Here is a 57,671-nt window from a genome sequence, read left to right on the forward strand (position 1 = left end):
TGACCCGCAGACGCAGAGCGCCGGCATCCGGGATCGAGATCCACGGATGCCGGCGCTCGGGCGGTTGCGTCAGTTGGAGGTGAAGCCGACCAGCAGGCCGCCCGTCACCTTGACCGCGAGGTTGTAGATGCCCGCGATCACGGCGCCGAGCACCGTGACGACCACGAGGTTCAGGATCGCGACGACGGCCGAGAAGGCCAGGACCTGCGGGAAGCTCACGAACTGCGACAGCAGGATGCTGCCGTCGGAGAAGCTCGAGAAGAACTCGTCGGCCTTGGCGATCAGGCCGGTGGTCTGCACCACCAGGAAGACCATCACGAATGCCACCACCGTCACGACCGCGATGGCGATCGCGGCGAGGAAGGACAGCTTCACCGCGGACCAGAAGTCCACGTACACCAGACGCAGGCGAACCTGCTTGGCGCTGGTCTTGTGACTCGATTTCTTGGCGAGCTTGTCGGCTACCGTGCTCATGCGTCAGTGCTCTCTTCGGGGGTCTGGGGAGAGGCATCCGATTCGAGGGTGTCGTTCGACTGGGGGGTCTCGGGTGACGGTGCTGCTTCAGCCCCGTCGGTGGATGCGTCCTCGGATTCTTCTGCGAGGCCTCGTTCGCCGTTGCGCGCGATCGCGAGGATGCGATCGTCGTCGCCGGAGCGGGCGAACACGACACCCATCGTGTCTCTGCCCTTGGCGGGGACCTCGGCCACGGCAGAGCGTACCACCTTGCCGCTGGCAAGAACCACCAAGACCTCGTCGTCCTCGGAGACGATGAGTCCGCCCGCGAGATCGCCGCGATCCTCGCTCAGCTTGGCCACCTTGATGCCCAGTCCGCCGCGGTTCTGCATGCGGTACTGATCGACCGCGGTGCGCTTCGCGTACCCGCCTTCGGTCACGACGAAGACGTACCCGTCGTCGGCTGCGACGGACGCTGACAGCAGGCTGTCGCCCGCGCGGAAGTCCATTCCCTTCACACCGGACGTCGAGCGACCCATCGGGCGCAGCGCCGAATCGGTCGCCGAGAAGCGCAGTGACATGCCGTGGCGGCTGATGAGGAGGATGTCGTCGCCCTCGTCGACCAGCAGCGCGCTGACCACCTCGTCGTCGGGGCCGGCCTCGGCCTCGTCGCCCTCCTCGGGCACCTGCCCACGGAGCTTGATCGCGATGATGCCGCCCTGGCGGTTGGTGTCGTACTCGGTCAGACGCGTCTTCTTGACGAGGCCGCTGCGGGTCGCGAGCACGAGGTAGGTCGCGACCGAGTAGTCGCGGATGTCGAGGATCTGGGCGATCTCTTCATCGGGCTGCAGCGCGAGAAGGTTCGCGACGTGCTGGCCCTTGGCATCGCGCCCGGCCTCCGGCACCTCGTACGCCTTCGAGCGGTACACGCGGCCCTTGTTCGTGAAGAACAGCAGCCAGTGATGCGTGGTGGTGACGAAGAAGTGCTCGACCACGTCGTCGGCGCGCAGCTGCGCGCCCTTGACGCCCTTGCCGCCGCGGTGCTGCTGGCGGTAGTTGTCGCTGCGCGTGCGCTTGATGTAGCCGGCGCGCGTGACCGAGATGACCATCTCCTCTTCGGGGATCAGGTCCTCCATCGACATGTCGCCGTCGAATCCGTGGAGGATGTGCGTGCGGCGCTCGTCGCCGAACTTGTCGACGATCGCCGTGAGCTCTTCGCGGATGATGTCGCGCTGACGCTGCGGCGTTGCCAGGATCTCTCGGTAATCGGCGATCTGCAGTTCGAGCTCGGCGGCCTCGTCGATGATCTTCTGTCGCTCGAGGGCCGCGAGGCGGCGCAGCTGCAGCTGGAGGATCGCGTCGGCCTGCGCCTCGTCGACGTCGAGGAGCTTCTGCAGACCCTCGTTCGCCTCCTGCGCGTTGGGCGACCGCCGGATGAGCGCGATGACCTCATCGAGTGCGTCGAGCGCCTTCAGGTAGCCGCGCAGGATGTGCATGCGCTCTTCGGCCTTGCGCAGGCGGTAGCTGGTGCGGCGGACGATGACATCGATCTGGTGCTCGAGCCACAGCGTGACGAAACCATCGAGCGACAGCGTGCGCGGCACGTTGTCGACGATCGCGAGCATGTTGGCGCCGAAGTTCTCCTGCAGCTGGGTGTGCTTGTACAGGTTGTTCAGCACGACCTTGGCGACGGCATCCCGCTTCAGGACCACGACGAGACGCTGACCGGTGCGGTCCGAGGTCTCGTCGCGGATGTCGGCGATGCCCGTGATCTTGCCGTCGCGCGCAAGGTCGCCGATCTTGACCGCGAGGTTGTCGGGGTTCACCTGGTAGGGCAGTTCGGTGATGACGAGGCACGTGCGGCCCTGGATCTCTTCGATCGAGACGACGGCGCGCATCGTGATCGAGCCGCGGCCGGTGCGGTAGGCCTCGCGGATGCCCTTGGTGCCGAGGATCTGCGCGCCGGTCGGGAAGTCCGGACCGGGGATGCGCTCCATCAGCGCCTCGAGCAGCTCCTCGCGCGATGCCTCCGGGTGCTCGAGCGCCCAGAGCGCGCCGGCGGACACCTCACGGAGGTTGTGCGGCGGGATGTTGGTCGCCATGCCGACCGCGATGCCGACGGAACCGTTGACGAGGAGGTTCGGGAAGCGCGCCGGCAGCACCGACGGCTCCTGGGTCTGACCGTCGTAGTTGTCGTGGAAGTCGACGGTCTCTTCCTCGATGTCGCGCACCATCTCGAGCGCGAGCTGAGCCATCTTGGTCTCGGTGTACCGCGGGGCGGCGGCGCCCATGTTGCCGGGCGAGCCGAAGTTGCCCTGCCCCTGCGCGAGCGGGTAGCGCAGCGACCACGGCTGCACGAGACGGACGAGGGCGTCGTAGATCGCGGTGTCACCGTGCGGGTGGTACTGACCCATGACCTCGCCGACGACGCGCGCGCACTTCGAGAACGACTTGTCGGGACGGAACCCGCCGTCGTACATGCCGTAGATCACGCGGCGGTGCACGGGCTTCAGGCCGTCGCGCACGTCGGGGAGCGCGCGGCCGATGATGACGGCCATCGCGTAATCCAGGTAGCTGCGCTGCATCTCGAGCTGCAGGTCCACCTGGTCGATCCGGCCGTGGTCGTGTTCGGCATTCACGTCGGGACGTTCGTCTTCTGCCATGTCTTCTGTCTCGTCTTCTTCGATTCTTCGTTGCGTTTCGAGATCGTCCTGCGGCGTTTCGACTCGCTCCGCTCGCTCAACGACCGGGGCAGCTCGCTGCGCTCGCCTGTGCTAGATGTCGAGGAAGCGGACGTCCTTGGCATTGCGCTGGATGAACGTGCGGCGCGACTCGACGTCCTCGCCCATCAGCACGGAGAAGATCTCGTCCGCGGCGGCCGCGTCGTCGATGGTCACCTGGCGGAGCGTGCGCGTGGAGTGGTCCATCGTGGTCTCCCACAGCTCCTTGGCGTTCATCTCGCCGAGACCCTTGTAACGCTGGATGCCCTCCTTGGGGATCCGCTTGCCGTTCGCGAGCCCGTCGGCGAGCAGCGCGTCGCGCTCCTTGTCGGAGTAGACGTACTCGTGCGCGGAGTTGGTCCACTTCAGGCGGTAGAGCGGCGGCATCGCGAGGTACACGAACCCCGCCTCGATGAGCCCGCGCATGTAGCGGAACAGCATGGTGAGCAGCAGCGTGGTGATGTGCTGGCCGTCGACATCGGCATCCGCCATCAGCACGATCTTGTGATAGCGGGCCTTGTCGATGTCGAAGTCCTCGCCGATGCCCGTGCCGAAGGCCTGGATCATCGCCTGGACCTCGCGGTTGCCGAGCGCCTTGTCGAGGCGCGCGCGCTCGACGTTCAGGATCTTGCCGCGCAGCGCCAGGATCGCCTGCGTGTGCGGGTCGCGGCCCTGCACCGCGGAGCCGCCGGCCGAGTCGCCCTCGACGAGGAAGATCTCGCTGATCGAGGGGTCCTTGCTGGTGCAGTCCTTGAGCTTGTCGGGCATCGCCGCCGACTCGAAGACGCTCTTGCGGCGTGCGGTCTCTCGCGCCTTGCGGGCCGCCATGCGCGCGGTTGCGGCGTCGACGGCCTTCGTGATGACGCGCTTCGCCTGCACGGGGTTGCGGTCGAGCCAGTCGGCGAGCTGGTCGCCCACGACCTTCTGCACGAACGCCTTGGCCTCGGTGTTGCCGAGCTTGGTCTTGGTCTGTCCCTCGAACTGCGGCTCGGAGAGCTTGACCGAGATCACGGCGGTGAGACCCTCGCGGATGTCGTCGCCGGTGAGGTTGTCGTCCTTCTCCTTGAGGAGGTTCTTGTCGCGCGCGTACGTGTTGATGCGCGTGGTCAGCGCCGCACGGAAGCCTTCCTCGTGCGTGCCGCCCTCGTGCGTGTTGATGGTGTTCGCGAAGGTGAAGACGTTCTCGGTGTAGCTCGAGGTCCACTGCATCGCGAGTTCGAGCGAGATGTGGCGGACCGTGTCCTCCGACTCGATCTCGATGATCTCCTCGTTCACGACGTCGGCGTGACGCACCTTGTTGAGGTACTCGACGTAGTCGACGAGGCCCCGCTCGTAGTGGAAGTCGTCGAACGGCTGACGCTCCTCAGAGCCTCCGCCCTCGGCATCCGTGACGTAGGTCGAGGAGGGGCGCTCGTCGGACAGCGTGATGCGCAGGCCCTTGTTGAGGAACGCCGTCTGCTGGAACCGCGTGCGCAGCGTGTCGTAGTCGAAGTTCACCGACTCGAAGATGGTGTCGTCGGGCCAGAACTGGATGATCGTTCCGGTCTCTTCGGTCGGCTCGCCCTTCGCGAGCGGCGCCTGCGGCTGCCCGCCGTCGCGGTAGGACTGGCGCCAGACGTGCCCCTGGCGCTTCACCTCTACCTCGAGGCGCGTCGACAGCGCGTTCACCACCGACGAACCGACACCGTGGAGACCACCCGACACCGCATACCCGCCGCCGCCGAACTTTCCACCGGCGTGGAGCACGGTCAGAACGACCTCGACGGTCGACTTGCCCTCGGTGCGGTGGATGTCGACCGGGATGCCGCGGCCGTTGTCGACACAGCGGATGCCGCCGTCGGGCAGGATCGTGACGTTGATCGTGTCGCAGTAGCCGGCGAGGGCCTCATCGACGGAGTTGTCGACGATCTCGTACACGAGGTGGTGGAGGCCGCGCTCACCGGTCGAGCCGATGTACATGCCGGGGCGCTTGCGGACGGCCTCGAGGCCCTCGAGCACCTGGATGGCGTCTGCCCCGTAGTCGCCGGGAGTTCCGTTGGGAGCCGGAGCGGGCTTTTCGGGTTCCTCGGAAACGTTATCGGGGTTGTCAGACGTCATCTTCGCGAGGGCTCCAAATCCTTCGACACGGGCCCTGACAGTCTATCGGGTAACGGCCCGATCACAGCGCTCTACGCCCCTGTGAGGGGATGGAAATCGCCTGGATGCCTCCCGACGTGGCTTATCCGTAGGTATCGCGCGGACCGCGCCCTGGAATCGTTCTGGGACCCCATTTCCAGGAGGGGACGTCCGGCCCGATGAAGCGGACCGCGTTCACCCCGGCCTCGGGGTACCGGCGGACGATCTCCGAGAGGATCTGCGCGCGCATCAGCTGGAGCTGCTTGGCCCACGCCGTCGAGTCTGCCTGGATGGTGAGGGTGCCGTCCGAGAACGCGACCGGCCGGGTGTGCTTCGCGGTGTCCTCGCCGGCCACCTGATCCCACGCACGGACGACGTCCTCCCGCGCCAGCTGAGGATCCCATCCGGCCTCGCGGGTGAGGTCGGCGAGCACGTCGCCGACGCCGCGCGGGTCGCGCCCCGGGGCGAACGGGATGTTCTCGTCGTCCGCGGTGCGCCGGCGGCGCTTGCGGTACGACCGGGCCGAGGGCTCGAGACCGCGCAGACGCAGGTACGTCGAGATCGTCTCCGGGACGGCCGTGCGATCGAGAGGGGCGGGCTTCTGGGGAGTGGCCGCCGGCTCTTCGGGGCGTTCAGGCATCGGCCGCCTCCGACTCGACGGGACCCACGATGCGGCCGGCCTCGACACGCACCATCCGAGCGCGCAGCTCACCGGGCACATCGCCCTCGACCGCGGCGGTGACCACGACCTGCTCGTAGTCGGCCGCGAGGTGCGCCAGGCGTGCGCGGCGGTCGGTGTCGAGCTCGGCGAAGACGTCGTCGAGGATCAGCACCGGGTCTCCGAGGCGCGAATCCGCGCGCAGCAGCTCCGCCGACGCGAGCCGGAGCGAGAGGGCGACCGACCACGACTCGCCGTGCGATGCGTACCCCTTCACCGGAAGCCCGCGGATCCGCAGCAGCAGGTCGTCACGGTGCGGCCCCACCAGCGTGAGCCCGCGCTCGAGCTCGGATGTGCGCTTCGCCGCGAGCGCCTGACGGAAGAGCTCTGCGATGCGGGTGGTCGAGGCATCCGTCCTCGCGGTCTCGGCGTCTGGGCCCGGCGCCGCGCCGACGCCCGAATCCCCGTCTTCGCCGGTTTCGGCGCCGGCGACCGAGAGCGCCCACTCGATCTCGGGGTTGTGGTCGGCCCCGGCGATGGCGGTGTAGGCCGCGGCGAGCGGGGTCGCCAGGTCGGTCGCGAGGGCGAGGCGCGCCGCGATGAGCTCGGTGCCGAGCGAGACGAGCTTCTCGTCCCAGACATCGAGGGTCGAAAGCGCGTCGCCGCGGATGCCGCGCGCCTTCGCCGACTTCAGCAGCGCGGTGCGCTGCTTGAGCACGCGGTCGTAGTCGGCCAACACCGCGGCCATGCGCGGAGTGCGCTGCACCAGGAGCTGGTCGGCGAAGCGGCGGCGCGCAGACGGATCGCCGCGCACGATCTGCAGATCCTCGGGGGCGAAGAGCACGACCTGCGCGTAGCGGGGAAGCTCCGCCGGCTTAACCGGAGCGCCGTTCACCCGCGCCTTGTTGGAACCCTGCCGGTTCACCTGCGCCTCGAGCTGCACGCGACGCTCGCCGTGGGCCAGTCGCGCGCGGATGATCGCGGCATCCGCCCCGTCACGCACCATGGGTGCGTCGTTCGATACCCGATGCGAGCCCAGAGTCGCGAAGAAGCCGATGGCCTCGGCGAGATTCGTCTTGCCCTGGCCGTTGCGGCCGACGAACACGTTCGGACCGGGCCCGAGCTCGACGTCGGCGGCCGCGTAGTTGCGGAAGTCGACGAGACTCAGGTGCTCCACGATCACCGGACAAGCCTAATGACGTGCTCCGACGACGGGCTGATCAGCGAAGCAGCAGGTTGGGCTGCAGCAGGTAGCGGAACGAGTCCGAGCCGGCGCGGTCGACCGAGGTCTGCGGCGTGATGAGCACGGGACTCAGCTTGTTCGCGTTCTCGCTCGAGGTGAACGTGATGCGCACGAACTCGCTCTTCACGGCGCCGAGCGACTCGAGCAGGTACTGGGGGTTCAGACCCAGGGTGACTTCGTCGCCGCCGAGCAGCGTCGCGTCGACGGACTCGGTGGCGCGAGCCTGCTCGGTGCCCGAGGCATCCATCGACACACTGTCGGCCGTGAAGGTGAAGCGCAGCGGGGCCGAGCGGTCCAGGACGAGCGACACACGGCGCACGGCCTCGGCGAGCTCGGCGGTGTTGACGACCGCGTGGTGCTCGGTCTGCTCGGGGAACAGGCGCCGAACCGGCGGGAAGTTGCCCTTGATGAGCAGTGAGGTCACGGTCTTGTTGCCGGCGGTGAAGGCGATGATCTCGCGGTCACCCGACCCTGAGAAGGCGATCGAGATGTCGCCGCCGTGCGCGAACGTCTTGCCGACCTCGGTCAGGGTGCGCGCGGGCACGAGTGCGGTCGTCGACTCGTCGCTCGCTGTGGTGCCGCCGTCCCACGGGATCTCGCGGAGCGCGACGCGGTAGCGGTCGGTGGCGACGAGGCTGAGGCTCGTTCCCGAGACCTCGAGCTGCACGCCGGTGAGCACCGGGGTGACGTCGTCGCGCGATGCGGCGAACGCGACCTGCGCGATCGCGGTGGCGAAGTCCTCGGAGGGCACGAGACCGGAGTCACCGGTCACCTCGGGGATCGCGGGGTACTCCTGCACCGGCATCGAGGCGAGGGTGAAGCGCGCGGAACCACAGGTGAGCAGGATGCCGCCGTCTTCGTCGACCTCGATCTGGATCGGTGCGTTCGGCAGACGGCTGGCGATGTCGGAGAGCAGCCGGCCGTGGACGAGGATCGTGCCCGGCTCGTCGACGGTCGCCTCGATCGTGGTGCGCGCAGACGCTTCGTAGTCGAACGCGGCGAGCGAGAGGCCTTCAGCGGATGCCTCGATCAGCACGCCCGCGAGGATCGGCTGAGGGTTGCGCTGCGGCAGGAGTTTGACGACGAACGATACGGCTTCGCTGAACACATCGCGATTGACGTGGAACTTCACGAACGCTCCCTCTGCAGCGGGCCCTTCGACTGCGGGCTCGGGGTTCTCATGCTAGTGCCAGCCTCGGAGATTGCCAGTCCGCCGTCTCGTCTCGGGGCTTGTCCACCGCAAAGGTGATCGGACGGGTTTCATCACAAAGATTTCTTGTCATGGTGTTAACGGCTGTGGAAACTGTGGACAACTGCCGCGTTGCCAGTCGGGAGAGGGAAACCACACGCTTGTGAGTTGTGGAGACGCTCCGGAGAGCGATCGGAAAGACGAATGACAAAACCTGTGGAGTCCGCAATCCATCCACAGGTCTCCCCCGCTCGTTCACAGCAGTTTCCGCAGCTTGGGAGAGTTATCCACAGGTTTTCCACACTGTGCAGAACCGGAATAATGGCCCTGCTCCCCGCGCGTGTCAAGAACTTCTTCGGGCATATGCGACGAGGGGCCGGCGCGTCGTGACGCACCGGCCCCTCGAAGGGCGTGGAGGACGGATCAGCGACCGTTGCGGCCGAGCTGAGCGGTGATCTCGGTCACCTGGTTGTAGATCGAGCGGCGCTCCTTCATGAGCTCGCTGATCTTCTTGTACGCGTACATCACGGTGGTGTGGTCGCGGTTGCCGAACAGCTGCCCGATCTTGGGCAGCGACAGGCTCGTGCGCTCGCGACACAGATACATCGCGATCTGACGCGCTGTGGCGACCGACTGCGAGCGGCTGGACCCGTAGAGGTCGTCGACGGTGAGCTTGAAGTAGGCCGCGGTCGCCGTGATGATGTCGGTCGGCGAGATGACGTTGGCATCGTCCTGGTCGACGATGTCGCGCAGCACCGTCTGGGCGAGCGACATGTCGAGCGTCGAGCGGTTGAGGCTCGCGAACGCCGAGACGCGGATGAGTGCGCCCTCGAGCTCGCGGATGTTGCTCGACACGACAGTCGCGATGTACTCCATGACCTCGTCGGGGATGTGGAGTCGCTCGGACTGCGCCTTCTTGCGGAGGATCGCGATACGCGTCTCGAGGTCGGGCGCCTGCACGTCGGTGATGAGGCCCCACTCGAACCGGCTGCGCATGCGGTCCTCGAAGCCGGTGAGGTGCTTCGGGGGCACGTCGCTCGTGATCACGACCTGCTTGTCGTGATCGTGCAGCTGATTGAACGTGTGGAAGAAGGCTTCCTGCGTCTCGGCGCGGCCCTGCAGGAACTGGATGTCGTCGATCAGGAGGATGTCGACATCCCGGTACCGCGCCTGGAACGCCGAGCCTCGGTTGTTGGCGATCGAGTTGATGAAGTCGTTGGTGAACTCTTCGCTCGACACGTACCGCACGCGGATGCCGGCGTAGAGGCTCAGCGCATAGTCGCCGATCGCGTGGAGGAGGTGGGTCTTGCCCAGACCCGAGTCGCCGTAGATGAAGAGCGGGTTGTAGGCCTTGGCCGGCGCCTCGGCGACCGCGACCGCCGCGGCATGGGCGAAGCGGTTGGACTGCCCGATGACGAAGTTGTCGAACGTGTACTTCGGGTTCAGTCGCGTATCGCTGCGCGAGACGGATGCTGTGTCCCCCGGTTCGTCGAGCGGCGGGCGTCCGACCGGCGGCCCGGACTGCAGTCCGACGGGCGACGCGATCGGCGCCGCCGTGGACTGGACCGGGATCGGTGCGGTGAGGTGCACGTCGGCGAGATCCGGGTTCACGACGACGCGGAAATTCGACGCGGGATCCTGGACGTCCTGGCCGACGCGCGTGAGCGCCTCAAGGATCGGCGCACGCATGCGCTTGGTGAACTGCGCCGCGGTCAGATCGTTGGGGACGTCGAGATAGAGCGTCCCGCCCATCACTCCCTGCGGAACGGCCAGGCTGATGAAGCCGTGCAGCTGCGGGGTGATGCGATCATCTCGCACGAGTTCGTCCAGAACGGCCGTCCAGACCGGTACATCTGGAACTTCGTGCGGTGTCATGGCCCCCCCGGGTTGTTGATGATTCCACCGGAGGCCGCGGAAATGTCGGTGCAGGCCTGTGGATAACTGCCGGAGCCACGCTAGTCAGGAGGCGTCGCGTGAGCAAACTCCACTGTAGAACCGGCCTGCGTGTCGGTGCCAGGGTCGATCCCCTCTCCGGTGCATAATGACACGTTCTGCGCTCGGTTTGAGTTCTCGGGCAACTCGACGTAGCCTTAATCGGTTGACTTATGCCCTCGTGGCAGTCGCCCCTGTACACACGTCCCCGGTCTCGAGCGTCCCGGTGACACCTGATCGGAAGTAGTCCCCATGAGCAAGCGCACCTTCCAGCCCAACAACCGCCGCCGCGCCAAGAAGCACGGCTTCCGCGCCCGCATGCGCACGCGCGCCGGCCGTTCGATCCTGTCGGCTCGCCGCGCCAAGGGGCGCACCGAGCTCTCGGCCTGAGCCGAGCGGTGCTCGCGAGGCCGCACCGACTCACCCGCGGATCGGAGTACAAGGCCGTTGTCCGTCGGGGTCGTCGGTGTGCCGGAGCGCACACCATCACCTACGTGAACCGCGTCGTGACCGATGGTCCGGCGCGGTTCGGCTTCATCGTGAGCAAGCAGGTCGGTGGCGCCGTCGTGCGCAACACCGTCCGTCGCCGGCTCAAGGCGCTGTGCTTCGAGTCCATCGACTCGGTCGCGCCGGGCAGCGAGGTTGTGATCCGCGCACTGCCCAGTGCGGCATCCGCGTCCTTCGATGATCTGCGCAGCGACGTCGTGAAGTGCCTCGCACGGAGGGCCGCATGAGCGTTCTTCCCGCCTACGCGTTCGGAGACGCCGAGTTCGCGGCATCCGATTCCCTGCGCAGCCTCCCTCTGCTCCCCCGCAACGCGCTGCTTGCGCTGCTGCACGGCTACCGTGCCACGATCTCGCACACCTACGGCGACGTCTGCAAGTACTACCCGTCGTGCTCGGCGTACGCCGTCGGCGCGGTGCAGCAGCACGGCGCCGTCGTCGGTTCGGCTCTGACCGCCGCGCGCATCGCACGCTGCCACCCCTGGGCGGTCGGCGGCGTCGACGACGTGCCGCCCCGCAAGAACTTCCGGCACGCCCTGACCCGACACGGGTTCGTCGTGCCTGCCCCCACCGGAAAGGACTGATCCTCCGCATGGATCTCTTGTCAGCCCTCGCCTCGACGCCGTCGCCGTCCGCTCCGGCGACGAACGGCGGATTCGATCTCTTCGGGATCATCCTGTGGCCGCTCAAGTGGGCGGTCGAGGCGGTGCTCGTCTTCTGGCACTGGCTCTTCACCGCGATCGGGCTTCCGGCGGCCGACGGCATCACGTGGGTGCTGGCGATCGTGGGTCTGGTGATCGTCGTGCGCTCGGCGATGATCCCGCTCTTCGTTCGGCAGATCAAGAGCCAGCGCAAGATGATGGAAATCGCCCCTGAACTGCGGAAAGTCCAGGAGAAGTACAAGGGCAAGAAGGACCAGCTGTCTCGCGAGGCCATGAGCCGCGAGACGATGGCGCTGTACAAGAAGCACGGCACGACCCCGGTCTCGAGCTGCCTGCCGCTGCTCGTGCAGATGCCCGTCTTCTTCGCGCTGTTCAGCGTGCTCAACGACGTCACCAAGCACGCAACAGCCGGGATCGGCGGCGTGGGCCTTCTCAACGCGGAGCTGACCCAGGAGTTCTACAACGCGAAGCTGTTCGGCGTCGCTTCGCTGCACGAGACGCTGATCGACGCCGTCAACACGGGAAACACCCCGGCGATCATCATCCTCGTCGTGCTCGTCGTGCTGATGATCGTGTCGCAGTTCTTCACGCAGCTGCAGATCATCTCGAAGAACCTGTCCCCCGAGGCCAAGACCGGCCAGGCCTACCAGATGCAGAAGATCATGCTGTACATTCTGCCGCTGGGCTTCATCTTCTCGGGTGTCTTCTTCCCGCTCGGCGTCGTCATCTACTGGTTCGTGTCGAACCTGTGGACCATGGGCCAGCAGTTCCTCGTCATCCGTGAGATGCCGACCCCCGGCTCCGACGCGGCCAAGGCGCGCGAAGAGCGTCTCGCGAAGAAGGGCAAGGCGATCGATGCCTCGGGCAAGGTCGTCCCGATGGACAAGTACGTCGCCGAGCAGCAGCGCCTCTATGAAGAGGCCGAGCGCGCGAAGGCAGCGGCGCCGAAGCGTCAGCAGCCCGTGAGCAAGCAGCGCGCGAAGAAGCAGGGTCAGAAGCAGCCCGGATCCGGTCAGAAGCAGGGCGACCAGGTCTCCGGTGGGACCGACCCGGGCAAGCCCGGCACCGGCTCCACTTCCTGAAGACCCCGACCGACGTCACACACGAGGATCACGCCATGACCACGTCACCTGAGTACGCCCCTGTCGACACGCGCGAAGAGCGGGTCCCCGCGACCGTCGCCCAGCTCGAGGAAGAAGGCGACGTCGCCGCCGACTTCATCGAGGGTCTGCTCGACATCGCCGACATCGACGGCGACCTCGATCTCGATGTGCGCGCGGGCCGCGCGTACGTATCGGTCGAGGCGCCGTCCGGCGGATCGGTCGATCTGATCGCCGCACCCGACACCGTTCAGGCGCTCCAGGAGCTGACGCGCATCGCGGTGCAGAACCGCACCGGTCGCTTCTCGCGCCTGATCCTCGACATCGGCGGCTCGCGCGACGCTCGGCAGAACGAGCTGACCGCTCTCGTCGACCGCGCGATTGCCCGGCTGGATGACGGTGCCTCGCAGGCGTCGTTGCCGGCGATGTCGAGCTACGAGCGCAAGGTCGTCCACGACATCGTCGCGGAGCGCGGCTTCGTGTCCGAGTCGTACGGTGAGGGCGCCGACCGTCACACGGTGATCCGTCGCGGCTGAGCCGCGCGTTTCACGTGAAACAGTCGTGCTGAGCTTGTCGAAGAATCGATGATCGAGATCGAGCAGGAACCCCCGGCCGCCGCCGAGATCTTCGGCGACCGCATCGACGTCGCGCGGAAGTTCGCCGAAGCCCTCGGACAGCACGGTGAAGAGCGCGGGCTGATCGGTCCACTTGAACCGCCGCGCCTCTGGTCGCGCCACATCCTGAACAGCGCGGTCATCGCTCCCCTGTTCTCCGGCCGCGTCGGTGACGTGGGGTCGGGCGCCGGCCTCCCCGGGCTCGTACTCGCGATCGCGCGTCCCGATGTCGAGTGGGTCCTCATCGAGCCGATGGAGCGCCGGGTCGCGTGGCTGTCGGAGCAGGCCGAGTCGCTCGAGCTGGACAACGTCGAGGTGCTGCGCGCCCGGGCCGAGGATTGGAAGCGCGGTCCTTCGCTGGATGCCGTCACTGCCCGTGCTGTGAGCGCCCTGCGCACCCTGGTGCCGATCACCGCTCCCCTGGTGCGCGACGGGGGCGAGCTCATCCTCCTCAAGGGGACGAGCGCCGCGAACGAGATCGAGGCAGCCGAGAAGCAGCTCCGCAAGTTCAAGGTGACGAACCCGCGCGTCGAGGTCGTCGGCGAAGGTCTGCTTCCCGAACCGTCGCGGGTGATCCGAGCGACCGTACGCTGACGGCTGGTCGCCGACAGCTCGATTTTCGGCGGACATTCGGCGTGGAAAGCGTCGGTCGAGAACCGACGCCGCGGGCATGTTTCACGTGAAACGGCCTCATTATCGGGTCCGACTGCGCCTCCCCGGCAGCACGACGGATCGTCGACCGACGAGTGTCACTTATCCCGCAGCGGTCGCAGCGAAGGCGGGAGCACCGATGTGCACCGTCATCCGGCTGCCGAGGGCATACGGCTGGTCCGTCGGATGCAGCTCACCCTGCTTAAGCCACGGAGATGCGGGACCCGCGGCCGTCGGCCTCGGATATTCGCTATGCGTCCCGCCTGTAAGAGGTAAGAGCGGATGGACATGCCCGAACCCTGCTGGCGGACGTGCGCGAACCGCGGAGTGCAGGCGCACACCGGAACCCTCACGGCGCGTCTCCGCGGCACAGCGTCGATCACGGTGTCCCGGATGCGGAGAGCAGTGGGATCGCCACAGGTTGACCCGATTCCCCGTGACCTCCGGCCGTCTTGAACTCCCGAGGCCGGGGGCGAGCTCATGGTGTGCGGGATCGTCTATGTCGACGCCGCTGTCGCGGTTCTCCCACGGAGATTCTGTGTCCGCACGGTGAATGGGCCGGCCAGCAACGAGTGCTCGTGTTGGCCACGTCGGATCTCGCACCCCCTCGGACTCACTCCCCTGCCGGCGAGCGATTCCGATGAAGGTCGTCACAGAGGTGCGACCCGCCTTCTCCGTCGGTGGCGACTGGATCGCGCGGGGGCGAAGGTGACCACGACGCAACACCGGCTGCATCTTGCGTCGCTACGGGCGACGGATGCTGCGCCGCATTAGCCGACCGTTGTGCGCTGCAGCTCCGTCCCGCCATGCCGAACCCCAGTTCGACGCGCGACGTCGCTGGCGCTGCCACCAAGAAGCCCCGCGCCCGATCATCAGGCTGCATGCTCACACGGGATGCCCCTGGGGGCGGTCTCTTACTTCTCCCTGTGCAACGGGCGCTGGTTGTCATTGCTCCGGAGCATGCCCAGTCGTATTTGGAAGCGTCGATCCGCGCCGTGACAGCGGCCGTCCGGCTTGACCGCGGTGTTATTCCCGCACGTGTGCCGTGCGCTGGTCGGGCACAGCGGTCATCTCCGCCACTGCCCCACGCCACGCCTGATCGCGGCTTGAGTGCGTTCGCGACGCGGTGGCTCGAGACGGCACGCATCTAGCCACCGCAAAGTCTCGGGCGGCGGGCGCCGGGAACAGCGGGCTTCTCTTCCGAGGAGGCGTGGGAGATCTCGTCGATCGCACCTGCCGCGCCGGCGTCACTGATCACGTTTCACGTGAAACATTCGGCGTCGAGGACGAGTGGATTGCCAGCCGTCCGGCGCGGGCGCTCTCCGACCCCAGCGCGGCGCCAACGCGAAGATCGAGGCGTCGTCGCACAGCGAAGCGGCGTCTTGCGGGGGCCACTGAACTCAAGCTGGGCGGTGCCGCCGCCTTCCGACGAGCCTTCGATATTCGGTCAACTGCGTCTCGAGTCATGTGGTCGACGGCGTTTCACGTGAAACATGGGGCCGACGCGGCCGGATCCACACGGGTTTCTCGACGTGGCGCGCTGCGTGGGGCGAGCGGGGCACGGATGCGGAGGTCTCGTCTGGCTTCGGTTCTCAGAGCCCCGTTGAGTGTGTGCTGCGGAGCCAATGGGAGCAGATGGAGGAGTACTGCCGCCGCACTGCGCGCCGCGCGTCCCCCGTGAGAAGTGGCTGGCGGAGTTGTCACGGGGTGCACACGCGCCGGACGCTTTCGGTACGCGGAGGCTTACCTCCGGTGTCCGGTCGAATCAGGGGATATCCGATGCGTCCAGCGCGTTGTCTAGTTCCGCGACGCCTGCACCCACCTCAGCGCGGAGGGCATGACGCCTACAGGGCACCGTGTCCCGCGCCATGTCGTCGATCAGGTTTCACGTGAAACATGCGGCGGTAGACGCTGACCGATGAACGACCGCTCACCGAGGGACAGGCCGCCGGGAGGGGGACATGGACGTGGACATCGACGCGGGCGTGGCGCCCACGCCCCCCCCGCGAGCGTAGGCGACGTAGTTTCGCCACGCTGTGCGCCTTGATTCTCGTCGGTGCCGAGAGTGGAGGGTGTGCTGTCGCTCAAGTGCATGACCGCCGAAGACTCCCGGGATCGCGCGCTTGACGTGCGTCGAAGCTGCCAGGATCGGGTCGACCGCGCTACGGGAGGGTGTTGTCGATCACGTTTCACGTGAAACACGCGGCGAGTCGGCTCAATGACTGTCCGCTCCATGCTCCGTGATCCGGCGTGAGCACGACCCGACCGGGGGGTGCGCGTCGCTTCCCGCAGCGTGCAGCAACGCTTCGCGGCGCAAAGTGAGACCCATCGGCGTACCGGCGCGTCGCTACCGCACACCATGAAGTAGTCCGCCTGAGCGCACGAGTCGGTGGCGAGACGCGCACCGCCGTGCGCGCCGGCTGGCAGTGCGCGCATTGACCCACCCTCCGCACGTGAGTGGACGCATCCTGCAGTTCAGAGCGGTGTGGACCGCGCAGGCAGAATGGCCGCGCCGCGGCGTCTGTTTCACGTGAAACATTGGCAACTCTGGCTTGGTTCAGCCAACCCGATGGAAGCCAACCGCTGAAGGAGACGGTGATGCCTGTCTGATCCCGCGTTCGGCGCTCGCGCACGGCACGAACGGGGTTCCGGCGCAGGTCCGGGGCTGTGTGAGCCGAAGTCGGAGCGGCGGATCAGCCGTGGAGGTCGGCTCGGGCGCTAGCCGATGCGATCCCGCAGCTAGGCTCACCGCTCGACAGGAAGCAGGAGGGTTCGTCATGTGCACTCAGCAGCCGACCATGGGTTAGGCCGTGGTCGAGTCGCACTTTCCGATTCCGCTCGGTTTCGTGCCACTACGATCTCGACGTGGATCGAAACGCACGCGCCTACATCTGGCGCGGCGAGGAGAGATCACTCCCCGCTGACCTTCGCGAATGATCGCGCCGAGATCTTTGGATCGGCGCGCTTTGAGGGACATCCCGCTCGTCGTTGCCGCACTGGTACATGGCTGTGACGGTGACCGCGCTCAACCCCGCCAGGGAGACGTTCTCGTTCAGTGGAAGAGCGCCAGCGCACCCGTGTTGACACCTGGAAGGCCCCTTGCGGTCACCGCCTCCAGCGGATTCCTGCGGAGTCGACCGGATCGAGCAGAGTCGCGCGATGGACGACGGGCGTCTGATGCTCGCGGCTCTCGCCTTCCTGAGGCAACGGGAGATCCGCGAGCCTCGAGCATGTCTTCTCATCGAGCGATGACACTCACCGCCTTGCGACCGATGCCCCTCTCGAACGCTCCGCCGACTCGTCGCGTTTGTGCGTCCACAGGGGTCAAGTCAGCACGCTGCGAAAGTGGCGTGCTTGCGGTCGTCATGGGTAAAGCGCCGTCTCCTCAATGGGAAGTTGCAGCCAATCGGGCGGGGGGAAGATCCCCACGAGACCAGCTGATGCAAAGGCGGCCGTTGTGCCGGCGGCGTGGTCGAAAGAGGCTCCCGCCGGGAGCCTGCGGGCGATGACGTGCCAGGTGCGATCGCGGGCTGCACAGCTGCGACCTCGAGGGGCTGGAGGTGTCTTCCGGGCGGAGTGAACCCGCGCCTCTTCGCTGCGCCCTGAACTGCTGCGGACCACGTCGACCGGGCGGGTCTCTGGGCCGATCGTGCGCTGGCATGGCCTGTGCGAGGTGGCGTTCACGGGATCGTCGCCCGTGAAGAACCATGATCTCGAACGGCCGGGCCGCCCAGCCGATCGAACAGGGCGGTGAGCAAACATTCGCGGTTGGCGCGATGCCCGGCGTCCCCAAGGAGACCGACGGAACACGACAGGCGAAGTTGCGCACCCTCGACAGGCGTGCACCGCACGGAATACCGCCGGCGCGGGATTCCCGTGCTCGCGCGGGATCTCCTGATCCGGGACTGCTCGGCTCTCGCCGGCGATGTGTAGCGGAGAGTTCTTGCGCCGAGGGCTACGTTTCACGTGAAACGGCGTGTGAGGCGAGTGCCGTCGATCAGCGCCAGCCTCTCGTCCGGTGGCGGGCGGACGCGCGTCACCGGACTGAGCATGCCTGCCTGGAGCGGACCATGAGTAAGCGCTGTGGCGAGCGGTCCGCTCCAGAGGGCGGTGGAGAGGCGATCGGCCTGTGGTGTGCGGGCCCCACCTGTCGGAGTCCCACCTGTCGAAGGTGATGAGGACTGCGGGGTTCCCCTCGCTGCATGGTTTCACGTGAAACGGCGTGTGAGACGAGTGCCGTCGACCAAGCGACAGCCCTCTCGGCTGGCGGCGCGCGGCCGCGTGTCACCGGAGTCAGCACGCGTGCCTGGAGCGTGCATGAGCAAGCGCGCCGTCGCGAGCGGTCCGCCCCATAGGGCGGTGCAGAGGTGATCTGCCTGCGGTGTGCGGGCTCCACGTGTCGGAGCCCCGTCTGTCGAGGGTGATGAGGACTGCGAGGTTCCCCTCGATGCATGGTTTCACGTGAAACGGCGCGTGAGGCGAGTGCCGTCGACCAAGCGACATCCTGTCGGCCGGTGGCGCGCGGCCGCGTGTCACCGGACTCAGCACGCCTGCCTGGAGTAAGCATGAGCGATCGCGCTGTGGCGAGCGGTCCGCTCCAGAGAGCGGTGGAGGGGTGATCGCCTGTAGTGTGCGGGCCCCACCTGTCGGAGTCCCACCTGTCGAAGGTGCGGACGATCGCGGGCTTCCCGTCGGCGCATGGTTTCACGTGAAACATGCACGGACTTCCGTACCGCCCTCAGCTTCTCAGGGACGGCGACGAGTGATGTCGTTGGACGACCGGGCGCCATCGGTCTCCCGTCGCGGAATGGACCACTGCACCACTGCACATCGCCGGCTGGCGAGACCAGATGATCTGTACGGCTTCCCCTCCCGCGCGGCACCCTCGCTGGCACGTTTGGATGCGCGCACTGATTCCCCGAGCGGCGCAGATAGATTCCTTGGGCAATGCGCGGCCCGAGCTCACTGCAACGTCATGGGCGAGTACCCACTGTTGGCGATCGTCAGCGAGTCGACCCGTCGCGGCGCCATGGCCCCGCGACCGATGGGTCCTCTCCCCTAGCCCGCGCAAGGCGTGCTCGGCCGCGAGGTTGTCGTCGACCGGTGCGACAGAGGGCGCAGACGTCAGGCAACGATGTTCTATGAAGTCAGCGCGTGCGACGATGCAGCCTTGCGGTCGAGACGCACTGACGTGGATATCGAACTCGAAAGAATGGTTGGAACTTCACGCGTACCCCTCCGGAGGATGGGTAGTAGTGACAGGTGACGAGCGGCCCTGAATGGGCCGCTGAGCGCGTCGGTCTCGGTTCCTCACCGGATGGGTGCCATGGACAAGCCGCCGGGGAGTGAACTCATCCCCGCAAGAAGCCGCGTCAGCTGCGTCCCGTCGAGTGAAGAGATGTCGCGATCGGTGGTGCAAGCCGGGCGCGACCGGGAGGCGGTCCGCGGAGCGCGCGCGTCTGAAGATCGCACGCGCCTGCCGGGGGTCTGCTGCAGAACTCTGCGGATTCTGCGGCAACGCCGCAGGGAGTTTCACGTGAAACACGACGTCCACCACAGAACCGACCATCGTGGCTACGAGTGTCGGGATGGGACGTTTGAAGCGAACGCGGGGCGGGCTGGTGCCGGCTGTTCCGATACCGGACTGCAGCGATCAGACGCTGCCATTCACTGCCGCTGTCACACGTGAGCTCGGTCCGCTTCACGTGAAACGGACCGCACCGAAACGCGGCGAGAACGCGTACGTGGCCCACACGTCCAGGCCGTAAACGACACCCGGAGACGGGGCCTTGGCACCCAAACGCGAACAGGTGGAACGGCTCACCCGGAGCGGGGTCGGGCGGGACAACCTGCCCGCTCCCGCACCACGTCACACGTGAGTGCCTCGACTGCTGAGCGGGCTGCGGTGCCCTTCGGGCGCGGAGTGAACGCGGATGCCGCCTTGGCCGGTGTTGCGTCAGATGAGGGATTTCTCAGTCGCATCCGAGCGGCGGGTTGGCGTGCCCGAACGGTCCGCGCGGGGTTGACTAGGGACGGTGGATGATCCACCCGGAACGGTAAGGAACGAATGAATAAGTGGCTCCGGCGGCTGGGGATGGGGGGAAGGCGGGATAGGGTGGAAGACGATGTTGAGCGGCTCGGGCACGGGGGAGAGTTTCACGTGAAACAACCCGACGAGAGCGACGCTCAGGCATCCTTCTCGTCCGACGAGCCGCCGACTGTCTGGACACCGCAGTCTGCGGAGCAGCAGGATGCGTCCGACCCGGTGCCCAGCGACAGCGAGATCCACTCGCACAGTGAGAGCGCCGTGTCCAACGGAGCCGCAGTCCCCGAGGAAGCCACGGTCCCCGAGGAAGCCGCCGTTTCGGAAGAAGACGTCGTTCCCGACGAAGACCCCGTTCCCGACGAGCTCGCAGGCTCCCAGCAGGACGACGTGCCCGACGAGATCACCTCGCAGGACGACGAGGCTGAGCGCGCAGACTCCGACGGCGATGTCGTATCGTCCGAGTACGCTGACCCCGCACCTGCAGTCGTCGCATCCCCCGAGCGCCCCACCGTCACGCAGGAAGAGGAATCCCCCATCGTGCAGCAAGACGGCGCCGCTCTCGCGCAGGAAGAAGACGACTCCCCCATCGCGCGGGAGCTCGCAGACCTCACCGCACGTCGCAAGGCGCTCGAAGCCGCCGACGTGCAGCTCACCGGACGCACGCGGGTCCTCACCGTCTCGAACCAGAAGGGCGGAGTCGGCAAGACGACGACGACCGTCAACCTGGCCGCCGCGATGGCCGAGCGCGGGGCGAAGGTGCTCGTGATCGACCTCGACCCGCAGGGCAACGCCTCGACGGCGCTGGGAGTGCCGCACACGGCGGATACGCCGAGCGTCTACGACGTGCTCATCGACGAGTTCCCGCTGGCCGACATCATCCAGGTGAGCCCGGAGTCACCCAATCTGCTCTGCGCGCCGAGCACCATCCACCTCGCGGGCGCCGAGATCGAGCTCGTGTCGCAGGTCGCACGCGAGCACCGACTGCGCGTCGCCGTCGACGACTATCTCGCGAACAATCCGGGCGAGCTCGACTTCATCCTCATCGACTGCCCGCCCTCGCTCGGGCTTCTCACGATCAACGCCTTCACCGCGGCGAGCGAGCTCCTCATCCCCATCCAGTGCGAGTACTACGCGCTCGAGGGACTGAGCCAGCTGCTCGGCACGGTGCGGATGATCCAGAAGCACCTCAACCCCCGCCTGGAGCTGTCGACCATCATGCTGACGATGTACGACGGGCGCACGAGGCTCGCGCAGCAGGTCGCCGACGAGGTGCGCGCCCACTTCCCGACCGAAGTGCTCGACACGATCATCCCGCGTTCGGTGCGCGTCTCAGAGGCGCCGAGTTTCGGGCAGTCGGTTCTCGCTTACGATGGACAGTCGGCCGGCGCCATCGCGTACCGCGAGGCGGCAGTCGAGATGATCCGGCGCGACAGCGCCTCGAATGAAAGGGGCGCGTGATGGCAGCGAAGCGCACAGGACTCGGCCGCGGAATCGGCGCACTGATCCCGACCAGCGAGCAGGCCGACGAGCGTCCCGCAGATGTCTTCTTCCCCCGCGCCGTCGCGGTGGCTGAGGCGGAGCCACCCGCAGAGACCGTCGAGTCCGACGGGCAGGGGGATCTCCTCGAGGTGCCCGGCGCCCGCCTGGCGCACATCGACCCGCACGACATCGTGCCCAACCCGCGTCAGCCCCGCACCAACTTCGACCCGGAGCACTTCGCGGAGCTCGTGCACAGCGTGCGCGAGTTCGGCGTACTGCAGCCCGTGGTCGTCCGGCTCAACGAGAAGGGCGACTACGAGCTCATCATGGGTGAGCGTCGTACGCGCGCCGCCCGTGAGGCCGGACTCTCCTCGATCCCCGCGATCGTGCGCGACACCGCTGACGAGCACCTCCTCCGCGACGCCCTGCTCGAGAACCTGCACCGCTCCGAGCTGAACGCCCTCGAAGAGGCCTCGGCGTACCAGCAGCTGCTCGAGGACTTCGGCATCACACAGGAAGAGCTCGCGACCCGCATCGGCCGCTCGCGTCCGCAGATCAGCAACACGATCCGCCTCCTCAAGCTCCCGATGCCGGTGCAGCAGCGGGTCGCCGCAGGGGTGCTCACCGCCGGTCACGCGCGCGCGATCCTGTCGCTCGAAGACCCGACGGCCATGCAGCGCTTCGCCGACAAGATCGTCAACGAGGATCTCTCCGTCCGTGCGGCGGAGGCTGCGGCGAAGCTTCCGGATGCCTCCCCCACCCGTTCCGTCAAGCCGCAGGCCGGCTCGCGCCGCGCCCACCTGGATGAAGTTGCAGGACGACTGGGCGATCGGCTCAACACCCGGGTGAAGATCGCGCTGACGGCACGAAAAGGCCAGATCAGCATCGACTTCGCGACGATTCAGGACCTCAACCGCATCCTCGCGGAGCTCGGTGAGACGGAGTACGGGGCCCTCGAGGCGTCATAGGCGCCCGAGCGCCCGAGCGCGCCGGCGCAGCGCTTCAGTCTCAGCGGCGTTGCCCGGCAACTCCGCCGCGGCGAGGAACGCCGCGGCTGCGGCATCCGTTCGTCCGAGTCGCTCCAGCAGCTCCGCGCGCACGGCCGGGAGAGGGCGGAACCCCGACAACTCGGGCTCGAGCGCGTCCACGACGGCGAGAGCGGGCTCAGGACCACGCGCCATGGAGAGCGCGACGGCGCGGTTGAGGCGGACGACGGCAGACGGCGCGAGCGACACGAGCGCGTCGTAGAGCCGGAGGATCTGCTCCCAGTCCGTTTCGCCGAACGACGGGGCGACCGCGTGGCACCGTGCGATGGCGGCCTGCAGGCCGTAGTAGCCGAGACCTCGATTCGATGCATCCGCGTGCTCCATCGCCTCCAGGCCGCGGGCGATCGCGGAACGATCCCATCGACGGCGGTCCTGGTCTTCCAGGGTCACCGGGAGTCCGTCGGTGTCGATGCGCGCGGCGAAGCGCGACGACTGGAACTCCATGAGCGCGATGAGCGACCAGATCTCGGGCTCAGGCGGCATGAGCGCGGCGAGCTGCCGACCCAGCCGCACCGCCTCGCGCGCGACGTCGGGACGGATGACCCCCTCCCCTTCCGCCGCCGAGTACCCCTCGGTGAAGAGGAGATAGATCACCTGGAGCACGCTCGCCAGCCGTGCCGGCCGTTCGGCACGGTCGGGCACCTCGAACGGCACGCCCTCTGCCGCGAGGGTCCGCTTGGCCCGCACGATGCGCTGCTGCACCGTCGGCACGGTCACCAGCAGCGCCCGAGCGATCTGCTCGGTGGTGAGACCGGCCACCGTGCGCAGGGTGAGGGCGAGGCGCGCCTGTGCCGGGAGCACCGGGTGGCAGGCGACGAAGACGAGACGCAGCACGTCGTCGTCGATGCGGTCGGGGTCGGCATCGTCGGGCACCGAGTCGATCGCCTCGGCCACGAGAGCCTCCGAGACGAACAGGGGCTCGCGCTGCGACATCCGCTCGCGCCGTCGCCACACGTCGATCGCGCGCCGCTTGGCGACCGACATGAGCCAGGCTCCCGGATTGTCAGGGATGCCGCTGCCCGGCCACGCGGCGAGGGCTTCGACGAGCGCCTCTTGAGCGAGATCCTCGGCCCATGCGAAGTCGCCGGTGTGCCGAGTCAGCGCCGAGACGATGCGCGCGGACTCGTCGCGCCACACGGCTTCGACCGCACGGCGCGCGTGGGCATCGTCGTGGGAGGTCATGCTGCCAGCGTAGGCGCGTGACCCACGGTGTCGGGATCGGCACGTACCCTGGATTGATGGCGAACGACGAGCAGACCCCGCGGCGACGTGCGAGCCTCGAGCTGCTCCGTGCCGAAGCCGCTGACGAGCTCTCGGTGCTGGTGCATGAGCGCCTCCGTGCCGGCGAGGACCCGTGGGAGTTCATGGACGATCTCCCGTCCGTCGACGAGCTCGTCGTGTATCTGCTCCGCGCCGAGAACATCGCCGCCGACGGCGGGGCGCGCCCCAACGCCAGCCGCCACTACCGCGTGCTGAGGCAGATCGCCATCGACTATCCCCCGCTCACCCGCGCCGTGTGGTCGTTGCTGGGTGACGCGAACACGCACCGCCGGTGGGACCCGACGGTGCGTGCCGAAGCGAGCTGACGCGCGCAGCTCACGAGTCACGAGTTGGCGGCACGCCACTCCTTCTCCTTGGCGATCCACTCGTCGTTCTGGTCGAAATCGCTGAGCTCGTTGACGCGACGCACCTCCAGTGCGGTGCCGGGGCCCAACGGGCACTTGCGCGCCCAGTGCTCGGCCTCCTCGCGGGAGGCGACCTCGAGAATCCAGAAGCCGGTGAAGACCTCGCGCGCTTCGGCAAACGGTCCGTCGGTCACCGCGGGCGGGACCGAGTCGAAGTCGACCCGGAAGCCCTCGGCGGCGTCGGACAGCCCTTCGGCGCTCAGGAACACTCCGGCCTTCTGCAGCTCTTCGTTGTACGCGCCCATGGCGGCGTACGCCTCCGCCATGTCGAACGCCTCGGGATCGAATGCCGCAGCAGCCTCGGCACCGACCTGCATGATGAGCATGTAACGCATGGGAATCCCTTTCGTCGGGGCGATCGTGGCCCGGTTGGAGGCCCGTCCGGGCCCCTTCACCATGTGCGTCGAACCAGCCTCCCGCAGATCGACATCGCCCACGAAGATTCTCGACGGAATCTCGGATGCCGGAAACAGCATATTGAGGAAATCCCCGGTAGGAATGCGAAAACCCCGCCGAACGGGTCGGCGGGGTCTTCGGGAAGCGTGAGGGGACTCAGCCGATGTAGGCCGCGAGATCCTGCTCGAGCGCGAACTTCGGCTTGGCGCCGATGATGGTCGTCTCGACCGCGCCCTTGTTGAACACCTTCATCGCGGGAATGGAGGTGATCTGGTACTTCATCGCGAGGTCGGGGTTCTCGTCCACGTTGAGCTTGAGGATCGTGATCTTGTCGGGGTGCTCCGACTGGATCTGGTCGAGGACGGGCGAGACCATGCGACACGGGCCGCACCACTCCGCCCAGAAGTCCACGAGCACCGGACCCTCGGCCTGGAGCACGTCCTGCTCGAACGTGGCGGAAGTCGTCGCCTTGGCGGTCATCTGTGTTTCTCCTTCTCTGGGAAGTCTGTCCACGCTCATTCAACGCGAGAGGGGCGTGAAGTGTTCCCGGGCTTGTGCGGCGCCCGGTCGAGCGCTATGCGGCGTCGACCTTGGCGACCGGCTCGGCGCCGGGAAGTCCGTCGATCTCGGCGGCGTCGGGGGCGGGAGCGCCGGCCTCGCCGAGCGCGGCGAGGAAGTGCTCGACGTCCAGGGCCGCGACGGTGCCGCTGCCCGCGGCGGTGACGGCCTGACGGTAGGTCGGGTCGATCACGTCACCGGCGGCGAACACACCGGGCACCGACGTGCGCGACGAGCGGCCATCGACCCACACGGTGCCCTCGGCGGTGAGGTCGAGCTTGTCGTGCACGAGGTGCGTGCGCGGGTCGTTGCCGATCGCGACGAACACGCCGTCCAGCGCCAGGTCGCGACGCGAGCCGTCGACGGTGTCCTCGAGCACGACGCCGGTGACCGCCTCGTCGCCGAGGATGTCGACGACCTCGCTGTTCCAGACGAACTCGATCTTGTCGTTCTTGAACGCCCGCTCCTGCATGATCTTCGAGGCGCGCAGCTCGTCGCGACGGTGGATGATGTACACCTTCGACGCGAACTTGGTGAGGAAGGTGGCCTCCTCCATCGCGGAGTCGCCGCCGCCGACGACGGCGATCACGCGCTCGCGGAAGAAGAATCCGTCGCAGGTCGCGCAGTACGACACGCCGCGTCCGGACAGGCGGGCTTCGCCCTCGATGCCGATCTTGCGGGGAGCGGAACCGGTCGCGAACACCAGCGCGTCCGCCTCGTGCGAGGCGCCGCTGCCGAGGGTGACCTTCTTGACGGGGCCGTCGATGTCGAGCGAGACGACGTCGTCGTAGAGCACTTCGGCGCCGAACCGCTCGGCCTGCTCCTGCATCTTCGCCATGAGGTCAGGACCCATGATCGCCTCGGGGAACCCGGGGAAGTTCTCGACCTCGGTGGTGTTCATCAGCTCGCCGCCGGCCTCGACCGAGCTCGCCACGACGAGCGGGCTCAGGTTGGCCCGTGCGGCGTAGATGGCCGCCGTGTAACCCGCGGGACCCGAACCGATGATGATGACCTGACGCACGTGCGCACCTTTCCTCGTGAAGCCTCGCGGAACGTCCCATGACACGCGCGATGGCTCCGGATGCCTCAACACATGGTAACCGCGCGGCATTCCGTGACCCGTCCCCCGCGCCCCGGCGGGACACATGGGCAGGTGGTCTCAGCGGCGGCCGGGCAGGAAGCGGCGCACGAGGCCGGTGGCGACCGCCAGCTCGGGCGCGCGGAAGACGGCGAGGATGCCGACATAGACCGCGATGACCACGATGCCGATGATGGCGGCGCCCGCGGCACCCAGGATCTTGTCGGACACCGTCCAGCCGTCGACGCCGCCCAGCAGCTCGAACGTCAGCCAGCCGACGACGCCCGCAGGAACCGCGGCCAGTGCGAACCGTCCGAGCGCCCACAGCCATGAGCCGACGTGGATGCTTCCCAGCCGCCGATGCAGCAGCCAGGTCGCGACGATCACCTGCACGACACTGGCGAAAGACTGACCCAGAGCGACCGCGGCGACCAGTTGCGCGGAAGGGAGCACGCCTTCGTGGAAGGCCCATAGCGCACCCCAGGCGGTGAGGACGACGATCGCGCACTGCAGGATCGTGAAGAAGAAGGGGGTCCGGGTGTCGTCGTAGGCGTAGAAGCTGCGCTGCACGACGAACAGCACGGCGAGCGGGATCAGGCTCACGAGGTAGCAGAGAAGCACCCCCGCTGCGGCGACCGCTTCGTCGGGGCTGCCGGTGAAGATGCGGGACGCGGGAATGGCGGCGGCAGCGAGCGCGGCCGTGGCGGCGACCACGAACACTCCGAGCGTGCGGATGCTGCGACCGATGTCGCCCCGCACCTCACCGTCGCGGCCCGCCGCGGCGTGCTCGCTCAACTGGGTGAAGTACGGGGTGCCGATCGACAGCACGATGATCGAGTACGGGAGCATGAACAGCAGCCACGCGTTCTGCGCCACGAAGACGCCCGGGTCGCCCTTGGGGATCTCCGACATGACCTGCGACTGGACCAGTCCGGCGAGCTGACCCGCGACGACCATGAGGAAGGTCCAGCCGGCGAGCTTTCCGATCTGCCCGAGTCCCACGCCTTTCCAGCCGAAGTCGGGGCGGATGTGCAGTCCTGTCTGCCGCCAGAAGAGGAAGAGGATCCCCGTCTGCACCACGATGCCGAGCGTCGCGGTACCCGCGAGCACCGCGATCATCTCGGGCGTCCACGCCGTCGCGGAACCCGTCGGGCCGAAGAGCCAGATGAAGACGAGGAAACCGGCGATCGACACGATGTTGTTGACGATGGGTGCCCACGTGTAGGGCCCGTACACGCGCCGAGCGTTGAGGGATTCGCCGACGAGCGCGAACAGACCGTAGAAGAAGATCTGCGGCAGACACCAGTAGGCGAATGCCGTTGCCAAGGCCTGCTGCTGAGGGGGATAACCGGGCGCGTACAGGGCGACGAGCCACGGAGCTGCGATCGTGGCGAGGACGGCGGTCCCGAGGAGCACGACCGTCCCGAGGGTGAAGAGCTTCGAGACGAAGGCGCGCCCACCGTCGTCATGGGCGGCGGCCTTGACGATCTGGGGCACGACGACGGCGCTCAGGAGGCCTGTCGAGATGATCGCGTAGATGTTGTTCGGGAGTTGATTCGCGATCGCGAACGCGTTGCCCCCTGCGGTGGTCGCGCCGATGGCCGACACCAGCACGACGGAGCGGAGGAAGCCGGTGAGGCGCGACACGATCGTGCCCGCGCCGATGAGCGCACTGGCGCGCCCGATCCCGCTCACCGCTTGTCCCCTTCGGTGGGCGTGGGGACCGTTCCCTTGCGCTTGCGGCGCATGCGCAGCACGGTGCGTGCGATGCCGAACAGGAGGAGGATGCCGACGAGCACGGCCAGGGCGGCGATGCCGACGGCCTCCCAGTCGGCGTAGACGTTGATCTCGACGGATTCGGGCTCGCCGATGGCGACGAAGGCGGGGCTGCGCAGCTGCAGGGTCAGCGTGACGTCGCCGCGGCCCACGCGGGCCTGCACCGGCACCTCGACGCGGGTGTTGCTCTGCGGTGTCGCGACGATCGGCGTCTCGCCCTGCACGTCGAGCCGCAGGTTGTCACGGGTCGTGTACAGCACGAGGTTGACCGGGTACGGCAGGTCGTTGCGCACCCAGAATCGGAGGGCGGCGCTCGACCCGTAGAGGTCGCTCGGGCTGGTGGGGAGGAGTGCGACCGAGTCCAGGGTGCCGGCGGTCGCGGCGCGGTGGTCGGCGAGCTGCGTCGACCAGGTGGCGTCGCCGATCCACGCGACGCCGAGCAGCTGCAGGATGTCGGCGCGCTCGGGTCCGGTCAGCATCGACGGCTGGTCGAGGATCGTGGCGAACCGGGCGAGCTCGCTTTCGTCGGCGACGAGAGCGGATGCCGCGGCCGCGCGCTCGGGCGAAGACTCCACGCCGGTCAGCTCGAGGTCGAACGCCTCCCCCGCTGCGACCGTCGCGATGGTGCGGGGCGTCACGTCGGGGGCGGAGAAGGCCGCGGAGATCGCGGCGCCGAGCTCGACGCGCGAGCGTCCGTCGCCGCGGCCGACGGTGACGAGCAGGGGCCCGTCGGTCTCGGCCGCCGCGAAGGCGAGGTAGGCGGTGGCCGTGGTGAGCGGGGCGCCCCGCAGCCAGGACTCCTCCTGCTGGGATGCGTCATCGAGCGCGGCGGAGACGTCGCTGTCGTAGACGAGCACCTCGCCGGCGCCGACCCGGCCGTGCGCCGAGACGGTGCGGCCGTCGGAGCCGGCATCCGTCGTCGACGACGGGATGAGCGTGACAGGGGCGGTGCCGTCGGCGGTCGCGATGTCGGCGAGGTGGGAGACGATCTGCTCGTCCGCCGTGCCGTCGGCGGGCCAGTACACGCCCTGGCGGGTGGCGGGGCCGACGACCAGGAGCTCGTCGGTGCTCGGGAGTGCGCTGTCGGGCTGTGGGGTGGGTGCGGTGGTCGGCGCATCCGACGGCGCCGGGGTGGGCGTCGGGGTCGGAGTCGGCGTCGGCGTCGCGAAGTTCGAGGACGACATGTACGCGCTGAACGAGGTGGGCTGCAGCGGACGCGGGAGGCCCGCCTGCAGCTGCGCGGTGACGTCGGCGTCGCCGAACTGCAGGGCGAAGCGCGAGTTCTGGATGGCCTCGAGCCGCGAAAGCCACTCGAGCGCGGACTCGGGAGCCGAGGTGCCGAGCACCCGGATCGACGCGGGCACGGCGGGGTCGACCGCGAGGATGGCGGCGGTGCCGGTGACCCCGTCGAGCTGGTTGGTGAGATCGCCGTCCGGCGCGGTGAGCTCGGCCAGCTGCCCCGCGGTGAGCAGGCCCTCGCTGAGAGGACCTGCGGTGATCGGCACGACCACGCCGATGCCGACGTCGATGGCCTCGGTGGGCGGCACGATCATCGCGCTCGTCGACGTGACGGTGCCCTCCGCGGCGGGGTACGACGCCGCGAGCGGGTAGACGCCCGGGGCGAGGCCGGCGAGGGCAGGGTCGTCGGCTGCGACCGTGATGCCGCGGACCTGGAAGCCGCCGGGCTCGACAGCGGCGATCGAGTCGGTGCCGATCGGCTCCAGCGCGAGCTCGGGCGAGCTGCCGTCGAGCCAGTCGCCCAGGTCGTCGCGGTCGGCGAGCGGCGTGCGTCCGAGGGAGAGGGTGACGGTCGCGGCCGCGAGCTCCGCATCCGTCCCGTTCTGGATCGAGACCGACACGCTCAGCGCATCGCCCGGGTTCACGATGCCGTTGGCGACCGGCGACAAGGTGAACACGGTGGTGCCGGCGGGGACCGCGGAGCTCACGCTCGGCGAGGGGATCGGTGTCGGATCCGCCGCGATCGCCGGAGCGGGCAGCAGAAGAGCGGCGAGCACGGCTCCGGCCGCCATGGCGGCGGTCACGAGACGCGGTGCGCGGCGCGGGGCACGCCGCGGGGCTCGCGGTGAAGTCACGATCATCCTGTCGGGGGGTTCGCTCCTGTGCGATGTCCTGACCGCACGATCGAGGAGATTCTACGGTCCGCGCCTCCGAGCCTGCCGGAGGGCGGGCGGCGCGGTTGAATGGAGCCGTGCTCCCCGAACCGGATACCGACCTGTGCCGTGACCTCGCCGCCGACCTGCGCAGCGCGGGGTTCACCGCCGAAGCCCTGCGCGACGCGTGGGGCGCCGCGGCCGACGATGCGATCGCGCGCGGCCTCCGGTCGCCGGCGTCGCGGGCCCTCGGCGACCGCGGCGACGCCCTCGCCGTGCTGGGCAGGCTTCTAGTGCTCGGGATGCCGCAGGCCGAGGCATCCGTCGATCACGCGCTCGTGCGTGCCGGTGCGCAAGGACTCGCGCGGCTGGGTCTCGCCGAGATCGACGGCGGCGAGGTGCGCCCGCTGGCGGTGGTGCGACCGCAGTCTTACGCCGACGATTCGGGATCCGGACAATGGTGGATCGGAAGCGACCTCGACGAGGCGGCGCTCGGCGGGCCGCTGCCCGAAGATCACGTGCTCGGCGTCGGCGGCGCGTCGCTGACGCTCGCCGGGCTGCAGCTGCCGACCCCCGCGGAGCGCGCGCTCGACATCGGGGCGGGCTGCGGCATCCAGGCGCTGCGCGCCCGCGCGCACGCCGCCCACGTCGTCGCGACCGACATCTCGCCTCGCGCGCTGTCGTTCACGCGGCTGAACGCCCTCCTCAACGGCATCGACGGCATCGAGGTGCGGCTGGGCAGCCTCTTCGAGCCGGTCGCCGGAGAGCAGTACGACCGTGTCGTGTCGAACCCGCCGTTCGTGATCACGCCGCGGGTCGCCGACGTCCCCGCCTACGAGTACCGCGACGGCGGGATGGTCGGCGACGACGTCGTGGCTGCGTTCGTGAAGGGGGTCGGCGCGCACCTGGCGCCCGGCGGGGTCGCGCAGCTGCTCGGCAACTGGGAGACGCGCGACGGCGTGCCCGGCCTCGAGCGTGTGCGCGGATGGGTCGAGTCGTCGCCGGTGCCGCTCGACGCCTGGGTCGTCGAGCGCGAGAGCCTGGACCCGCTGTCGTACGCCGAGCTGTGGGTGCGCGACGGCGGCACGCTGCCCGGCACGCCCGGCTTCGCGAGACTCGTCGACGCCTGGCTCGACGACTTCGCGGCCCGCGCGGTGACGGAGGTGGGCTTCGGATACCTGCTGCTGCGCCGTCCGGCTGACGGGACGCCCACGCTCGCCCGGTATGAGACCCTCCACACGGCCCTCGCGGGTGACGGGCTCGGGGCGCATCTCGCGGCCGCGCTCGACGCCCACGACCGCCTGAGCGGGCTCGACGACGCGGGGCTCGCGGCATCCGTCCTCGTCGTCGCCCCCGACGTCACCGAAGCGCGTCATCACCTGCCCGGAGCCGAGGATCCGACCGTCATCGAACTGCGCCAGGGTGGCGGGTTCGGTCGCGCCCTCGGCGTGGATCCGGGGCTCGCCGCGCTCGTCGGCGCGTGCGACGGCGACCTTCCCGTCGGGGTTCTCATCGACGCGATCGCCGACCTGCTCGAGGTCGACGCCGGTGCGCTCCGTGCGGACCTGCTGCCCCGAGCGCGTGAACTCGCCTTCACGGGATTCCTCCGCTTCGCGCATTGATGCGCCGAAACGAATATGGATGCTGTTGACGACAGTATCTTGACAGGCCGCCCGCGCAGGGCCATCATCCGTCTCGGGTGCTGGTGTGGGCGCCCGCGCCGCGTCGATGCGGCGGATTCGGGATCTGTCTGAGGCCCTGGGGAGGGCTGCGGTGGCGAAATCGCGGGGACCCTTGCGCGCTGAGCGCCAAGCGACGATGTCACGCGCGCGCTCCGCGGCGGTCGCCGCCACCGTCTCGCTCTCGATGGCGATCACCCCGCTCATGGTCCCTCCTGCGGCCGTCGCCGACGAGTTCGCGCTCCGCTCCGCCGCGCCCGTCGGGTCCTCCTCCGCGATCCGCGTCCTCACGCCCGCCGACATCGACACGGTGCTTCCGGCGGCCCTGGCGGTGTGGGGCGAGACCGGCCTCACGGGCGCCGTCGTGCGCGTCGGCGCCGTCAGCGGCGATCGGCTCGCGGTCACGTCCGGACGCACGATCACGATCGACATGGATGCTGCGGGCCGCGGCTGGTTCGTCGACAGCACCCCGTCCACCTCGCACGAGTTCGCGCAGCGCTCCGGCGACGTCGCGCACGCCTCGGGCTCGAGCCCGGCGGCGGGACGCTTCGACCTGCAGACGGTGCTCGCGCACGAGATCGGGCACCTGCTCGGCCGCGCGGACCTCGGCCGCGCCGACGCGATCATGCACGAGAGCCTCGCGCCGGGCGAGCGTCATCTCACCCGCGGCGTCGACGCCGGTGCCCGGGTCAGCGTGCTCCGTGCGCTGGCCGCCGGCGCGGAGCTGCCGCTGACCGCGGCGACGGACGCCGTGACCGGCGACCCCGCGGCGACCGACCCGGGCGCGGGCGAGCCGGCGCCTCCGGTGGCCGAACCCGCCCCAGCTCCGGCGGAAGCGCCGGCCGCGGAACCGGCGCCCGTCGTGGACCCGGCACCGGCAGCCCCCGACTCCGCCTCGACGACCGACCCGGCCGCCGAGTCCGTCGCGCCCCCCGCGGTCGAAGACCCTGCGACCGCCGACGTGGCGGCCGAGGACCCGGCGGCGGCGCAGCCGGCCGCGCCCGAGGCATCCCTCACCGTCACCGCGCTGGCCGCCGCCACCCCGTGGTCGATCTCGATCGCGGGCGCCGTCACCGTCACGGTCGACGGCACGGACCTCGTGATCGGCGCGGAGAGGCGCGCCCTCGACACGATCAGCGCCCTCGCGATCGTCGGCTCGGGCGGCGACGACACCGTCGTGTTCTCCGCGGCGGCGCTGGCGGCGCTCGCCGGCATCGGGATCACGTTCGACGGCGGCGCGGGAAGCGACACCGTCACCGGTCCCGTGGGCAGCGTGCAGTGGACCCTCACCGGCCCCGGAGCCGGCGTGCTCGCGGCAGGTGCCGCCTCCGTCGCCTTCACCGGCGTGGAACGCCTGCAGGGCGCCGGAACCGACAGCCTCGCGGGCGGCGCCGCCGACACGCAGTGGGTGATCGACGGGCCGGGCACCGGATTCACGGGTGACATCTCGTTCAGCGGCATCGACACCGTGGTCGGCGGCTCGGGTGCCGACGCGTTCGCGATGCGCAGCACCGGGTCGATCGGCTCGATCGCGGGCGGCGGCGGCGCGAACACGCTGGTCGGCCCCGACGCCGCGAACACCTGGACCGTCTCGGGAGCGGATGCCGGAACCCTCGGCACGACGTCGTTCACCGGTATCGGCACCCTCGTGGGCGGCAACGCCGACGACACCTTCAAGGTCTTGGCGGGCGGCGCGCTCTCGGGCGGCGTCGAAGGCGGTGCGGTCGCGGACGCTGCGGCGGCGCCCGTCGACGTGCTCGACTTCTCGGCGCGCGGCGGCCAGATCGTCGCCATCCTCGCCGGCGGCGCGGTCGACATCGCGACCGCGTTCTCCGCCGCCACCGCGGGCGCACCCGCGGCCGGGACGGTGCGGCTCAACACCCCGGATCAGAACCAGGCGACCCAGGTCGTCATCAGCACCACGGATGCGGCGGGCGCGTCGGTCGCGGCATCCATCGATCGCATCGACACCTCGCAGAGCGGCGGCCAGCTGCTGATCTCGAGTGCGGACGACCCGTCGGCCTGGATCCTGTTCCGGGTGCTCGGGATCTCGGCGCCGGGCCTGCCGGGCGAGTCGCGCACCGTGAGCGTGCAGGTCATCGCGGCCAGTGCCGCGTCGCCGTTCGCCGGAGGCATCGACGTGACGCTGTCGTACGTCCCGCCCGTCAACGTGGTCGTCGGCTTCGGCACCTTCTCGGGCATCGACAGGCTGGTGGGTTCCGCGAGCAGCTCCGACTCGATCCGCGGTCCTCCCGACGCGAGTGTGCGCTGGACGATCGACGGCGCGAACTCCGGCACGGTCGCCGGTATCGCCTTCTCGTCCATCGAGAACCTCGTGGGCACCGCGAACAACGCCGACGTGTTCGACGTCGTCGGCACCGGCTCCATCGGATCGGTGGCCGGCGGCAGCGGCGGCACCGACATCCTGGTCATCTCCTGCGTCGTCCTGTGCGGCAGCATCAGCGGCGCGCTCTACAACATCAGCGGAACGGATGCTGCCGGAACCGCGTCGCTCTACGGCCGGGTGATCGCCTACACCGGCCTCGACCAGCAGACCCCCTTCCTCACCGTCGGCGGCGACACGGTGCGCATCACCGGCACCGCGTCGAACGACACCATCACCATCTCGGCTCACCCCACCGATCCGAACCGGATGCGCGTCGACTACGGCTCGCACGGCTGGTACGACCCGATCACCCAGGTCGTGACCACCGTGATCGAGTTCGCGGTGCCGAGCACGTCGCTCGTGGTCGAGGGCCTCGACGGCGCCGACACCATCGTCGTCACCGGCCTCGCGGCCGGCTGGGTGAGCGAAGCCACGTTCATCGTCTACGGCAACCGCCGGCTCAGCGACGACATGCCGATCTTCGTCGACGACCCCGAGGCCGACAGCGTCACCTTCACGGGGGACGTCTGGACCAACGACGGCGTGATGGAGATCTACGCCGCGCACATCACGGTGAACGCGAACGTCGCGATCGACACCGGGGCCGGCTGGGTCACCTTCCGCGCCCGGCAGATCGGCAGCGCGTTCGCCGAGAATCTCTCACCCGTCTTCGCGACCGACCGGAACGTGTCGATCACTGTCGGCGACGGCGCGACCATCCACGCGACGGGCATCTTCTTCATCGCGCAGGCCGAGGACCGCAGCCTCGCCGAGTATCTCGGCGTCGCGCGCGAGGTCGGCAGCTACGTGCTCGACCCGCTCACGGGCCTCCTCGGCAGCATCATCGCCCTCCCGGTCAAGCTGCTCCTCAAGAAGTCCACCGCCACGATCACGATCGGCGTCGGCGCCCAGCTCATCGGCGACGACACCGTCGGCATGTACGCCACGGCGGCGGCCGTCGCGAACGGCACCGCACGCGGCAGCCTCGTGAGCGCCGGCTTCGTGCAGGCCACGGCGACCGCCACGGTGATCATCAAGAAGGACGCGCTCATCACGAGCACCGCCGCGATCGTCATCACCGCCACCGCCAACGCCGGCGCCTCGATCAGCGCCTCGACCGAACGTGAGATCAAGAGTCTCGCGAACCCGGGCGGCACACAGGTGGCCATCGCCGTCGCAGTGAGCAACGCGGTGGCGAACGCGCACATCGACGTCGCCGCGGGCGCCGTCATCGAGGCAGGGAAGACGGCCAACCTCGTCGCCGGCGGCACGGTCGAGTCCGAGGCCGAGGCCGAATCGGGCATGTACGCCGACGGGTCGGCCGGGCTCGCCTTCAGCATCGAGCTGTCGAAGGCGGATGTCACGACGGTCGTGAACGGCACGGTGATCGCGCACATGACCCCGTGCGAAGACCTCACCGGAACGCTCACCGGGTGCTCGACCGTGAAGATCGAGATCGACCCCCTCGTCACGAACATCACGGACGTCGGCTACGTCGACTACGCGTACGACCGCATCCACGTGGGCATGCACGGCCTCGTCACCGAGGACACCGTCACCTACAGTCCGCGCCGCGGCAGCAACATCGGCGGGCTCGTCGGGGGACGCACGTACTTCGTCGTGTGGATGGCCGACGACCCGACCACCCTCGACCTCAACGAATCGGAATTCATCGCGCTGGCCTCGTCGGAGCAGGCCGCGGTGCGCGCCGCGACCTGCAGCGCCGCCGGCGACGACCACGCCGCGTACCTGGCCTACCTCGTGTGCCTGCAGCAGTTCACCGTCGACCTCACGCAGGCCGGGTTCCCCGCGACGACGAACAACACGCGCGACTTCAGCGCGGCCGACGTCGACGCCGCGGCCAACACGGTGACGCTGCACTGGACCGGCGGTGTGTTCAACACGTTCGAGCTCGGCCAGGCGGTGGTGTACCACCAGAAGGGCGACGCGAAGATCGACGGCCTCGTCGACGGCGCCACCTACTACGTCGTCGCGAGCACCAACCAGACCAACCTGCAGGGCAACACGCGCTTCACCGACGCGCAGGTGATCGGGCTCGCCGAGACCGAGAACGAAGCCCGCGCCGGCGTGCTCATCGACATCGGCCCGGCGCAGGCGGGCGGCTACCACTTCGCCGCCAAGCACGTGCTCGACACCGGGTTCGCGACGGGCGTCGGCATCCTCGCCAAGCTCGAGGCGAAGGACTCCTCGAGCGCCGCCGCCGGCCTCGCCGACGCCGGCCACCCGGTGACGTGGTGGGCCCGGCTCAAAGAGTCCTTCGCGGGCAACGCCGTCAACCAGCTGTTCGATGCCGCGGCGTTCGCGTTCGGGGCGCACGCCCCCGCTGCCGGGCTGGGGTCTCCGCCGCCACTGGCGGTCGCCGGGGCGCTGGCCGTCATCGACGCAGGCCACCACGTCGAGACGACGATCGGCTCCACCGCCGTCGTGAAGTCGGGCGAAGACCTCGAGATCAAGGCCACGATCGCGCAGGGCTACACGATCAGCGCCAACAGCAGCATCGAGCCTCAGACGGACGCGGCTGGCGGCCTGGCCGGCTCGAGCGCCGACACGGCCATCAGCGTCGCGGTGTCGGTCGGGAACTTCGACAACACGGCGATCGCCACCGTGAAGACGGGGGCGAAGGTCGACGGGCTGCGCGCCACGCGCGTGATCTCCGACGTGAGCTACCCGTTCCTGGTGCGGTTCGACGAGTACATCCCGCTGTCGTGGAGCGAGTTCATCGACCGCCTGCGCAGCGAGGGTCCCGACGCGGTGCTCAAGTACCTCAACACCACCCTCGGCCTCCAGGGCATGTTCAACGCGTGGACGACGTCCACCGCGACCGCCGACAAGATCGCGCTCGCCGGCTCGCTCGCTGTGCTGGTGCTCACCAACGTCTCGACGGCGACCGTGCAGGGCGGCGCCTGGATCAACCAGGACGAGAAGTGGCGCTCGACCGACGCCGCCGACCCCGAGGCGATCAACGCGACGCACATCAACAACACCGGCGAGCAGACGGTGTCGGTCGAGGCGACGAACTACCAGCAGCTGCTGTCGATGACCGGCAACTTCTCGCTTCCCGACCTCGATCTCGACACCGCCGACGTGAAGATCAAGGAGCGGCTCGAGACGCCGTCCGTGAGCGGGGGCGGCGAGAAGGGCGGCGCGGGAGGCGCGTTCCTCATCTTCGTGCAGGACAACACCACCCACGCGATCGTGCAGGACGGCGCCCGCATCTTCAGCGGCACCGACGGCGGCTTCAACATGAAGGCCGAAGAGGCGCTGTTCCACATCGACCTCGTGCAGTCCGGCAGCAACGGCGGCGCGTTCACGATCTCGGGCTCGGTCGCCTACATCGGCCAGCGCAGCGACACGCTGGTGCAGCTCGGTGCGAACGCCATCGTGACGGGTCGCGACGTGCGCCTGTACGCGGGCGACCTGATGACCCAGGTCACGTGGGTCGGCGCCGTCGCATTCGGCACCGGGCTCGGTGTCGGGTTCTCCCTGGCGATCAACGACCTGCACCGCACGACCAAGGCCGTGATCGGGAATCCGGATGCCTCGGCCACCAGCACCGCGACGGCCCGGCCGAACGCGAACATCACGGTGACCGGCGTCGTCGACGTGCTGGCGAAGCTCGACGGCGACCTGTGGGCCTTCACGGTGGCGGGTGCCTTCTCCGGACCCGCGGCGCCACAGCCCACGCCGCCCGCGGGCGCATCGCCCAAGGCGCTGCAGCTCCTCGGCGGCAACGCCCAGCCGGCGACGCAGTCGCAGGCCGCCGTCGCTGCGGCGATCGCGGTGAACGTCGTGGTCGACACCACGCAGGCGTCGATCGCCGACGCGGGCCATCTCACCGCGGGAAGCATCACCGTCACCGCGCTCGACGACTTCTGGCAGCGGGCGATCACCGGAGGCGCCGCGCTCGTGGCGGGCGCGAAGACGAATGCCGCGGCGCTCGCCGGCGCGCTCAGCGTGAACCTCATCGATGCGACGACCCGGGCCTTCATCGTCGCCACCGACCTCACCACGACCGACGGATCGCTCGTCGTGCAGGCAACCCGCACCGGTGACCTGATCAGCGTCTCGGCCGGCATGGCCGCCGCGGCCGGCACCCAGTCGGTCTCGGTCGCAGGCTCGTTCTCGTTCAACACCGTCTACGGCACCACCGAGGCTGTCGTGCAGAACGTGCGCGGCGTCATCGCATCCGACGTGGTGGTGGCCGCGCGCGACGGCACGCGCATCGTCGCCGTCGGCGGCGGCATCGGGTTCGGCGGCGCGGTGGGCATCGGCCTGGGCATCGCGCTCAACCTGCTCGGCACCGAGGCGCGACCCCTCATCTCGAGCGCGCGCATCTCGGGCTCGACGCTCACGATCGGCGGCAAGGTGCTGTCGGTCACGGCGAAGAGCCTCAACGACGACACCGGTCAGCGCATCTACGCGATCGGCGCCGGGGTCGGCCTCGCCGCCGACGCCCAGGCGCACATCGGCGGCGCCTTCCACTTCGCGGTCAACCTCCTCGTCTACCGCACGATCGCCGAGATCACCCGCAGCACGATCCTCCGAGCGACGAGTTCCACGAACACGCTCGACGTCACGGTCGCTGCCACCGACGACTCCGGCATCGTCGCCCTGGGCGGCGCGATCGCGGTCACGACAGGCAGCGCGATCGGCGCCGCCGTCGGGTACAACGAGATCCAGGGAGACGTCGAAGCGCGACTCGACGACGTCGACCTCACCACGGACGGCAAGGTCACGGTCGAGTCGACCTCGAAGGCCGAGATCGGCGGTGTCGCGGTCGGCGTCACCGCCTCGGCGTCCACCGGCAACAGCATCGCCGCGTCGGGCTCGCTCCTCATCAACATCGTCGACAACCGGATCATCGCCGAGATCGTCGACACCGTGTCGTCGTCGCCGATCGGCGCCTCGGTCATCGACGCGCAGGGCCCGGTGTCGGTGACCGCGACCGATGCCTCGGTGATCGCGTCGCTGTCGGGCGGCGTCGCTCTGGCCACCAGCGGCCCCGCCGTCGGCGCCGCCATCAGCTACAACCTCATCTCGAACGTGATCTCGGCCCGCATCGACGGGGTGTCGGTGTTCGCGCGGGGTGCGGCATCCGACATCACGGTCGCCGCGCGCTCGACGGCCACGCTCGTCGCGATCGCGGTGGGTGGCGCGCTCGCCGGTGACAACGGGTTCGCGATCGGCGGGTCCGTCACCGTCAACTCGATCGCCAACACCCTCACCGCGGTCGTCGCGCACAGCCCCGCGGTGCAGGCCGGGCGCGACGTGCTCGTCACGGCCGCCGAGTCGGTGACCCTCGTCGTCGTCGCCGGCGGCGTCGGCATCGCGTTCGGCGGCGTCGCGGTCGGCGCATCGTTCGCGTACAACTTCATCGGCGGCAGCTTCGATGCGGCCAACCCCGACCACACCAACAGCGACACCGCCACCGTCGACGGCGAGCTCGACCAGATCATCGCCGCGATCGACGACGCGCAGGTCTCGGCCGGCCGCAACATCGTCGTGACGGCGGGCTACCTGCCGGCGGACACCGGGGTGCCCGGCGCGGTGTCCCTCGACACCGGCACGGGCAGCGCGCTCGTCATCGGCATCCCGGGCGACCCCAGCACCGAGGGCAGCCCGGCGTTCACCGCCACCATCGTCAGCGTCACCGTGGGCGCCGCGGGAGGCAACGACCTCGCTGTCGGCGGCTCGATCTCGATCAACGTGATCATGCACGACATCGTGGCGCGCATCACCGGCAGCCGCCCCGTCAGCGCGGGCGGCAGCATCCTGGTCGCCGCAGCGGACGACCTCACCGCCGTGGCCGTCGCGGGCGGCATCGCTGTCGGCGACAACGCCGCCGGGGTGGCGGTGCCGCTGCAGATCGACGTGAGCACCGTGCACGCCTACATCGGCGACGGCGCGGTCGTGGACGCCCGCGGCAACGCGGCCCTCACGGTGCCGGACGGCCGGGGCCAGACGGTGCTCCGGCGCGGTGTCGCGGTGGTCGCCACGGCGACCGAGGATGTCGTCACCGTGGGCATCGGGCTCGCGGGCGCCGGCGAGGTCGCCGGTGCCGGCGGCGGAGCGGTCACCGTGATCGACCGCGAGACCCACGCGTGGATCGGCGCGGGCGCCCGCATCAACACGACGGCCGGCGCCGAGAACAACGCGCAGGACGTCTTCGTCCTCGCCTCCGACCGCACCGTGCACGTCACGGCGGCCGGCGCGGCGGCGGGGTCCGGCAGCGTCGGCATCGGCGCGGGCCTCACCGTCGGCGTGCTCGCCAAAGACACACAGGCGTGGATCGGCGCGGGCGCCGAGGTGCAGGCGCAGGGCGATGTGCGGGTGATCGCCGTCTCGACCGAGCTCGTCGTGGGAGTCGCGATCGCGGGGGCCGTGAGCGGCGACGTCGCGGTCGCGGGAACGGTCGGGGTGTACGTCATCGACGTCACCACGAAGGCCACGATCGCCGGGACCCCGGCAGCGGTGACCCCGACGACGGTGCGGGCCGACGGGAGCGTGCAGGTCGCCGCATCCTCCGCCCTGCGGGTCGAGGTGGTGTCGGGCAACCTCGCGATCGGCATCGAGATCGGCGGAGTCGGGGGCGCGCTGGTCGTGCCGGTCGTGACGAAGACGACGGAGGCCGTGATCGGTGCGCGCGCGGTGGTCGTCGGCCGGGCTCTCCGCCCCGGCATCACGGTCGAGGACGGACTGTCGGAGCTGCTCGCGGCGAACGCCTGCAACGGGGGCACGCGCGACCCGCACCAGGTGACGGCGCCGTGCCTCACCGACCAGGACGTCGGGTACGACCAATCCCAGCACGGCGGCGACACCTCGCAGAACCCGCTCACCTCGCCGCAGCTCACCCAGGACCGCACCGTCACGGAGAACGCGCGCACCGGCTTCACCGGCGTCGCCGTCACCGCGCTGAGCCGCGACGACATCGGCATGTACGGCATCGGGGCGTCGGGCGGCCTCTTCTTCGGCGTCCAGATCTCCGCCCTCGTGCACGTCCTGAACGCCACGACGAACGCCGAGGTCGACGACCTCGCGCAGCTCTCGTCCGGTGACGACGTGCTCGTCATCGCCGCCGACGACTACCAGCTGCTCGGCATCGCCGGCGGAGCGTCGGGCGGCGGGGTCGCTGCGACCCCCGGCATCCAGGTGGCCGTCGTCACCGCCCAGACCACCGCACGCATCGGCAAGAACGCGGTGGTGACCGCGGCAGGCGACGTGATCGTGCGCGCCGACGCGAACGAGGAGACGCTCGTCATCGTCGTGGCCATGGGGGTCGGCGCGGTCGGCTTCGGCGGCGCGGTGGGCGTGCTCGTCATCGACTCCACGACGTGGGCTTCGATCGACGACGGGGCCGCCGTCACGGCGGGCGGCAGCGTGCTGGTCGCCGCGTTCGACGCCACCGACATCGACCTCATCACGATCGGCGCCGGCATCGGCGCGGGCGGAGCGGGCGCCGGAGCGGGCGTCGGTGTGACCGTGCTCACCAAGTCGACGCGGGCCTGGATCGGCGCCGCCACCGTCGACGCCTCCGGCAACGGCGCGGCCGTCGACGTCCACGACGGCACGCTCGCCGGCGACGGGGCCTTCGGCCACACCACCGCGACCGGCGTGATCGTCACCGCCGTCAGCCGCGAGGATGTCGTGTCGGTCGCGGTCGCCGCCGGCGCCGGCTTCTCCGCCGGCATCGCCGGAGCGGTGACCGTCGAGGTGATCAACGCCGACACGCGGGCGTACATCGCCGGCGGCGCGCGCATCAACACCGCCACCCCGAACGCCTCCGCCACGCAGGACGTGCGCGTCGTCGCCGTCGACGACCTCACGGTGCTCGTCATCGCCGGCGGACTCGCGATCGGCATGATCGGGCTCGCAGGCGGCGTCGACGTCGGCGTCGTGAACAGCGACACCACCGCGTGGATCGCCGGCAGCGACGTGCGGGCCCGGCGCGACATCGCCGTGGCCGCCCTCGCCGACCGCTACATCCGCACCTTCGCGCTGAGCGCCGCGGGCGGTGCGGCCGCGCTCGGTGCGGCGATCTCGGTGTGGGTCATCGCCGGCGACCTCGTGGGCACGTACAGCTACGCCGACCAGGACGAGAACGGCAACGCGACCAACCCGACCTACGACGCACTGGGCGCCCAGGGCGCGGGCAAGACGCTGACGAACGCCGACACGCTCATCGGCGGCGGCTCCGCCTCGACCGAGATCGGCAAGGTCGGCGGCGCCGGTCACGGCCGCGCGAACGCGGGAGTGCTGCAGGATGCCGCGACCTCGGCCAACGGCTCGCTCGGCGCTGCATCCCCCGCAGGCGTGATCGCCGGGTCGCGCACGGCACCTCCCCAGGAGGCCGGCATCCCGGCCGGGACGGCGGCGTTCGTCGGCCGGGGCGCCACGCTCAGCGCCGGCCACGACATCCGCATCGACGCCCGCAGCCGCCTCGACTTCACGCAGGTGACCGGCGGCTTCGGGTTCGGCGCCTTCGGCGGGGGCGTCTCGGTGTCGGTGGCGACGGTGAACGAGAACGTCTCGGCCTTCGTCGGCTCGGGGGCGACCCTCACCGCCGGCCACGACGTCGCGATCGCCGCGAACCTGCGCGACGAGCTGGACGTGCTCGCGATCACGACGGGGCTCTCTCTCCTCGTCGGGATCGGCGTGACCGTCGCGGTCGTCTACGACGGCGGCACCGCGGCCGCGTACCTCGAAGACGGGGCCGTCACCGGCGCGACGATCCTCGCCGGCGGGGCCGTGACCCTCACCGCGGTCAAGCAGTTCCTGCTCACGATCTCGGCCTATGCGATCGGCAGCGCCTTCATCGTCGGCGTCGGCGCGGGTGCGGGCATCGTCGTCGTCACCGACGGCGGCGGCGCCACCGCCGCCCTCGGAACGAACTCGCGCGTGGGCCAGCCCGGCAGCCCCGTCGGATCGGTGTCGCTCTCGGCGACCCACACGGCGAGCGTCCACGAGTTCGCGAACGCCTCGGTCAACGTCCTCGCGCTCGGAAACGGCGGCGCCGGCGTGGGCATCGCCGCCGGCGTGCTCGTCATCACGATCGGTGCATCTGCCGCCTCGGTCGCGTCGGCGGAGGTGCGTCGCGGCACGATGATCTATGCGACTGGCACGGTGCGGGTCGCTTCGACGTTCACCCCGACGGTCGTCGCGCACGCCGCGGGCGGCGCCGGCGGCCTGGTGATCGCCGTCGGCGCGGTCGTCGTGCACATCGCGATCGCGGGGCTCGTGCTCGCGGCCGTCCGCGACGCGGTGCGGATCGAGGCGGGTTCGCTCGAGATCGCAGCATCCGACACCGTCGATGCGACCGCAGAGCTCGTCGCCGTCGCGATCGGCCTCTTCGGCGGATCCGGCGCCCGCATCGACGTCGACGTCGACGTCCACACGCGCGCCTTCGTCGGATCGACCGCCGGCGTCACCACGACCCTCGCGACGGGCGGCTCGATCTCACTCCTGGCCACCTCCTCCCGCACGCTCTCGGCCTACTCGCACGGCGGTGCCGGCGGCGCGGCAGCGGTCAGCTTCCTGATCGCGAGTGCGAACCAGACGGGATCGACCGAAGCCGGGATCCTGGGCAACACCGCGATCCTGCGCGCTCTCGGGGTGTCTGTCACGGCCGACCTGCTCTCGGCGACGAGCACCGCGACCGTCGTCGTCGGCTCGGGCGGTCTCATCGGAGTGCGCGGCACCGAGGCCGCCGCCACCACCAAGCCGGTCGTGAAGGCGTGGATCGGCGACGGCGTCGTGATCGGCGACGTCAGCGTCGCGTCGGCGCCGGTGCCGATCACCGGCGGCGTCACCGTCACCGCCCGCGCGCGCGCCGAGGCCGACGCGACCGGCAACGCCTACGGCGGCGGCGGGGTCGATGTCGGCGTCCCGTACGCTCACGCGGCGATCGGTCCGGATCTCGACGCGTACATCGGCACCGCGGGGGCCACCGCGCGCACGGTGATCCACGCCGGCGGCACGGTGCGCGTGGAGGCGGTGCTCAAGGACGACGGCGGTTCGGCGCAGCCGGTGTCCGACCAGATCGCAGCGGTCAGCGCGTCGAGCGACACGGTGACCTTCACCTACCCGGGCATCGGCGAGGGCACCGTCGTCACCTATCAGGCGACCGGGGGCGGCATCCTCGGCCTCCACAAGGGCGCGCGCTACACAGTCATCGACACGGGCGTGGCCGGGCAGATCCGCCTCGGCGCCATCTTCAACGCATCGACCGTCGATCCCGCCACCGAGATCATCACGTTCGGATCGGCCCACGGGTTCGTGAGCGGCGACTGCGTCGTCTACGACGCGCGCGGCGGCGCGTCGATCATCGCGAGCGCGGGCGCCGCCACCGGCACGTGCGCACAGCCGGGAAGCACCACGTTCTACGTGCGCAGGATCGACGATTACCGCATCAAGCTCATGACGACTTCCGCGGCGGCGACGGCCTCGACCGAGACGCCGCTCGCCCCCGCCGTCACGGACGGGCGTCTGCAGGACGGCACGCTGAGCGCCCTGCCCAACGGCACCGCGGTCGAGTACCGGGCGCCGTACGTCGCCGACTTCATCGCCGGGGCAGTCGATGTCACGCTGCACCTCGTCGACAAGCCCGAGGGCGGCGGCCAGGTCTGGGTGCCCGAGACCACGACGGTGAACGGTAAGACCGTCGTGGCGCACAGCAACGGCGCGAACAACATCTTCCTGGGCACCGAGCTGACCGCGACCCTGCACTCCGGCGACGCGCTCGTCTACTACGGCACCGGCATCGCGGGCCTGGTGAGCGGACGCACGTATTACGTCATCGTGCAGGCGAACGGCCTCATCCAGCTCGCCGACACCTTCTGCCACGCCGTCGGGTGCACGAACGACCCGGCCCAGGCGCTCGCCATCTCGCCCGGTTCCGACGAGAGCGTCACGGCCTCGCTGCAGAGGGCGCTGCCCGGCCTCCGCGACGGGTACACGTACTACACGGTCGGGCGCGCAGCCGACGGCACGAGCGTGGCGCTGGCCGCCACGATCGGCGGAAGCGCCATCGCCCTCGGCGACGCGGCCGCCGGCGTCCACCGCTTCGGCCTCGTGCAGGTCGACCTGAAGGCCGGCTCCGGCAGCCAGGTGATCTACGCGCGGCTCACGAGCCCGTCGCTGCCGGCCGGCACCCACACGCTCGGCGGCCCGGGCGGCGAGGTGCTCGCAGACCTCGCGCCCGCCGCCGGCGACGGCGCGACCGGCGCGACCGTGAACGGCGGATCGGCCGGCATCATCGTCGGCATCGACGTGCCGAGCGCGCGTGTCGATGGAACCCCCACGGTGAACGCGGCCCTCGGCACCGTGACGGTGCGCGCGGGGCAGTCCGTCCAGGTCGTCGCGTCGAGCCGCACCCGGTCGGTCGCGTACGCGAACAGTGCGGGCGGCGGCGGGGTCGCCGTCGGCGAGGCGCACGCCGACACCGTGTTCGACACCGCCACCACCGACGTCGCGATCGGCGGGGGTTCGGACATCGCCGCCGGCGCGGACGTGCTCGTGTCGGCAGCATCCGACCACCGCATCTCTGCCACCGCCTCGTCGAAGGGCGGCGGCGCGATCTCGGCGAAGATCGCCGAGACGACCGCCCGCATCGACAACGACACCACCGCGACGATCGGTGCGAACGCCGTGATCGTCGCCGGCCACCACGTCATCGTGCGCACCGACCTCGCCACGAACGGGCGGACACTGTCCGACACCGAGTCCTGGGGGATCGGGGCCGGTGCGGATTCCGACAACACCAACGACGACCGGGGTGTGAGGATCGGATCGAGAACGGATGCCTCGACCTCGCGCGTCGTCGTCGGCACGGGCGTGCGCCTGACCGGCGAGACGGTGAACCTCGACGCGTTCGTGTCGCGCATCCTCGCGAATGCGACCGCGAAGGCACTGGGCGTCAACCCGATCCTGCTCGGCGTCGCGACGGCGTTCGCCAACGCGGAGGTCGACGTGTTCCTCACCGTCGCGGTCGAGATCGCCGGCGGCGGCACGATCATCCGCGGCGACCGCGGCGTCGACCTCAAGGCGCACACCGCGAACATCGTCATCGAGCGCAACGCGATGCGGCTCGCCGTCGCCCTCATCCCGCCGCAGCGCGCCGAGAACAACGGCGAGGGCCGCATCGACACCACCGTCGACACCGCAAAGGGCGCGCTCGTCATTGCGGGAGCCCGCCGCACCGACCCGGCGTCGGGGCTGGATGCGGCGTCCGATCCGGGTCAGGTCGCGCTGTACGTGCTCTCGACCAACGCGAGCGTGACCTACCCCGACATGCCCACGGACTCCGACCGCTACCGCGACGACGGCGGCTCGCCGTTCATGCAGGCGCGCCGCATCGCCTGGGATGCCGACGTCATCGTGCTGGGCGGGCTCAACGGAGCGCCCCTGCTAGTCGTCGGCGCCGACGGCAGAGTCGTCGCGGTCAACGCGATCACCATCAACGGCGGGCGCGCCCCCGTCATCGGCGAAGAGGTCGACCCCGATGGCGACGGCGCCTACGTCATCGATCCGATCCGCAACGACGGCTACGCGAACGTGCTCTTCGAGGCGCAGTGCACACCGACCGACCAGGTGTCGTGCGCGATCGACAACGGCGACGGGTACGCCTCGAGCGTCGACGGCCGCGCGAGCGACCCGTGGCCGACGTTCGAGTTCCGCGACACGCTCGAGTCGGTGACGATCGTGGACCGCTCCGGCAAGCGGGTCACCGTGAGCGGCATCGACGTCGTCAACACGTTCGGCTCGTGGCCCCGTGTCGTGCTGCGCTCGTCGGGCGGCCCGCTCGCCTCGCACGTGACGCTCGAGTTCGACCTGCGCCACGCGGCCGCCCCGAGTGTCGTCGACATCGAGAAGCGCGGCGACGACGACGTGCTGCTGAACGGCCGCATCAACAACCCGGTCGGCCTCACGCGCATCGTGAACCTGTTCGGCGACATCCTGGCGTCGTCGCCGAGCACGATCATCGTGACCAACCTGCTCGACATCGAGGCGACACAGGGCTCGATCGGGTCGGCAGCGCGCCGCCTCGCCGTCGACCTGGTGCGCTTCACCGCCCGCCCGCGGCTCGACGCTCCCACCGCCTCGGGCCCGCGCGACCCGCGCCTGGCCGCCGTCGCCGGCGTCGACGCGCACCTGAGCCTGCGAGGCGTCGACCGCACCGTGCCCGCGGCCGGTCAGCCCGCGGTGACGGTGATCGAGGTCACCCTCGACCTGGTGCGCGCCGGCCGCGACGTCGACCTCGAGCTGCGCACCGGCATCCGCCAGGGCGCCTCCGCCCGCACCGCCGACGTGAACGTGGTCGTGCCCGGCGAGCAGTCGATCTGGTCGGTGCCGCGCCCGCACCGCCACCACTTCCGCGGGGTGAACGACGTCAACGGCGCCTACGACCCCGCCCGCGCCGGCGTCTCCGCCTTCGTCGATCCGGCGATCGACCCCGCAGGCGCCGACGTCGAGATCGACAGCGTCTACCGCCTGCTCGCGCGCAACGCTCCGCGCCCGCGCACCGAGGTCACGGTGGGCGGCTCGAGTGACACCATGTTCCTCGCCGAGATCGTCGGCGGCTGGTTCGTGATCTTCGCCGACGCCCCGCTCCCGGCGGGGGCGCCCGGCGTGGTGGCGGGCGACCACCTCCGCATCCGCGACACCGAGGCACTGGTGAACGGACCCGACGCCGTGGACGGCGGGACCGCGCCTGAGATCGACGTCGTCGGCTTCATCGATCTCACGGCGCCGTCCGCGGCAGGCACGGGCTCCGGCTGGGTCGACGTCGACATCGACGGATCCGTCACGCTCGAGGAGGTCCAGGACGACTTCCGCATCGGCCTCATCCGCTCGCGCACGTCCGACGTCGCCCTCGTCGCCGCGGTGAGCATGCTCGACGGCGACCCGGGCGACGCGGCCACCAACCCGGCCGACCCGCGCGACGTCGAGGGCGTGAACATCACGCTCACCGCGAGGACCGGCTCGATCGGCACCGAGAGCGACTTCCTCGAGATCAACCTCCTCGACACCGTGGGCCTCGCGCGCACGCCGGTGAGCGGCATCCTGAACGCCACCGCCGCTCTGGGCGTGCACCTGTTCGAGACCATCGGCGACCTGCGCGTCGGACTCGTCACCTCGAACCAGCTCGACACGACCAAGGTCACCGACGTGGCTCTCGTCACGGGCGCCGGCTCGATTGTGGACGGACAGACGGATGCTGCCGCCGACGTGGTCGCCGAGCACATCGACCTGCGGGCGACCGGTGGCGGCATCGGCGCGCTCCTGGACGACCTCGACGTGAACACGTCGTCGATCACCGGTGCGGGCGGGCGCCTCTACGCCTCCGCCGATGCGAGCGTGTTCGTCACCGAGACCGACGGCGATCTGCGGCTGCTCGCGGCGACGTCGCGGACCGGCGACGTGCGCGTGACGGTCCCCGACACGAACGGCGTGAGGGGACCCCCGTCGACGGGCACGCAGAACCTCATCCTCCTCGTCAGCGGCACGAGCCTGGTCAGCCAGGCGCAGCCTCGCAGCACGACCCCCGGCGCTGCCGACACCGCGACCACGACGCGCAGCGGCATCTGGGCCAAGGTCGACATCTCCCTCTGGGTGGGCGACGACCTGCTCGCCCCCGCGGGCTCCGACATCGTCGCCGGCCGCACCATCTACATCCACGGCGACGCCGACCGCGGACCCGCCACCCCGACGGCCACCGATCCCGACCCGCTGGGGACGCCTGTCGCCGCGAACGCCGACACGCACGCGAGCGCGGCCACGGCACCTGCTGGCTTCGGCACGACGATGACGTTCGCCGGACGCCTGGGCGGCGTCTTCGACCTCGACGGCGGAGCCGACCGCACGAACGGGGCGCTGATCTTCGGCCACATCGACGCCGACCACTTCGACTTCATGTCGACGCTCCTCGGCACCGCCGTGCACGTCTACGGCAGCCAGAACCTGTCGGCGACCGACCGCACCATCTGCGCCCCCGCAGTGCTCCAGGTCGGGTGCGGCGACGGCGAGGACGCGTTCCGCGTGCTGGCGCTGCGCACCCCCGACGACCCGGCCGCGCACACCCTCACGCTCGACGGGCAGCAGGGCACCGACTCCTACCGCGTCGAGACGACGACGGATGCCTCGCGCACCTACATCGTCAACCTCCTCGACTCGGGCGCACCGAACGACGGCGCGGACGTCGCGACGATCGTCGGCACCGACGGCGCGGACGTCTTCCTCCTGCGCCGGGTGACCTCGATCCCCGGCGAGAACGCCCACAGCCCCGCGTTCGTCGCCCTCGTGCACGGCACCGTCGAGGGCCTGCGCTCCTCGCCCGCTCTCGGCACCGGCGTCGAGCGGATCACCTACGACGCCGCGCTCAACGGCCGGCTCAGCGTCGAGTCGGGACTCGGCGACGACTTCTTCGCCGTCGACGACACCGCGACGACCATCACCCTCGACGCCGGCGCCGGCGACGACGAGTTCCAGCTCGGCCAGCTGTACGGCACCCCGCGAGACGCCTCCGCCGGCCTCGCGCCCGCCGATGTCTTCCCGCTCCTCATCCCGACGACGCGCGGCTACCTGAGCCCCGGCGTGAGCGCGCCGCTCGTCGCCCTCGGTGGCGCCGGCGACGACCGGTTCACGGTCTACTCGAACCGCGCCGAGCTGCGCCTCGAGGGCGAGGACGGCAACGACCTCTTCGTGGTCCGCGCCTTCGCGCTCGCGCGGACGGATGCCGCGGGGCACATCCTGATGGCGAACGGCACGGCGGTTCCGGCGATCGGGCTCTCGACCGGGCGTCCGCTCGACATCCGCACCGGCGGCGGTGACGACGAGGTGCAGTACACGATGAACGCGCCGGTGTCGGTGGACGGCGGAGCGGGCTACGACAAGCTCGTGATCCTCGGCACCGAGTTCCCCGACGACATCGTGATCACGGCATCCGCGATCTACGGCGCGGGCGTGAGCGTCCGGTACACGACCGTGGAGTCGGTCGAGATCGACGGCCTCGAGGGCGCGGACGAGTTCTTCGTGCAGTCGACCGCCGGGGGCGTCTCGTACCGCGTGATCGGCGGCCTCGGCAGCGACCGCATCAACATCGCGGGCGACATCTCGACCGACATCGTGGTGCGCGACATCGAGGGGGCGAGCGGATCAGTCGACCACCTCGTCACGTCGGGCGACATCCGCTACGACGGGATCGTCGCGCCCGGCATCGACCTGCACGTCGCGGGCGTGAACGAGGGGCTCGTGGTCATCACCGAGTCCGGCGGCGGCACCTCGGTCAGCGAGGGCGGCGGTGCGACATCGTTCGACTCGTACACCGTGAAGCTCTCGCGTCAGCCGGTGGGCAAGGTGTACGTCACGGTGTCCGCCGCCTCGCCCGGCGTCGCCGAGCGGCTGGGAGTGAACCCCGGCGACTCGGTGTGGCTCTGCGCCGGCACCGCCGCGCAGTGCGACGACGCGTTCGCCGAATTCCGCCGTCACCTCGTCGAGATGGGCGGCGTCGTCGACCCCGCGCAGCGCGCGGTCGTCCTCGTCTTCGACGGCTCGGACTGGAACGTGCCGCAGACCATCCACGTCTACGCCGTCGACGACCTGCGCGGAGAGGGCGACCGCGTGGTCGCCATCAGCCACACGACGATCGCGACGGACGCCGCCGACATCGCCGCCGGGTTCGACGGTGCGACCGTCCGCAACGTCGAGGCGCTCGTGCGCGACAACGACGTGCCCGGGGTCGTCGTCGTCGAGGTCACGCCCGGCACGTCGAACGAGGACCGCTCGACCGTGGTGCTCGAGGGCGCGAACGGCATCACCGACGAGATCCTCGTGGGGCTGGCCGCACCCGCCGCCGGCACCGTCGTCATCCGGCTCGACCTGCCGGACGGCCGGATCCGCCTCGAGAGCTCGGACTCGCGGTTCGACGCCGCGACCCGCACGATCACGTTCGCGGCGGGCGACGTCGCGCCGGTGCGCATCCGCATCGTCGCGATCGACGACGCCGCGCGCCAGGACCCGACCTGGGTGCGCCTCATCGCCCACCTGGTCTCGGCGCCGGCCGGCTACGCGTTCGCCGACCGCACGCTCTATGCAGACGTCCGCGACGACGACTCCGCGGGCGTCATCGTGACGCAGAGCGGCGGCTCGACGACCGTCGTCCGCGGCGGCACGGGCGACGACTACACGATCCGCCTCACCACGCCGCCGACCGCCGATGTGCACATCGCGATCCTCACCGACGGGCTCACCGACGTCGTCCTCGGCGGCCGCGTCACGATGCGCGCCATCGGCACCGCGGGCGCGGGCCTGTTCAGCGGCGGCGTCACGATCGACCCGGGAACGCGCCGCATCACGCGCACCGACGGCGGCAGCTTCCTCGCGGACGGCTTCCTCGAGGGCATGCGCATCTCGCTCGACGGCGGCGCGACCTCCTACAAGATCGCGGTCATCCGCGGCACGAACGCGACGTTCGACAACGTGATCGAGCTGACCGCCGAAGGCGCGCTGGGCGCGTTCGCCGGCACGATGACGCTGCGCCGGGTGGCAGCATCCATCACCTTCACGGCTGCGAACTGGGCGACGCCGGTCACGGTATCGCTGCGGGCCGACGCCCTGTTCGACGTGCCGCTCGTGCGCGAGGGCGTCAGGACGTTCGCCGCGCAGCCGCACCTGCTGTCGCAGCTCGTGGGTCCGGTCCAGATCGAGGGCGGCACGACTCGCGCCGATCGGTCGCTGCGGGGCGGCATCAAGCTGCCGGGCGAGACCGACGGGCCCCTGCTCGGCATCGGGAACGCGGCATCCGTTCCCGAGGGGCAGAACGTCGACATCCTGAGCATCTACGACGACTCGAGCGTGCAGGACCACGTCCGCACGCTGACCTCCACCAGCCTCACCGGAACGGGACTGCCCGCCGGGTTCACCGTCGACGGCGCGACCGCGTTCGGTGAGCCCGCCGTGGTGCCCGGCGGCATCTCGTGGGGCCGCGTCGAGTTCGCGACCGGCGGCGACGGCACGGTGACGGGGATCACGACGGATGCCTCGCTCTCGACGATCGAGGTGCTGAACCTGCTGCTCGGCACGGGCAACGACCGCCTGACGATCACCGGCACGCTGCAGCAGGCGCCCGAGGACGACGGCGACCCGGCCACCACCGTGAACCCGCCCGCCGCGCACGGATCGCTCACCGTCGTGCACGGCGGCGGCAACCAGCTCGTGGGCGGCGTGGTCGGCGGCGACACGATCATCATCACCGGCGGCGGCGGTCCCGCCTCGCCGCTGGTCGTCTACGGCGACACGTCGCAGGACGGCGTCTGGTACTCGGGCCGCCCGGCCGGCCAGGACGCGGGAGACTTCGGCGCACAGCCGTTCGACTCCTTCCCGGGGATCCCCGACGAGGACGAACGCTTCTGGCTGCCGCTGGCGAACCCGTTCGCGCACGCCGGCAACGATGTGATCGACGCGAGCGCGCTGTTCACCGGGGTGCCCGCCGGGGCCCTGCCCACCGTCGGCGTCGTGATCTACGGCGGCGAGGGCGACGACACGATCATCGGCAGCCAGGCGCACGACTACCTCGCCGGCGGTTCGGGCGACGACCTCATCCTCGGCCAGCGCGGCAGCGATCAGATCTACGGCGACTCGGGCGTGAACGTCGACGTCATCACGCGCCGCCTCGACATCCCGACGGCGAACGCGAGCACGCATCCCATGGCCGACGGCCTCGTCCCCGGAGACGACGAGCTGCACGGCGAAGGGGCCGGAAGCGCCGCGGGCGCCGCGGGCGACGACGACGACGTCATCTTCGGCGATCACGGCGTCGTGACGCAGGCCGTCACCCTCGAGCGCACCGACCTGCTCGGCGGACCGGTGTTCGTGCGGATCCAGACGGCGCGCCTCGTGACCGCCATCGCGACCGCCGAGCCCGCCGTGGGCGGCGACGACGTCATCTCGGGTGACGCGGGCGATGACCGGATCGCCGGCGGCAACGGCGCCGACGCCATCACCGGCGACGCCGGACGCGACACGATCTTCGGCGACCACGGCCGCATCCAGTACGCCTCGCCCGACGGCCTGCGCCACCTGGTGACGACGACCGACCCGCTCGTGGCGGCCGGTGGCGACGTGATCTCCGGTGGCGACGACCGTGACGTCATCCTGGGCGGCAACGGCGCCGACACGATCCGCGGCGACGCGGAAGCCGACATCATGCTCGGCGACCACGGTCTCGTGCGCGACGGCGCGACGCCGGCCGCGGCGGACGGCACGTGGGACCTCATCACGACGACAGACCCGAACCTGGGCGCGGGGGACGTCATCTTCGGCGGCACCGCCAACGACATCGTCTTCGGCGGCACGGGCGCCGACACCGTGGCGGGCGACGACGCCAACGACCTCATCTTCGGCGACCACGGCAAGGTCGAGTCCACCGTCCCGTACAGCGGCGTGCTCGGCATCTTCCTCGAGCTGCTCCCGCTCAACATGCCGCTCGCGGCACACCCGTTCCGGTGGACGTCGATCGACACGCTCGCCGCCCACGGCGGCGCGGGCGACCTGCTGCGCGGCAACGCCGGCGAGGACGTCATCATCGGCGGTCAGGGCGCCGACCGCATCACCGGCGGCGACGGCGACGACGACCTCATCGGCGGCCACAACGTCGCGGGCGGCAGCGACGGTGCTGATCCCGCTGGATGGGGCGACGTGATCGACGGCGGTCAGGGCGACGACGCCATCGCCGGCGACAACGCGAACCTGCTGCGCACCGGCGACATCTCGAGCCGGCGCTTCCAGGTGCTCACCGGAAGCGGCATCTACGCGCAGGACACCGGATGCGCCAACATCGTCAGCGGTGCCGGCGGCGCCTGCGGCACCAACCCGGCGAACTCGTACGACGACCCGCGCGGCGCCAAGGAGCGCGACGTCGTGCTCTTCGACCACGACACGTCGACACAGCCCGGGCTGTACGCCGGCGACGTGATCGCCGGCGGCGCCGAGGACGACCTCATCTTCGGCCAGCTCGGCGACGACTGGATCCAGGGCGACGGCTCGGCGATCGACGACACCGGCGCGATCACCGTCGATGTGCGCACCACGCGCCAGTCGGCCGAGGACTGGGCGGGACCCGGCCGCGACGGCGACGACTACATCGAGGGCAACGGTGGGAACGACGTCATCTTCGGAGGCCTCGGCCGCGACGACCTCATCGGCGGCAGCTCCGAGCTCTTCAGTCTCACGACGGCCGCGCGCCGGCCGGACGGCGCCGACACGATCTTCGGCGGTGCCGGCATCCGTCTCGTCCGCAACAACTACGGCGACCTCGAAGAGGGCGGCCACGCCGCGGACAGCGACGTGATCCTGGGCGACAACGGCAACATCCACCGCCTCGTGCGGATGGTGGCCACCGCGGCGGACGCCGACCCGTACACGCCGGGCACCGCGTTCCTCACCTTCACCTACGACACCTACGCCGGGGCCGTGCGCCTGCTGCCGCGGGCGTACACCTTCCTCGACTACACACATGGGTCGGGCGCAGGCATCGGCGCGGCCGACGTCGTGCACGGCGAGGACGGCGACGACACGATCCACGGCCAGCTCGGCGACGACGTGCTCTTCGGCGAAGGCCAGGATGACGACATCTACGGCGGCTGGGGCAACGACCGCATCTACGGCGGCACCGGCGTCGACGGCATCATGGGCGACGACGGCAAGCTGCAGACCAGCCGCAACGGCCTCACCGAGCCGCTCAACAACCTGAACACCGCCGACGCGGCCCAGTTCGTGTCGATCCCCGGTCCGTTCACGGGCGCCGAGATCTACATCCTCGGGGAGCTGCTCAAGCGCGCCGACTTCGCCACGTGGATCGACGGTGCGGTCAACCACGACGTGCTCTACGGCGGTCTGGGGGACGACTTCATGCACGGCGGCGAAGGCAGCGACTCCATGTCGGGCGCCGAGGCGATGCAGGAGTTCTACAACCGCGACCTGCGGATCGGGGCGCTCACGCGCCTGGCGACCGAGCTGCCGACGGTCGACACCAACCCGCTGCACTACAACGCCGACACGACGATGTTCGCCGACTACGACGCCGACGACCCGCGGTCGATCATCCCCGGGTTCCTCCTGAACTTCGACGCGTACGTGCTCGACGAGGCGACGGGGCTGCCGATCGACATCGACGGCATGAAGGTCAAGAGCGACGACGGCCGCGACCGCATGTACGGCGACCTGTGGCACGACTGGCTCGTCGGCGGCACGAACTGCGACTGGCTGTTCGGCGGCTTCGGCGACGACCTCCTCCAGCTCGACGACAACCTCGAGACCGCCGGCGGCGCGAACACCGACCCCGAGAACGACGACCCGCGCTTCCGCGACGGCGACCTCGCCTTCGGCGGCGCCGGGCGCGACGTGCTCATCGCCAACACCGCGCAGGACCGCATGTTCGACTGGGGCGGCGAGTTCAACAGCTACCTCGTGCCGTTCAGCCCGTTCGGCTCGCCGACCGTCAACCGCGGCTTCAGCCCGCACATCCGCGACTTCATCCGCGCCCTGTCGGTCGCCGGGGGCTCCGACGAGGGTCCGGGCGTTCCCCCCGGAGAGCCCTTCGACGAGGAGGCGCTCGTCGAGCCGAGCGACGGCCAGCTGTGGAACGACCAGCACGGCGGCCCCCGCGACCCGCAGCCGGGCAACATCGGCGGCACCGGGCGTGACGATGTGGGCGGGCAGAACCTGCACTGCCCGTGCGACCCGCAGACGATCCTCCGCGTCGTGAAGTACGTGAACGGGCAGGATGCGAACGAGTCGGGTCCGACGGTCCCCGTCGGGTCGACCGTGGTCTGGACGTACGAGGTCACCGTCGCGGGCACGATCTCGATCCGCCTCACCCGGCTCCTCGACGACGCCGGCACGCCCGCCGATCCGATCGACGACTTCGCGCCCGTGTACCTCGGCGGCGACACGAACGGCAACGGGCTCGTCGACCCCGGTGAGATCTGGCGCTTCAGCGCGACCGGCATCGCGCGCGCCGGCCGGTACATGAACGTGGTGACGGCGGAGGGCGTCGGCACGAACGGCCAGGCCCGGCGCGACAGCGACCCCGCCGTGTACATCGGCATCTCGGGCCCCGACGACGTGCTCCTCTTCGTCGAGAAGGCCGTGAACGCCGTAGACCCGCTGCACCCGACCCCCGCCGAGGACGCCGACACCGCGACCGGCCCCCTCGTCACCGCCGGCTCGCAGGTGGTCTTCACCTACCTCGTGACCTCCCTGAACGGCTCGGTCTCGGGCGTCACGCTGATCGACGACAACGGCACACCGGGCAACCCGAACGACGACTTCGCCCCGACCTATGTCTCAGGCGACACCAACCAGAACGGCTCCCTGGACCTCGGCGAGATCTGGATCTTCCGCGCCATGCGCGCCGCGATCCTCGGTCAGTACATGAACATCGCGACGGTGCGCGGCACCGGCGCCGGGCGCGCACTGGTGGGCACCGACGCGGCCAACTACTTCGGCATCCCGGTCGACGAGACGGTGCTGTTCGTGGAGAAGGCCGTGAACGCGGTGGATCCGCTGCACCCGACGCTCGCCGAGGACGCCGACTCGCCGACGGGTCCGCGCGTGGCGGTCGGGTCGCAGGTGGTCTTCACCTACCTCGTCACCGCCGTCGGCGGTCCCGTCTCGACGCTCACGCTGCGCGATGACAACGGCACGCCGTTCGATCCGAGTGACGACTTCACACCTGTGTACGTGTCGGGAGACACGAATGGCGACGGCATCCTCGATCCCGGCGAGATCTGGTACTTCCGGGCCGTCCGCGCGGCGATCCTCGGCCAGTACACGAACATCGCGACCGCGCGCGGCGCCGCCGGCGACGCGCCGCTGGTGGCCACCGACGCCGCGAACTACGTCGGGGTGCCTGTGGAAGGCACCGAGCTGTTCGTCGAGAAGGCGGTCAACGCCGTCGACCCGCTCCACCCGACCTCGGCCGAGGACGCCGACCTCGCGACCGGGCCCACACTGATCGTGGGTTCGCAGGTCGTGTTCACGTACTTGGTGTCGGCCGTCGGCGGCCCGGTGTCGAGTGTCACGCTCCGCGACGACAACGGCACGCCCGGCAACCCGAACGACGACTTCACGCCCGAGTTCGTCTCGGGCGACACCAACGGCAACGGCATCCTCGACGTCGGCGAACTGTGGCTGTTCCGCGCGATCCGTACCGCGGTCCTCGGCCAGTACACGAACACCGCGACCGTCCGGGGCGCCGCCGGCGGGGTCAGCCTCGACGCCACCGACATCGCGAACTACCTCGGCATCCCGGTGGGCCTGGTCTCGATCGACAAGGCCGTGAACGCGGCATCCCCGCTCGCGCCGACCGCCCAGGACGACGCCGACGCGGCGGTCCTCGCCAAGCCCATCGGCGTCGGCACCGCCGTCGTGTGGACGTACCTGGTCCGCAGCCTCACGGCGTCCAGCCTCCACGGCGTCACCGTCGTCGACGACAACGGCAGCCCCGACGACGCCAGCGACGACTTCACCGCGGTGTACGTCTCGGGCGACGCCAACGGCAACGGTCTGCTCGATCC

At 70.0% G+C, this 57,671-nt stretch carries 25 protein-coding genes (2 of these 25 only partly in view); 12 read left to right on the forward strand and 13 right to left on the reverse strand.

The features are described from left to right. Positions 1-3, forward strand: the 3' end of a protein-coding gene (locus tag ASF40_RS01745; RefSeq protein ID WP_082496793.1) for a VIT1/CCC1 transporter family protein. 711 nt of this gene lie to the left of the window's left edge; the window shows 3 of its 714 coding nt (coding positions 712-714); its start codon lies beyond the left edge, outside the window; it ends in the stop codon at positions 1-3. 66 nt (positions 4-69) lie between these two features. Here the strand turns inward: ASF40_RS01745 and ASF40_RS01750 are convergent, their stop codons facing one another. The 7 genes from ASF40_RS01750 to dnaA form a co-directional block, all read right to left on the reverse strand. Further along, complete coding sequence (locus ASF40_RS01750; RefSeq protein ID WP_045301979.1) at positions 70-474, reverse strand: DUF3566 domain-containing protein; 405 nt, start codon at positions 472-474, stop codon at positions 70-72. Continuing rightward, complete coding sequence (gene gyrA, locus ASF40_RS01755) at positions 471-3,116, reverse strand: DNA gyrase subunit A (protein ID WP_056365544.1); 2,646 nt, start codon at positions 3,114-3,116, stop codon at positions 471-473. Before gyrA ends, ASF40_RS01750 begins: the two co-directional genes overlap by 4 nt. Before the next feature lie 111 nt (positions 3,117-3,227). Continuing rightward, a complete protein-coding gene (gene gyrB, locus ASF40_RS01760) occupies positions 3,228-5,270 on the reverse strand; it encodes a DNA topoisomerase (ATP-hydrolyzing) subunit B (RefSeq protein WP_056365547.1) in 2,043 nt (680 codons plus the stop codon). Between the two features lie 121 nt (positions 5,271-5,391). Then, the gene (locus ASF40_RS01765) at positions 5,392-5,928 is read right to left on the reverse strand and encodes a DUF721 domain-containing protein (RefSeq protein WP_056365549.1); all 537 of its coding nucleotides are present in this window, start codon (positions 5,926-5,928) and stop codon (positions 5,392-5,394) included. Then, complete coding sequence (gene recF, locus ASF40_RS01770) at positions 5,921-7,129, reverse strand: DNA replication/repair protein RecF (protein WP_056365552.1); 1,209 nt, start codon at positions 7,127-7,129, stop codon at positions 5,921-5,923. The genes ASF40_RS01765 and recF overlap by 8 nt, the downstream gene beginning before the upstream one ends. A gap of 37 nt (positions 7,130-7,166) precedes the next feature. Further along, positions 7,167-8,321 (reverse strand): DNA polymerase III subunit beta, encoded by a 1,155-nt coding sequence (gene dnaN, locus ASF40_RS01775; RefSeq protein WP_056365554.1) that lies wholly within the window; start codon positions 8,319-8,321, stop codon positions 7,167-7,169. Positions 8,322-8,801: 480 nt separating this feature from the next. Continuing rightward, entirely contained in the window at positions 8,802-10,253 is a 1,452-nt protein-coding gene (gene dnaA, locus ASF40_RS01780) for a chromosomal replication initiator protein DnaA (RefSeq protein ID WP_056365557.1), read from the reverse strand. Positions 10,254-10,562: 309 nt separating this feature from the next. On the opposite strand from dnaA, the gene rpmH reads away from it, so the two are divergent. The 8 genes from rpmH to ASF40_RS01820 all read left to right on the forward strand — a co-directional run bounded on the left by rpmH (position 10,563) and on the right by ASF40_RS01820 (position 22,333). Further along, complete coding sequence (gene rpmH, locus ASF40_RS01785; RefSeq protein WP_005054680.1) at positions 10,563-10,700, forward strand: 50S ribosomal protein L34; 138 nt, start codon at positions 10,563-10,565, stop codon at positions 10,698-10,700. A gap of 8 nt (positions 10,701-10,708) precedes the next feature. Further along, a complete protein-coding gene (gene rnpA / locus ASF40_RS01790; RefSeq protein ID WP_056365562.1) occupies positions 10,709-11,044 on the forward strand; it encodes a ribonuclease P protein component in 336 nt (111 codons plus the stop codon). Further along, positions 11,041-11,397 carry a membrane protein insertion efficiency factor YidD gene (gene yidD, locus ASF40_RS01795; RefSeq protein ID WP_056365565.1) on the forward strand — a complete coding sequence of 119 codons (357 nt, stop codon included), beginning with the start codon at positions 11,041-11,043 and terminating at the stop codon, positions 11,395-11,397. The genes rnpA and yidD overlap by 4 nt, the downstream gene beginning before the upstream one ends. An 8-nt stretch (positions 11,398-11,405) precedes the next feature. After that, positions 11,406-12,557, forward strand: coding sequence for a membrane protein insertase YidC (gene yidC / locus ASF40_RS01800; RefSeq protein ID WP_056365568.1), 1,152 nt, complete (start codon positions 11,406-11,408; stop codon positions 12,555-12,557). Positions 12,558-12,592: 35 nt separating this feature from the next. Further along, positions 12,593-13,111 (forward strand): Jag family protein, encoded by a 519-nt coding sequence (locus ASF40_RS01805; RefSeq protein ID WP_056365571.1) that lies wholly within the window; start codon positions 12,593-12,595, stop codon positions 13,109-13,111. A gap of 48 nt (positions 13,112-13,159) precedes the next feature. Further along, entirely contained in the window at positions 13,160-13,783 is a 624-nt protein-coding gene (gene rsmG, locus ASF40_RS01810) for a 16S rRNA (guanine(527)-N(7))-methyltransferase RsmG (RefSeq protein ID WP_056365574.1), read from the forward strand. A 6,637-nt stretch (positions 13,784-20,420) separates the two neighbouring features. Continuing rightward, on the forward strand, positions 20,421-21,344 hold the full coding sequence (locus ASF40_RS01815) for a ParA family protein (RefSeq protein ID WP_056366677.1): 924 nt from the start codon (positions 20,421-20,423) through the stop codon (positions 21,342-21,344). Next, a complete protein-coding gene (locus ASF40_RS01820; RefSeq protein ID WP_056365578.1) occupies positions 21,344-22,333 on the forward strand; it encodes a ParB/RepB/Spo0J family partition protein in 990 nt (329 codons plus the stop codon). The genes ASF40_RS01815 and ASF40_RS01820 overlap by 1 nt, the downstream gene beginning before the upstream one ends. Here the strand turns inward: ASF40_RS01820 and ASF40_RS01825 are convergent. Next, complete coding sequence (locus ASF40_RS01825) at positions 22,328-23,593, reverse strand: RNA polymerase sigma factor (RefSeq protein ID WP_056365582.1); 1,266 nt, start codon at positions 23,591-23,593, stop codon at positions 22,328-22,330. The genes ASF40_RS01820 and ASF40_RS01825 overlap by 6 nt on opposite strands. Positions 23,594-23,649: 56 nt before the next feature. Here ASF40_RS01825 and ASF40_RS01830 point away from each other — a divergent pair, with 56 nt between their 5' ends. Beyond that, positions 23,650-23,997: a hypothetical protein gene (locus ASF40_RS01830; protein WP_056365584.1), complete on the forward strand. Its 348-nt coding sequence runs from the start codon at positions 23,650-23,652 to the stop codon at positions 23,995-23,997. A gap of 17 nt (positions 23,998-24,014) precedes the next feature. Here the strand turns inward: ASF40_RS01830 and ASF40_RS01835 are convergent, their stop codons facing one another. The 5 genes from ASF40_RS01835 to ASF40_RS01855 form a co-directional block, all read right to left on the reverse strand. Continuing rightward, complete coding sequence (locus ASF40_RS01835; protein ID WP_056366681.1) at positions 24,015-24,431, reverse strand: YciI family protein; 417 nt, start codon at positions 24,429-24,431, stop codon at positions 24,015-24,017. Between the two features lie 217 nt (positions 24,432-24,648). Next, entirely contained in the window at positions 24,649-24,972 is a 324-nt protein-coding gene (gene trxA, locus ASF40_RS01840) for a thioredoxin (RefSeq protein WP_045301944.1), read from the reverse strand. 94 nt (positions 24,973-25,066) lie between these two features. Continuing rightward, entirely contained in the window at positions 25,067-26,071 is a 1,005-nt protein-coding gene (gene trxB, locus ASF40_RS01845; protein ID WP_045301942.1) for a thioredoxin-disulfide reductase, read from the reverse strand. Between the two features lie 138 nt (positions 26,072-26,209). Further along, positions 26,210-27,823, reverse strand: a complete 1,614-nt coding sequence (gene murJ / locus ASF40_RS01850) for a murein biosynthesis integral membrane protein MurJ (RefSeq protein ID WP_056365585.1) — start codon at positions 27,821-27,823, stop codon at positions 26,210-26,212. Further along, the gene (locus tag ASF40_RS01855) at positions 27,820-29,997 is read right to left on the reverse strand and encodes a DUF6049 family protein (RefSeq protein ID WP_157549349.1); all 2,178 of its coding nucleotides are present in this window, start codon (positions 29,995-29,997) and stop codon (positions 27,820-27,822) included. Before ASF40_RS01855 ends, murJ begins: the two co-directional genes overlap by 4 nt. Positions 29,998-30,113: 116 nt before the next feature. Between ASF40_RS01855 and ASF40_RS01860 the strand changes: the two genes are divergently transcribed. Together ASF40_RS01860 and ASF40_RS01865 are read left to right on the forward strand one after the other, a co-directional pair. Continuing rightward, positions 30,114-31,637, forward strand: a complete 1,524-nt coding sequence (locus ASF40_RS01860) for a DUF7059 domain-containing protein (RefSeq protein WP_235560092.1) — start codon at positions 30,114-30,116, stop codon at positions 31,635-31,637. A gap of 196 nt (positions 31,638-31,833) precedes the next feature. Next, a protein-coding gene (locus tag ASF40_RS01865; protein ID WP_056365595.1) for a Calx-beta domain-containing protein crosses the window boundary here: on the forward strand, positions 31,834-57,671 show its 5' portion. 2,086 nt of this gene lie beyond the right edge of the window; only the first 25,838 of its 27,924 coding nucleotides appear in the window; its start codon is at positions 31,834-31,836; the stop codon falls past the right edge of the window.

Source organism: Microbacterium sp. Leaf288 (assembly GCF_001422925.1).
In the GTDB taxonomy this organism is placed as follows: Bacteria; Actinomycetota; Actinomycetes; order Actinomycetales; family Microbacteriaceae; genus Microbacterium.

What these genes read in the sequence shown, in the direction of transcription:
- ASF40_RS01750 (WP_045301979.1), bottom strand. Translation starts at nt 474, where the DNA reads ATGAGCACGGTAGCCGACAAGCTCGCCAAGAAATCGAGTCACAAGACC.
- gyrA (WP_056365544.1), bottom strand. Translation starts at nt 3,116, where the DNA reads ATGGCAGAAGACGAACGTCCCGACGTGAATGCCGAACACGACCACGGC.
- gyrB (WP_056365547.1), bottom strand. Translation starts at nt 5,270, where the DNA reads ATGACGTCTGACAACCCCGATAACGTTTCCGAGGAACCCGAAAAGCCC.
- ASF40_RS01765 (WP_056365549.1), bottom strand. Translation starts at nt 5,928, where the DNA reads ATGCCTGAACGCCCCGAAGAGCCGGCGGCCACTCCCCAGAAGCCCGCC.
- dnaA (WP_056365557.1), bottom strand. Translation starts at nt 10,253, where the DNA reads ATGACACCGCACGAAGTTCCAGATGTACCGGTCTGGACGGCCGTTCTG.
- rpmH (WP_005054680.1), top strand. Translation starts at nt 10,563, where the DNA reads ATGAGCAAGCGCACCTTCCAGCCCAACAACCGCCGCCGCGCCAAGAAG.
- yidD (WP_056365565.1), top strand. Translation starts at nt 11,041, where the DNA reads ATGAGCGTTCTTCCCGCCTACGCGTTCGGAGACGCCGAGTTCGCGGCA.
- yidC (WP_056365568.1), top strand. Translation starts at nt 11,406, where the DNA reads ATGGATCTCTTGTCAGCCCTCGCCTCGACGCCGTCGCCGTCCGCTCCG.
- ASF40_RS01805 (WP_056365571.1), top strand. Translation starts at nt 12,593, where the DNA reads ATGACCACGTCACCTGAGTACGCCCCTGTCGACACGCGCGAAGAGCGG.
- rsmG (WP_056365574.1), top strand. Translation starts at nt 13,160, where the DNA reads ATGATCGAGATCGAGCAGGAACCCCCGGCCGCCGCCGAGATCTTCGGC.
- ASF40_RS01820 (WP_056365578.1), top strand. Translation starts at nt 21,344, where the DNA reads ATGGCAGCGAAGCGCACAGGACTCGGCCGCGGAATCGGCGCACTGATC.
- ASF40_RS01825 (WP_056365582.1), bottom strand. Translation starts at nt 23,593, where the DNA reads ATGACCTCCCACGACGATGCCCACGCGCGCCGTGCGGTCGAAGCCGTG.
- ASF40_RS01830 (WP_056365584.1), top strand. Translation starts at nt 23,650, where the DNA reads ATGGCGAACGACGAGCAGACCCCGCGGCGACGTGCGAGCCTCGAGCTG.
- ASF40_RS01835 (WP_056366681.1), bottom strand. Translation starts at nt 24,431, where the DNA reads ATGCGTTACATGCTCATCATGCAGGTCGGTGCCGAGGCTGCTGCGGCA.
- trxA (WP_045301944.1), bottom strand. Translation starts at nt 24,972, where the DNA reads ATGACCGCCAAGGCGACGACTTCCGCCACGTTCGAGCAGGACGTGCTC.